Here is a 55,178-nt window from a genome sequence, read left to right on the forward strand (position 1 = left end):
GTCGGCAGCCCGGACTCCTGCTCCTTGATCATCCCGATGATCTGCGCCTCGGTAAAACGGCTCTTCCTCATGCGTCTGCTCCTTCTCGTGGGCAGACTCTACATCAGAATGAGGGACCTTTCGGGGGACAGGTCAGTCACCATGACATTCTGAGTATCGAACTTGTCGCCGCGATTGATGCTTGCACCGCCCGAGGGGGTGATGCGAAAGGGGTTGGTCGGCGGAGCAGTGCCGGCGCCCACGTCGACGCGATAATCGCCCACGTTGTAACGGGTGTAGAGATAGCGGGCGCCGATCGAGAAGTTTTGCGCAACCTTGGCTTCGACGCCGCCACCGACGTTCCAGCCCCAGGCATTTTCCTTGCGGTTCACTTCGGTGAAGCTGTTGGCGCCGTTGCTGGTGTCGAAGCTGTTCTGCACTTTGGCGTAGGACAGGCCGCCTGTAACGTAGGGCATGATACCGCTGCGCGTGGTCACGCCCAGCCTTGCCCGCAGGTTGCCGTTCCAGTCGATCTGGCGGCGCATGGTGTAATAGGCAGGCGTCGTCGAATACTCGCTGACGGCGTCGTCGATGTACGTCTTGCCTGCTTCCGCGACCACGCCTGCCACGATGCTGCCAAACTGGCGGTCGTAGCCGACATGGCCCATCCAGCTTAGCCCGTCCTTATCGCCGCGGCAGCCACTGTCCGGCGTCGATCCACGCGCTGCGCCGCCGCACGTGCCGGGAGAGAAGGCATTCGCACCTGTTACCGTCGTGACCGTGTCGTTGAAATTGCCATCCGCATTGGTGTCGAATCGCAGGTGCTCGTTGTTGTCGTTCTTCTGGAAAGTATATCCGATTGAGCCGCCGACATACGGTCCGCTCCAGTCGACGGATTCGTCATCCTGAGCAAAAGCGGGGGCGGCAAGAACGAGCGCCACCGTGCCTAAAGGCGCAAAGTACGATACCCTCATGAAAATCCTCTCTGTCCGACGACCGGGAAGCGGCCAAGGTCGAGTGGACAAAGCCTGGCTCTTGATACGAGTTGCATGACTGGGAAGTAAGGTTTCATTGCCGGCGCACACAAGTGCACATAAGATGGAAATGAAGTTCAGATATGCAGGTCTATGGGAAAACGGTAATAGACGCTGCGAAGTGACAAGCATCTGATGAGACTGTATTTTTCTTGAGACTAGGTGTCAGTTTTCAGGAATTTCAAATGCCCGCGAATACTACCGGCAAGCGCTCCATCCTGATAGCCGCTGCGCCTGATCAAGGTGCAAGTGATCGACGTGCGCCGTGTTGTAATCGGGAGAAAGCACGGTGGAGAAGCTGGCGCAGGCACCATCGCGCACAGTATGGAGGAAGTTCGCCTCGGCCGTTCCGCCCGACCAGTCGCTGAGAACGCTGACGCGGCGACCATCGACCAGCACGAAGGCGGCAATGTCGATCGCATTGCCGCTGGCATGTTCGCTCCAGTTGCCGGTGTCGCCGCCGCCGATCCTGCGGCAACTGGCGGTGCCGAGGTGCTCAAGCCCATCGACGCGTGCGTGCAGCAGTTCCTCGGCCGCAGGTTGCACAACGCGATGCAGCCAGAGCGCCAGACCGGCATCGACGGCGCATGTCGCTTGCGCTCCTGAAGGGCGCAACGCGATGTTAATATGGCCAGGGGCGGCAAGTCGTTTGCGGTCGTCGCGGCGGCACTCGCCGCTGCCTGTGGGTTCGAGTTCAGTCGCGGCGATGTCGCTTCGCCTCAAGAAAGCGCGGCAGACATCGCGATCATCTCGCAGCCCGGCGACCTTTCCGCGCGTGACCAATGTGTCCGTTTGGTCGATGGTGAGCGGCGCGCGCGGATCATATTCCGGATGGGCACGCAGCCAGAGGCTGCCGCCGTAGACTGCTAGGCCGATCGCGCCGAACAGAGCGAGGAGCGCGGGAAAGCGGATCGGCCTTTAACCTCAGCGCGGGAACGTGGCAGGCATGACCGAGGGCCGGGAAACCTGTTTGGCCGCGTCACGCTTTTCCAGACGCCTCATGAAGGCATAACCTCCCAAGCCGGCTGCGATCAGTCCGAAAGGGCCGAGGCGGCGCAATGCCGAAGTCGCCGCCACGCCAAGGATGGCGGCACCGGTTCCATCGACGCCGCGCACGTGCTGTGCGACCTTGCTACCAGCAATCGCGCCGAGGATCCTGCCGAACAAATATGATCTCCTTTGGAGAAGCAAAGGCTGGCGAGGGCGATGGTTCAGACCCTTGCTAAGGGTTCTTCTTGGCAGTGCCGTTGCCGACGTCGTCGCGCGGCTTGCCCTTCGACGTGCGCTGGGCGCTGGCGTTGGCGCCGGCAAGGACAGGCCCGCAGGCCGCAGACTTGGCATCGCCTGGATCGATGAAGGCGAGCAGCCCGGCCACCGGAGTCGCCACGATTGCAAGGCCGAGACCCGCACCCGCGCGGCCCACAAGTTGCGGGGTGATGACCTGCAGCTTAGGCTCGGCGAAATGCCCGGCCAGACCAACGGGCGACTGGCCCGAGAACAGGCTGATCTTCTTGCCATCGGCGCGAAAGGCCATGTCCACTGCCTCGGTCCCGAAACTGAAGCCGCCGCGCCCCGTCACGACGTTCTTGCTGGTGTCGATCAGGATCGGATCGGCGGCGGCAGTGCCGCCACGCACTGTAAAGGCGAGCACACCGCAGTTGACTTCGATCGGCTTCTTGAGCTTGCCTTGGAACATCTTCTGCACGAACGTGCCAATATCAAGTTCGGCGAGTTGCGCGTTCTGCGTCCACAAGGTGCCCTGAGGCATCACGAAAGCGATCCGACCGGACGAGCTTGCCAGCGAATCGTGGATCGTATCGCCTCTGCCTTCCAAATGGATACGTCCGCGGATCGTGCCGGTGGTGCCCGAGTCCGCCAGCCCATATCCTGCGAGCAGCCGTCCCATCGGCGTGGTTGCAAGCCGGATGTCGTAGCGTATTGCCGATGGCCGCTGGCGGGTGTCGAAGATCAGGTCCGAAGCCGCATCGCCGCGCGCCATCGAGAACGTGAGCGGCGATAGCGCGAGGCGCCCCTTGTCGAGCGACAACTTGAGCGCGATGTTTGAAACGGGCACATTCTTCGAGCGCACGATAGCGATCTTCCAGGCGACCCCCGCGTCGAAGCGCTGCATCATCGCCACCGGCAGTGCGGCATCGGGAAGGATACGGCGCGCACCGGCACCTGTGGCGGCGGCAGCGGCCACCGCACCCTTTGAAGCGACGACGTCCGGATTGTAGCCTATGAACGGGGCCGCATCGATGATGTCGAGCCGCCGGGTCACAAGCGACGCGTCCATTCGCAGCCGCGCTGCGTTGGTCACGGTGAAGCTGCCGGACAAGTCCGACTGGCCGAAGGTGCCGTTCATTCCGGTGAAGCGATAAGTCTGTGCCTGCTTCACCATCTGCGCCTTGAGCGCATAGCGGCGCGTCTGCGGGATCGCGACGTCAATGACGGCCAGCAGATCCGACAAGTCACGACCTTGCGCCGCCACCTTCAGCGGGACGCCTTCGAATTCCGTCAAGCCGGGCAGGGTGCCCGAAACGTCGATCACGCTGTGAGCGGCCCAGGCGCGCGCTTGGAGTCGGTTTTCCCCGCCAGCAACACTGGCATCCGGGGACAGCAACTGCGCCGAAAGGCGGAACGGCGTGGTGCGGAACGTTCCGTCACCCTTCAGCCCGACCGCCTTGCCGATGCGGGTGTCGGTCGCCGCGATCGGATCGATAGCGAGATTCGCGAGCAGGGGCATCTGCGGATCGACATAATGGACCTGCGTGCCGGTGATGTCGGCTTGGTCGATGCGCGGCATCTGGAAAGGCTTGCCTTCGCCGGCTTGCGAAAACGTCCAGGTGTTGCGCTTGTGAGCGGCATCCCATTCGAGATTGGCAACGCCCCGGTTGAGTGCCAGGGAATAGACATGCCGCCGACCGAACAGCAGCGATAGCGGTGCGATCCGCGCTTCAATTCGCTGCGCCGCGAACAGGGCGCGACCCTTGGCCCATGGCGGGTTTGAGACGGCCAGTCGCTCGGCGACGAACTTGATGCGCAGCGGTGCGAAATAGAGCTGGAAGTCTCCGCTGACCTTTACTTGACGATCGCTCAGCGAACCCGCGATGCTCTCGAACGGATGCTTGAGGAAGCGGCCCTTGGTGATGAACAGCACCAGCCATACAGCGAAGATCGCGCCGACCACGATGAGCAGCACGTTGCGAACGATGTGGCTGCTCCGCCGCCGGACGGATGGCGTCGGCGCAGGCGAATCCGAGGCGACTGGCGTTTCCATGGCCTATCATCGTCTGAGAGGGGGATTTGGTTGCCGGTTCACTTTGGTCAGATCTCCGGAAGCCGCTGTTCCGCGAAACCCCAGCCATGCAGCGTGTCCGATCGTCTGATCAGTTGCGCCGCATCGCCGATCGAGAACGGATGCGCCGTCTTCATGCCGTCCAGTTCATCCCAGCCGACTGGCACCGCGACCGGTGCGCCGTCGCGTGATCGTGCGGAATAGGGCAGCACGGCGGTCGCCCCGCGCTGGTTGCGCAGCCAGTCGATGAAGATACGGCCTTTGCGCTTCGCCTTGCTCATCGTCGCGACGTAGCGGTCCGGTTCGGCAAGGCTCATGGCTTCGGCGAAGCGGCGAGCGAAGTCCTTCTGCGTCTCCCAGTCGTGCCCGCGTCTCAGCGGCACGACGACATGGACTCCCTTGCCGCCGGACAGCATGGCGAAAGTCACCAGCCCGAGGTCGGCGAGCCGCGCGCGAATGTCGCCGGCGGCCCGGACGCATACCTTGAAGTCCAGGCCCTCGTCGGGGTCGAGGTCGAAGATCAGGCGATCGGGGTGTTCCACGTCGTCGGCCCGTGCCGCCCAGCCATGGAACTCGATCGTGCCCATCTGTACGCATGAGAGGAGGCCCTCGGCGTCGCTCAGATAGAGATAGTCCTCTGCGCCGCCGTCTTTTTCGAGGATCGGCACGTGATGAACATGGTCGCCGAACGTGCCGCTATCATGCTTCTGGAAGAAGCACTTCTTCGCCCGGCCCTGTGGGCAGCGAACGAGACTGATCGGGCGGTTCGCGACGAATGGCAGCATCAGCGGTGCGACGGCGGCGTAGTAGTCCGCAAGATCGCCCTTGGTGTCGCCGCTTTCGGGGAAAATCACGCGGTCGCGGTTGCTGATCCGGACGCCGATCTTGGCCTGTGGTGCGGCCTGCGTTTTCTCCGGCTTCACCGCGCGGGCCTTCTTGTCATTCCTGAGGCCAAGGAAGCTGCTATGCCGCACGCGGCCCTCGCCGGTCAGTTCGGCGAAGGCGATTTCAGCCACCAGCTTCGGAGTGACCCAGTTGACGCCGCGTGCCTCCGCCTTGTCGACCTCCAGCGACGGTGTCTTGCGCGCCAGCTTCTCAAGCCTCGCCGCCATGTCGGTGAGGCCCTCGGCGTCGAAGCCGGTGCCCACCTTGCCGCGATAGACCAGCGTCTTGCCCTCGTACTGCCCCAGCAGCAGAGAAGAGAATGGGCGTCCCTTCGCGTTCGTCTTCGCCCATCCCACGATGACGAATTCCTGCCGTCGGGTGCACTTGACCTTGACCCAGTCTCTGGTGCGGCGGCCGCGGTAGGGCGCATCGATGCGCTTGGCGATGATCCCTTCCTGTCCGGCGCCGCACATCGCATCGTAGAGCGTCTCGCCGGCACCGATTACGTGGTCGGCGACGTACAGGGGCGGCACGGCATCCGCCAGCAGCGCCTCAAGCCTCTCCTTGCGCTCGATGTTGGGCATCGCCGCCAGGTCTTCGCCATCCAGTTCGAGGAGATCGAAGGCGTGGAATTCCAGGGGCTGGTTTTCGCCCTGGCTGCCCTTGCCACGTTTGAGCACGGCCTGGAGGCTGGAAAAGTCAGGGTTGCCTTCCGCCCCGCGCGCGATGATCTCCCCATCGATCAGGCAGGGCGGCAGGTCCAGCGCGGCGACATGCGCAGCAAGCGGGGCGAACTTATCGGTCCAGTCGAGGCCGCTGCGGGTATGGATGATGACCTTGTCTCCCGCTGCGGCGATGAGCGCGCGGTAGCCGTCGAACTTTATCTCGTGCATCCACAGGTTGCCGGTGGGCACGGTATCGACCAGCGTGGCGAGTTGGACGGGGCGGAACTTCGGCGGCTTGCCGGCGCCTTTGCGGGAGGGGCGTTTGTGCCGCTCATTGCGAGAGGCGGCCTTCTCCATCACATGCGCGAAGGCATCGCCCTTCTTGCCCTTCAGCGAATGGGTGCCGCCCTTGTCGGCTTCGATCTCGGCCATGGTGCGGCCGGTGAGCACGCTGGTGAGGCCCTGCTCGACGAGGGCATCGCCCGTCTGCGCATGGGCATCCTTCACCTTGCGCAGCAGCCAGTTCTCGCGCTTCTCGCCCGGTCTCGGCTTCATGCGCACGAGCAGCCATTCGCCCTTCATCCGCTCGCCGTCGAGGGTGAAGTGTAGGTGGCCGTCTGCGATGTCCTTCGCGCTCTTGCCCACGATTGGAGCCCAGGTGCCCCGATCCCAGAGCATCACCGTGCCGCCGCCGTATTCGCCCTTCGGGATGCCGCCCTCGAAGGCGCCGTAGGACAACGGGTGGTCCTCGGTGCGCACTGCGAGGCGCTTGTCGTCGGGGTCGGCGCTCGGTCCCCGGGTCACCGCCCAGGACTTGAGCACGCCATCGACTTCGAGGCGGAAATCCCAGTGCAGCCGCCGTGCCGCGTGCTTCTGCACGACGAAAGCGTTGCCGCCGTTCTTTCCCCGTTTTCCCGCTGGCTCAGCGGTCTTCGCAAAATCGCGCTTGCGGTTGTATTCGGCAAGAACCTCCGTGCCAGAGCCGCGCTTGCTCATGAGTCGTCCTTCCCTCGCGGCCTGATACGTTGATCGCGACTCCATTCCCCTTCGATCAAAGTCAGCAGCGTGAGCATCACCACGCTGGCAAGCACGCACACGGCGACAAGCGGCCAAAGGCCCGCCCCGCAGGCAACGCCGATGACAGCAGTCAGCCATAAATGAGCGGCGGTGGTTAGGTTATGTAGCTTGCCGCGAGCAAAAACGATCAAGCCGGCACCGAGAAAGCCGACAAACGCGCCGGTCGCCTCAAAAATCCGCAGCGGATCCATGCGGGATTCGCCATCGCTGTCGAACTGAAGATACAGCGCCACTACCGCCACGGTCATTGCGACCGCGGAGACGCAGATGAGGCCATGCGTACGTAGGCCTGCCGCATGACCGCGCATTTCGCGGTCTAAACCCAGTAGTGGATCAAGCACCGCCGCCACGCCGATACGCCACAACAGTTCGGCATCGACAGCTGTCACAGCGATGGGCGCGTTGAGCTCCATCGCTCAGGCACGCTTGCGGGCACGGCTGCCACCCGAGGGCGAGGTCTTCTTCGTCGCAGGCTTGCGCGTTGAGGCCGTGGACTTGCTGGCGGCCTTGCCGCCCTCGACCGACTTCTTGAGCGCCGCCATCAGGTCGATGACGTTACCCTTGCCGCTGGCCTGTTCTACGTCCTCCAGAATGCGCTTGTTGCTCTTCGACTTTGCCTTCTTGTCGATCAGGCGGTGGAGCGCATCGACATAGCGGTCGTGGAACTCGGCGGGCTTGAAGGGGGCGGTCTTCTTGTCGATCAGCGTCGTTGCAAGATCGAGCAGGCCGGCATCGGGCTTCGCATCCTCGATGTCGCGGAAGTAGCCTTGTGCCTTGTGGACCTCGTCGGCGTAGCGCAGCGCTTCCATGACCAGGCCCCGTCCGCAAGGCTTGATCGATACCAGTTGCTCGCGGCCGCGCACCGCCAGTTGCCCAAGGCCGACCTTGCGCGTCTTGCGCAGCGCCTCGCGCAGGACGGTGTACGCTTCCTCTGCCAGATCGTCGGCGGGGATGACGAAATAGGGCTTCTCGTAATAGAGCACATCGATCTCATCGGCATCGACGAACTGGACGAGTTCGAGCGTCTTGCGGCTCTCGATCTTGACCGCCTCGATCTCCTCCTCGTCGAGCAGGACGTAGCTGCCCTTGGAAACCTCGAAGCCCTTGATGATCTCGTCGCGGTCCACCGGGCCGACGCCGGGCGCGACTTTCTCGTAGCGGATGCGCTTGCCGCTCGGCTCATGGATCTGATGAAAGGAAATCGCCGCGCCCGATCGCGTCGCCGGGTAGACCTCGATCGGGATCGAGACGAGCGCCAGTCGGATCTGGCCTTTCCAGTATGCGCGTGCGGGCATGAGCAGGCTCCTTCCTCGGCATCACAAGCCGGATCAGGGCATGGTTGTTCCCGTCGCAGTCTGGCTGGTGGGCGTGGCGAGGTTTTCGGCCAGATCGTCGAGCGCCTCCTCGGGTATGCGCCGGGCGATCACGGCCATCGGGTCCTGCGGTTTGTGCGCGTCGATGACCGTGTCCTCGCCTCGCCACTGGCGCAAGCGTTCGGCCAAGTAAATGGCTCTCTGGCCGGTGATGACAGGGGCGGTCTTGCCGGGGGCATGGCACTGCGCGCAGGCTGGCAATTGCGCCTCTGGAAGACCTTTTGCAGCTATGGCGCGCAGGTCTGTAGCAGGGCCGTGAGACAGGCCGGGCAGGCGCGCGTAGTAGTTCGCCGCTGCGTTCATCTGCGCTTCGTCGAGACTGGCTGCGGCCGTCTGCATGACCGCGCTGGCGCGCTTGCCAGATTTGTATGCCTTCAGCGCGCGCAGCATGTAGGCAGCGTCCTGTCCGGCCAGGATCGGGATGTCGGGCTGTGCGCGGCCTTTGCCGTCTACGCCGTGGCAGCCTGCGCACTGAGGCAGGGGAGCGCTCGTGATGGGCTGGGTCAGCGCACGGTACTGCTGCGGTGTCATCGTCGGCAGGCGGCGCACGAAGGCGACCATGCGGCGGATTTCGTCGTTGCGGTTCGTTCCCGCCCATGCCGGCATGCCGGTGAACTTCACCCCGTGGCGGATGATCCAGAACAGTTCGCGATCGGTGTAGTGGCCTGCGGTTTTGGCGAGGTCCGGCGCTGGCGGGGTGGCGGCCTGCATGACCGGGGAGGGCGCTTCGCCTGGCGCGCCATGGCAGGACTGGCATGCCTGCCGAAAATGGCCCGCCGCGCTGATGAGGCCATTGTCGTCGCGCACCTGCTTCGGCGTCTGCACGGCGCTGTAGGTGCGTGCGGAATTCTGCATCGTCCAGTGGAGGAACCAGTCGGTGATCTTCCAGTGGCCGGAGGATGCCGCGATCGGCACCAGTCCCGCCGCGGCGACGCCGAGCACCAGCGTCACCAGCGCGCAGAGAACGAGCACGATGCGCCCGATCGTGATCCTCACCATCATGTCGAGGCGCTCCGTTCGTCACGCAGTAGCGCGCCCAGAAGGGCAAGCCCGCCGATGAGGTAGCTGATGCCGCCGATCAGCAGCATGACCACTCCGCCAAGCTGCTGGTCAGTCAGGGGATCCAGCCCGCCGGAGTGGTGCATCCCATGGTACAGAGGTCGAGGGGCAAGGCCGATCAGGACGCCCAGCAGGGTCATGTGCATGGAGGTCAACAGCAGGGCGCCGATCCCGCTCGCTCTGCCCGGGGAGTGAAACGCCGCGCTCCACAGCAGGAAGCCCGCTGCCAGAAAGCTGGTTTGCTCCATCGCGGCGATCAGCACATGACTATCGGCGACGCTGCGAAGGGCAGGGAGATGCCAGCCCCAGACAGCCATCAGTTCCAACAGCATCATCGCCATCGGTGTTATGATCCGGGGCCAGCGCCTTGCTGGATCGGCAGCGGAGCCGCTTGACGCGTACGCCAGCAGCGGCGCGGCCAGCGCGACAGCGATTATATGACCCCCCATGTGTCCGGTCATGCCCAGCGGTGTCAGCACCCATCCGGTCGGGACCAGCAGCAATCCGACAATCAGTGCGGCGCGCTTCACCGGCAGTCTCCGATGAACACGACGGGCAGGGCCGTAAACAGTACCGACACGAAACTGAGGCCCGCCAGCAGCAGGGTCGATTTGGCCAGGAACCGCAGGCGGTCGACCTCGGTGCCCTCGTCATGCGGGGGCGGATCACCGACGGTGCGCTGCTGTTTCCACGCGATCCAGCCAGACAGCGCGATCACCACCAGCGCCAATACGGTGCCGAGGGTGAACAGCACCGGGAATTTGGCGAAGGCGCCGTCCTTGGCGCAGGATATCGCCGCCCACAGGTAGGCGAAGAGGAAATGGCCCGCCCATACCGCAGGCGGCACGATCAGAGTCCAGAGCGTGACCTTGAGCCGCTCATGCCACTTGCGCCGCTCACTCATCACGCGAGCTCCGGAAACAGGCCGATGGTGAGGTACGTGACCGCCACCGTCAGCGCGAGGAAGTGCATATAGACGGTGACGTTGCGGATGTCGGCATCATGCCGCGGCGTCATTTTGCCCGCGAGGCTGCGGGCGAGGACGTAGACCAGCATGATCGCGGCGACGCCGCAATGCGCCGTCGTCCAGATCGCCAGTGTCCAGACGATGGCGGGGTAGCTGTGCGCCTGCGGGTCCATGCCCGAAAGCATCGGCCCGGCAAGCCCCGCGAACACGCCCGCCACGCTGGCGCCGATACCGAGCAGCACCAGCACGCGGGCGAGCGCGATCTTGCCCCGCGCGTGAACTTCCCGTGCCGCCACCGTCGCCAGCCAGCTTGCCAATCCCACGCTGAGCGCCACCATCGGCCAGACCACGCCCGGGCCGTCGGCCATTGCCATCGGCGGAAAATCCTCGTGCCGGGTCCAGAGGAAGTAGTAGCCGAAGACGAGGCCCGAGAACGCCGTCGCATCCGCCATCATGGTGATGAACATCGCCCACCACCCCGGCGCCGCGTCGCCCGAGATGTAGAGCGGCAGTTCGATGCCGTGACCGATGGGCTTGCTGGGCTTCTCCGGGATCTCCGCCGTGCCGGTCCACAGCCACGCCAGCACCAGCGCCAGCGTCAGCACGCCCGAGACGAGCGCAGCCCAGTAGAAGTGGTAGGTCGTCAGGATGAAGACCCCGCCCAGCGCCACCGCCGTCAGCATCGGCAGCCAGCTCGGCCCGCCGAGGCGGATCACCGAGACCGGCCGCGCGTCCAGCACCGAGGTCACAATCGTCTCGCGCCGGCCTTCCTCGGCGTCTGGCAGGAAGTAGCGGCCTTCGTCCACCTTGCGTACGAAATCCTCCTGATCCCAGATCGGGTAGCGGCTCTCGATCAGTGGGATCGAGCGGATGCCCCAGTCCTCGTCATCGGGATGGGCGAGCCACTCCAGCGTGCCAGCAGCCCAAGGATTGCGCGGTGCCTTCTGCCGCCATGGCGAGCGGCACAGGTCGAGCACGATCACCGCCACGCCCGCCGCGATCACGAACGAGCCGATGGTGGAGGCAAGGTTCAGCCCGCCAAGGCCAAGCTCCTCCGGATAGGTGAACACCCGGCGCGGCATCCCTTCCAGCCCCGACAGGTGCATCGGGAAGAAGCACAAGTTCGCGCCCACGAAGATCAGCCAGAACGCCGTGCGCCCCAGCCGGTCGGACAGCTTCTTTCCGGTAATCAGCGGCCAGTAGTAATAGAGCCCCGCGAACAGCGGCATCAGCGTGCCGCCGATCAGCACGTAGTGCAGGTGCGCGACGACGAAATAGGTGTCGTGCGCCTGCCAGTCGAACGGGGCGACGGCCACCATCACGCCCGTCAGCCCGCCGATGACGAAGATCGCAAGGCTCCCCGTCGCGTAGAGCAGTGGCGTTGACCAGACCACGCGCCCGGCCCAGAGCGTCACGATGAACACGAAGATCTGCACCGCCGTTGGGATCGCCACCGCCTCCGACGCGGCGGAGAAGAATGCGAGGCTGATCTTGGGCAGCCCGGTCGCGAACATGTGGTGGACCCAAAGCCCGAAGGACAGGAACGCGGTGCCCACCGCCGCTAGCACGATCCATGGATAGCCCAGTAGGTGCCGACGCGCGAATGTCGGCACCAGCATCGCGAACAGGGCGATCGAGGGTAGGAAGACGATGTAGACCTCCGGGTGCCCAAAGATCCAGAACAGGTGCTGCCACAGCAGCGGATCGCCGCCGCGCGTCGCGTCGAAGAACGGCCAGTCCAGCAGGCGCTCCATCTCGAACAGCACGTCGCCCGCGATCAGCGGCGGGAAGGCGAACAGGATCATCACCGCGACGACGAGGATGTACCAGGCATAGAGCGGCATCAGGTTGAGCCGCATCCCCGGCGGGCGGCACTTGAGCACGCCGACGATCAGTTCCACGGCAGCGGCTACCGAGGACACCTCGATGAAGGACAGCCCCAGCATCCAGATGTCGGCGCCAAGCCCGGAGAGATCGGTGCGCGTCGTCAGCGGCGGGTACATGAACCACCCGCCATCGGGCGCGGCGTCGAAGAAGATCGAGCCGGAAACGAATACCCCGCCGATCAGGAACGACCAGTATCCGAAGGCGGAAAGGCGCGGGAACGGCAGGTCGCGCGCGCCCAGAAGCTGCGGCAGCAGGATGATCGACACCGCCTCGAACATCGGCACCGCGAAGAGGAACATCATCACCGAGCCGTGCAGCGTGAACAGCTGGTTGAAGGTTCCCGCATCGACGAGGTCGTTGTCCGGCACTGCGAGTTGCATGCGCATAATAAGCGCGAGCACGCCTGCGAACAGCATGAAACCGAAGGCGGTCAGGACGTACCACACGCCTACGCGGTTGTTGTTGGTGTCCGTCCAGCGCAGGAACAGTCCCTTGGGCGGTTCCCAGACCGTGCGGAGCCGTTCCTCCTGCGCGGCGCGGAGCGCGGGATCGTTCTGGTCGTGCAGGCTCATCGTCCCGCCTCCTTCAGCCAGCGTGCGATGGCGAGGGCGTCTACCTCCGGCATCGCGGCGTAGGCGGGCATGCGGACACCGGGCTTGGACTTGTGCGGATCGCGGATGAAGGCGGCGGTGTTCTCCACTGTGGGGGCCAGGATGCCTGCGCCCAGCCTGCGGCGTGTCCCGAAGTGGGTGAGGTCGGGGCCGATGCCCTCGCCACCGTTAAGGGAATGGCACGCATTGCAGCCATTGGCCGCGAACAGTGCTGCACCGCGACCCTGAGTTCGGATTGGGAGCTCGCGACTGGTCGCCAGCCATGCGTCGAAGGCGGCGGGCTCCATCGCGATCACCTCGAACGCCATCAGCGCATGGCTGAGGCCGCAGAATTCCGCGCAGACGCCGCGATAGGTGCCCGCCTTGTCGGCCTTGACGACGAGGTGGTTGGTGCGCCCCGGGATCATGTCCATCTTTCCCGCAAGGCCGGGAATCCAGAAGCTGTGGATCACGTCGGTCGCGGTCAGTTCGAACACGATAGTGCGGCCCACTGGAATGCGCACTTCGTTGGCGGAGATCAGGGGCGGCTGGCCCTGAGGTTTGTAGCGCACCCGCCACCAGAACTGCTCGCCCTCGACATGCACGCGCAGGTTCTGGGCGGCATCGGGCAGCGGGAGCATTGCGGGCAGGGCCCAGACCAGCAGCGTGGTCAGCACCACCGTCGGCACGATCGCGCCGAGCCAGAGCACCATGCGCATTCCGCCCGCGTGGTCCAGTCGCCCCTCCGGCGCGCGCACCGCGAGGACGAACACGGCTACCACGCCCAGCGCGATGATCACCGCGCCGATCACCAGCACCATGGTCATCGTCAGCGTCGAGCGTGCCTCCAGCCCGAACGGTGCGAGCGCGGACTGGTGGCTGTTGCACCCGGCCAGCAAAGCCGCGCAGACGATGATCGATTTGCGCAAGATGCCCCTTGTCCCGTGCTGTCCCCTGTGTGCGCCTGACAACGCGCGAGCGGGGCAAGAGTTCGGAGAGGCGGGCGTTACAAAGGGTTGCTGGCCCCCATCACAGCAGCTTGTCGAGAGTGATCGGCAGGTCGCGGACCCGTTTTCCAGTCGCATTGTAGATAGCGTTGGCGACCGCCGCGGCCGTGCCGGTGATGCCGATCTCGCCGATGCCGCGTGCGCCCATTGGCGTGTGCGGGTCGGGGATGTCGGTCCAGATTACGTCGATATCGGGCACATCCATGTGGACGGGGATATGGTATTCGGACAGGCTCGGGTTCATCACCCGGCCATTGCGTTCGTCGATCTGGGTTTCCTCCATCAGCGCCAGGCCAAGGCCCATGATGATGCCGCCGCGAAACTGGCTGGTCGCGGTCTTGGGATTGAGGATGCGCCCGCAGTCGAAGGAACCGAGGAAGCGGCTGACGCGCGGTTCGCCCGTGATCGCATTGACGCGCACCTCGCAGAACATCGCCGCATGACTGTGCATCGACCAGTGCATGAGTTCGAGCGGCGGCGGCCCTTCGCCCGTCACTTCTATGCTGTCCTGACCCGCACGGGCGAGGATCGAGGCGTAAGTCTCGTGCCGCTCGGGTTCGTCACGCTTGCATAGCCCGGCATCCCGGCACGCCACGTCGTCAGGCTTGAGGCCCGCCAGCGGGGAATCATTGCCGACGATCTCCAGCAGTTCCTTGATAAGCAGGCGGTGCGCCGCGATAACGGCTGCGCCGATGGCGGCGGTTTGCTGTGATCCTCCTGCCAGCACGGTGCCGGGAAGCGTGGAATCGCCGTACTCGAAATCCACCGCCTCGATCGGCAGGCCGAGCCGTTCGGCGGTGACCTGCACTTGCGCGGTGGCCGTGCCCATTCCCATTTCGTGCGCGGCGATCCCCACGCTGGCGCCTTTCGGGGTCAGCGTGAGCCGCGCCGCGCCGCCGGGCATGCGGTAGTAGGGATACGTGCCCTTGGCGCAGCCCATGCCGATGAGCCATTCGCCTTCGCGGCGGTTGGCGGGAACCGGGCTGCGCTGCTCCCACCCGAACGCCTGCGCGCCCGTGTGCCAGGCATCGACGATGCGGCGCGAGGAAAATGGCAGGCCATTCAGCGGATCGGCCTCGGGTTCGTTGCGGATGCGCAGTTCGATGGGATCGATGTTCAGTGCCTCGGCCAGTTCGTCCATGGCCGATTCCAGCGCGAAAGTGCCCACCGATTCGCCCGGCGCGCGCATGAAGGTATTGGCCAGCAGGTCCAGCTCGACCGTGTGCACATCGAGTTCGATCGTCTCGGCATCATAGGCGCTGCGGGCAGCCAGAATGAACGGTTCGGGCATGACGTTCGAGGGCGTCTTGGCGGTAAGGCCCTTATGGATCAGTGCTTTCAGCCTGCCGTCTGCATCCGCGCCGAGGCTGACCTGCTGTTCGGTCAACGAGCGACCGCCGACCAGTCGATAGACACCCTCGCGCGACAGGACGAGCCGCACCGGCCGCCCGCAAAGCTGCGCGGCGGCGGAAGCCAGCACATGATGTTGCCACATGCACTTGCCGCCAAAACCCCCACCGACATAAGGCGAGGTGACGACGACCTTGTCCTCGGTAATGCCGAACATCTGCCCCAGCGACCATGCCGTATGACTGACAAGCTGGGAGGCGTCACGGATGCGCAGGACATCATCCTGCCAGGCCACCGTCACGGCATGCAACTCGATCGCGTTATGGTTGTGGCGCGGGGTCCGGTACGTCGCATCGATCCGCACGGCCGCAGCCTGCAGCGCAGCCTCGGCCTTGCCCTTCTCGTCATGCAGCGGCTGGCCCATGAACATCGCGGGTCTGGCCCCCGGACGGGCTTTGTCGAAAGCGGTGACGGCGGGGGCGCTCTCATAGGCCACTTCGACCAGAGAGGCGGCGTAATCGGCCTGTTCCTGTGTCTGCGCCAGCACGACGGCAACGGGCTGGCCATTCCAGTGGACCTGATCGTCCTGCATCACTGGAAGGCTGTCCCCGCCCGCCGCCTTGGGATTTGACATGAACGCAGGAGGCGGCGAGAGGCGGGGCGCATTGCGGTAGGTCATCACCTCGACCACACCTTCGGCGGCCAGCGCGTGAGCGGCGTCGAGGCTCGCGATGCGGCCCTTCGCGATCGTACTGAAGACGATGGCGGCAAAGACCATGCCCTCCATCGGAAACTCTGCCGCGAACCTTGCGGTGCCCGAGACCTTCAGCGGTCCGTCGATCCTCGATACCGCGCGCCCCAGATGGCCGTGCTGGTGGCCGATCAGCGGATCGGGCACACCGCCCGGCACCCAGTTGTCCGGCGCCAAGGCGACGGCCTTCGCCATCAGGCCCTGCGCCATACCCTGTACGAGGCCCTTGGCGTCCCTCGCGATGCTCATGCCGGTTCTCCCGTCAGTTCTTCAAGCACGGCGACAATCGTGCGGCGGGCAAGTTCGATCTTGAAGCCATTGTCGCGCAGCGCCCGGGCCTGGCTCAGTTCCGCATCGGCGGCAGCGGCGAAGGCGACCTTGCCGAGAGGGCCGCCGCGCAGGACATCCTCGGCGCGGTACGCCCGCCAGGGCCGGTGCGCGACGCCGCCGAGGGCCAGGCGCACATCGCGGATATGTCCTTCGTCCACCGTGATCGCACCTGCGACCGAAACAAGCGCGAAGGCATAGCTCGGACGGTCCCGTACCTTGCGGTAAGTCGAGCGGGGCAGGGCCGGCGGCAGTGAGATGCCCGTGATCAGTTCGCCCGGTTCCAGCAGGGTCTCGATGTCGGGGCGGTCGCCCGGCAGTCGGTGCAGTTCGGTAAGCGCGATGTGCCGATCGCCCTCGGCAGTACGTGTGTGGAGGACGGCATCGAGCGACGCCAGCGCAACCGCCATGTCCGACGGGTGTACCGCGACACACGCACCCGATGCACCAAGGATCGCGTGGTTCCGGTTGAAGCCGTCGAGCGCATCGCAGCCCTGTCCCGGCTGACGCTTGTTGCAGCGCGATCCGCTCTCGTCGTAGAAATAGGAACAACGCGTACGCTGAAGCAGATTGCCGCCCGCCGTCGCCATGTTGCGGATCTGGGCGCTGGCACCGGCAAGGATCGCGCGGGCAAGCACAGGGTAGCGCTGCCTGACGAGCGGATGCGCCGCAATAGCGCTGTTTCGCGTGCCGGCGCCGATCATCAGTCCGCCGTCCTCGGTCTCCTCGATACCGACGGAAAGGGCCGATACGTCCACAAGCGCTTCGGTGCGCTCGATCGCCTCGCGCATCAGATCGACGAGATTGGTCCCGCCACCCAGATACCGTGCTCCGGTGGCGGCCTGCAGCACCGCGTCCTGCTCGTCGACGGCACGGGCGTAGCGCAGCGGGGTCATGCCGCTGCCTCGGTTTCCGGTTCCGGCAACGGGGCGAAAGTCGTCGCGATGGCATCGATGATCCCGTTATGCGCGCCGCATCGGCACAGGTTCCCGCTCATCCTCTCGCGAAGTTCCTCACGCCTGAACGGTATATCCGCGGCATTGAGATCATCCGTGACGTGGCTTGGGATGCCGCGCCGCATTTCGTCCGCCATGCCGATCGCCGAGCAGATCTGGCCGGGGGTGCAGTAGCCGCACTGGAAGCCATCGTGTTCGATGAAGGCCTGTTGCAGTGGATGCAGATCGGTGGCTGAACCGATGCCCTCGATCGTCGTGATGGAGTGCCCGTCGTATTGTACCGCCAGCGCAAGGCACGACAGGATGCGTTCCCCGTCCGCCAGAACCGTGCAGGCGCCGCAGGCGCCCTGATCGCAGCCCTTCTTCGTACCGTGCAGGTGGAGGCGATCGCGCAGGAAGTCGAGCAGGGACACGCGAGGGTCGGAGGGGAGCTCGGCGGGCGCTCCATTAACGACAATGCTCATCGCAGAAACCTCCTGATGCCGTACGGGGCTGATGGTCGGAGAATGCGCCTATCTGTAACACAGCTGGTGGCTCCGCGTGCCGGCAGCGCGGTATTGCGGTGTCATCGTCAGGCGAAGCGATAGGGGCCGCCGCGTTCGAGGGCGGCCTGATAGGCCGGTCGCGCGTGGATCTTGTCGAGCCAGTTGATCGTTGCAGGGCGCCCGATGTCCAGCCCGCCTCGATCGCGTGCTGCTTCGAGCGGAAAGCTCATCATGATATCAGCGGCGGTAAATGTTTCGCCCGCGAACCACGGCCGGAACGAGAGTTCGTGTTCGACGAAATCGAGATGGACATCTATCATCGGCTGCAACTTCTTCTGCGCGGTCTTGCCCAGCAACGGGATGCGCCCCAGCACCAGATTGACAAGCAGCGGAGGCATCAGCGAGCCTTCGGCGTAATGCAGGAAGTGGCGATAGAGCAGCGTAGGGCTTGCCCAGCAGCCCGTCGGCCTTGTTCGTGAGATATTCGCGGGTCGCGATCGACGATTACCGGAGACTTGCCGAGTGGATGAATGCGCCGCAACTCCGGCGGAGCCAGCATCGTCGCAGGGTCGCGTTCATAACGCTTGACCTCGTAAGGCAGCGCCAGTTCTTCCAGAAGCCAAAGAACGCGCTGTGAACGCGAGTTTTCCAAATGGTGGACGACGATCATCGGTGAAGGGCTCTCTGGAGACTACGCTCAACATTCCAACAGACTTCGGGCGGCAAGGTTGCGGCCCTCAGCCCCGCCGCGTCAGAGCGCCGAACGCCTGCTTCACCTTGGAGATTCCGAAACGAAGCGCCTGAACGGGGGCGATATGCGGCATCGCGGGTATCTCGTCGGGATTGACGACAGCATGGAGGATCGCGGGGCCTGGTTCGGCCAGCCACGCGTCCACGGCGGCGGTCAGTTCGTGCGGCTTCCTCGCCGTAAATCCGCGCGCGCCGCAGGCCTGCGCGAAAGCCGCGAAGTCGAGGTTGGGGAACGTTGCGCCCTCGCTCGGCGGCACGCCCGCGCCCTCCATTTCGAGGTGGACAAGGCCCCAGGCGCTGTTGTCGTAGACCACCACCTTGACCGGCAGGTTGTGCTCCACCGCCGTCATGAATTCGCCCAGCAGCATGGTGAAGCCGCCGTCGCCCGCATGCAGGATCACCTGCCGCGTGATATCCAGAGCCTGGACGCCGTTGGCTAAGCCCATGCCGGTGCCGACGGCGGCATTGTTGAACGAGCCGGTGATCTGCTGGCGCCCGCTCTGGCGCAGCCAGTTCGCGGCCCATAGCGTGACTTCGCCGGTGTCCGTGACCCACACCGCATCGTCGGCAGCTCGATCGCTGACCACACGGGCCACAGCCTGCGGGTGGAGCAAGTCGGGCGATCGATCGAGCGCGGCCTTCTCGTCCAGCATCGCGTCCCACTTCGCGCGGTCGACATTCACCGCATCGAGAAAGGATGTGTCGCTGCGCTGTGGCAGGGCATCGAGCAGCATGCGCAGGGCCGGGCGCACAGATCCGACGATGCCCAAAGCAACCGGCGTTCGGCGGCCCAGCGCGAAAGCGCGCTCGTCGATCTGCACCACACGCGTTTTGGTGGGAAGGAATTCGGAATAGGGGTAGTCGGTCCCCAGCATCAGCATCAGGTCCGCTTTGTGCAAGGCATCGACGCCGGGCCGCCCGCCGATCAGGCCGACGCCGCCGATCCAGTGCGGATCGTCGTAGGCCAAGATATCCTTGCCGCGATAAGTATGCATCAGCGGTGCATTCAGGCGGTCTGAGAGCGCTTTCAGCTCCTCGGCCGCGCCGTGACAGCCAAAGCCGCACAGGACGGCCACGGCCTTCGCGTCGCCGATCATCTGCGCCAGCGCGGCGATGTCGGCCGCTGCCGGTGCGACCTCGGGGCGGGGACGCAGGGTGGCGATGCTGGGCACCGCCCCGGAAACTTTCGCCGCGAAGACCTCGGGCGGGATCGAGATATGCGCGACACCGCGCTCGCCATACGCATGTGCGATCGCCTGTTGGATGACCGCCGCTGCCTGATCGGGCGCGGCGATGATCTCGCTGTAGACGCCGACGTCGCGGAACAGCGCGACCGGATCGTCTTCCTGCAGGTAGTCGCTGCCGCGCTTGGCCGTGGCGACGCCGCCCGAGATCGCGAGGACCGGCGCATGGTCCTTGCGTGCCTCGTAAAGCCCGGCGACGAGGTGGTTGGCCCCAGGGCCGGTGGTGCCGCAGCATACGCCGAGGCGTCCGGTAACCTTGGCCTGCCCGGCAGCGGCGAGCGCTGCACCTTCCTCATGGCGCACGCCAATCCAGCGGACCTTGTCCTGTCGGCGGATCGCATCGGTGAACGGATTGAGCGCATCGCCGACTATGCCGAAGACCTGATGCGCCCCGATTTCGTCAAGCGTGGCGACAAGCAGTTCGGCTACGGTGAGGGACATGAGTGTACTCCTGCTGATGTCAGTTCAGTGCGGTGCGGACCAGGCGGGGTGGCCGTGGGAACCGCTCATGCGGAAATGTCCTTGCTACAGGCGCTGCGGCGCCGATGCGCAGGCACACTGCGGAGACGAACCGCACTCGCGGGAGGCCGCCGCGCGGAGGGATGGGGCAGTGTCCGGAAGGACGTTGCGAGGGATGTCATCTCAACCCGGCATCCGATACACGGTTCCTTGCGTTGACCGAGCTTGCAATTGCGCCGGTCGAAACGGTCAGCCCTTATGGTCGGGCAGACTGTTGCGCTTGGTGGTGGCCAGTTCCTCGAGCTGGGCTTCGCTCATGGATTTCACCATTTCCCTGGATGCGCCTTGCAATTTGGACTTGGGCGTCTCGCCGCGCTTGGCGGACAGTGCCGCCCCGGCGGCTTTCTGCTGAGCTTTGGATCGTTCGGGCATGAAGCTCTCTCCTTTCTGCGCCTAACGCACGCATGCGCGAGTTGGTCCCGGCCTGACGGTCAGCAATGTTTCGCGCAGGCGTTCTCCCGTTTTCCGATGCGCTTCGTTTTTATATTGCCGGGGCGAGGCATCCCTTCGCGGCCTGAGCCGTTGAGCGCACCATGGATGCCGCGAAAGACCGATCGCTGCCGGTGGGGCATGACCATTCGCCGGGCGAAGCGTTCGCATCGGTGCGCGCGCTGACCCGGGCACTCGTCGCCGCGCTTTCCGATGCCGACGCGACCATCCAGTCGATGGAGGATGCGTCTCCCGCCAAGTGGCATCTGGCGCATACGACATGGTTCTTCGAGACCTTCGTGCTGCGGGATCATCTGCCCGGCTACAAGCTGTTCGATGATGCATGGCCCTTTTTGTTCAACTCCTATTACGAGGCGGAAGGGCCGCGGCATGCCCGCCCGCAGCGCGGCATGCTCTCGCGTCCTTCGCTGGACGAGGTCCTGGCCTATCGCGCGCACGTGGATGAGCATATCGGGCAAGTGGCGTGGCGGGAGGATCTGGCCGCGCTGATCGAACTGGGCCTGCATCATGAGCAGCAGCATCAGGAACTGCTGCTGACCGACATCAAGCACGCACTGTCGCTCAACCCGCTGGCGCCCGCTTATGGCGCTCCGGCCGATCGACCCCCGGCCGCAGCAGGGCCGATAGACTGGCACCCGCACGACGGCGGCCGACATCGCGTCGGTCATCGGCGAGCAGGCTTCGCGTTCGACAACGAAGGCCCGGCGCACGACGTGCTGATCGAACCGTTCGCGCTGGCCCGGCGTTTGGTGACCAATGGCGAATGGGAAGAGTTCATCGCCGATGGCGGCTATCGCAATCCGGCCCTGTGGCTTTCGGACGGCTGGGCGTGGGTGGTTTCGCGCGAGATCGCAGTGCCCCTCTACTGGCAGGACGACGCCGCGTTCACGCTGGCCGGTTTGCAGCCGAGGGATGCGCACGCACCGGCAACGCATCTTTCGTTTTATGAAGCGGATGCATTCGCGACCTGGGCTGGCCATCGCCTGCCGACCGAGTTCGAGTGGGAAGTCGCCGCGGCATCCGAAGATGCCCGCGCCGGCAATCAGCTGGATGCGGCGCAGGCAGTCCATCCCGGCGGATCGCCGGGCCTGTTCGGCGATTGCTGGCAATGGACGCGTTCGGCCTACCTTCCCTATCCGCGCTATCGCCCGGCTGCAGGTGCGGTGGGGGAATACAATGGCAAGTTTATGTCGGGTCAGTGCGTGCTTAAAGGCGCCAGTTGCGCGACGCCGCGCGGACATTCGCGTGCCACTTACCGCAATTTCTTTCCCCCCGAAAAGCGCTGGCAGTTCACCGGCGTGCGACTAGCGAAGGACCTGTAACCCATGGCCACTGCCGTCCGCGACCTGATCGACGTCTCCCGCGACAGCTTGCGCGCGCAATTCCGGCGCGATGTCCTCACCGGCCTTTCGCAGAAGCGCAAGGCGATCCCCGCGCGCTGGTTCTATGACCATCGCGGCAGCGAACTGTTCGAGGAGATCACGCGTCTTCCCGAATACTATCCCACCCGGACCGAGACGGGCATTCTTATGGCGCATGCCACGCGGATCGGACGCATGGTCGGCCCAAGGCACCATGTCGTGGTGGAATTCGGCGCGGGCAGCGCTACCAAGACACCGCTGCTGCTCGATGCAATCTGGACTGCCGCCTATGTTCCCATCGACATTTCCGGTGAATTCCTCCGCGAATCCTGCGCGGGGCTGGCCGCGCGCTATCCCGAATTGCCGATCCATCCGGTCGAGGCCGATTTCAGCCAGCCCGCTACGCTGCCCGGCGAAGTCGAACAGCACCCGCGTCTTGGCTTCTTCCCCGGCTCCACGATCGGCAACATGGAACCGATGGCGGCTGTGGACCTGCTGCGTTCCATGCGCAGGACGCTGGGAGCGGGAAGCCTGCTGCTGATCGGCTTCGACCGCATCAAGGCCGAGAGTGAACTGGTCAGTGCCTATGATGACGCGCAGGGGGTGACGGCGGCTTTCAATCTCAACCTTGCCGCGCGCATCAACGGTGAATTGGGTGGAACCCTTCCGCTGGATGCGCTTGCCCATCGCGCCGTATGGAACGACGATCGCGCGCGCATCGAGATGCACATCGCCGCGACGCGCGCGATTGAATTCGAGGTCTGCGGCCGCCGCTTCACCATGGCCCAGGGTGAGACGATCCATACCGAGAACAGCCACAAGTACGATCCACGCAGCGCCGATACGCTGCTGCTAGCGGGGGGCTGGGAGCCGCTGCAGGGTTTCGGCGACGCCGATGATCGCTTCATGGTCATCCTTGCCCGTGCCATCGGGGACGAGCAGACCGCCTGATGCCGTCAGATCGCGAGACCACCGCGGATCGCCGCTCGCTGGTTCTTGCGGCGTTGTCGACCGTGGTGGAGTGGTACGACTTCACGCTGTTCCTTTACATGGCGACTGTCCTGTCGCGCGTGTTCTTCCCGGCAGACGGTGCGCAGGACGCGGTGCTGACGGCGCTGCTCGGCTTTGCCATGGCCTACCTGATGCGCCCGGTGGGTGCTTTGGTGTTTGGGCACTTCGGCGACCGTCGCGGAAGGCGGGCGACTTTGCTGGCTTCCATGGGAATAATGACGCTAGCGATGCTGCTGACAGCACTGCTGCCTACTGCCGCGCAGATCGGACCGCTGGCGGGGGTGCTGCTTCTGGGGCTGCGTTGCGTCATGGGCTTCGCGGTCGGAGGTGAATATACCGGCGTGGTTGCCTATCTGCTGGAAGGGGCGCCTGCGCATCGCCGTGGATTCGTGACTTCGCTGGCGGCTGCGACAAGCGAGGTCGGCGGGCTGCTGGCCGCCGGTATGGCAGCGCTCACCGTAAGCATCCTGCCGGCGCCGGAACTGGACAACTGGGGGTGGCGCATCCCGTTTTTCGTCGGCGCGGGATTGGCGGGCCTGATCCTGCTGGCGCGTTCCGCCATGGCGGAATCACCTGAGTTCGCGGCAAACCGACAGGCAGGAACACTGGCGCGGCGACCATTGGCCCATACCCTCAGGCATTACCGCCCGGGTGTGCTGCGCGGCTTTGCGATCTCAGCACTGGGGTCGATCACCTATTACGTCGGCATCACGTATGTGCCGGTGTTCCTGACATCCTCGGGCAGTCTGAGTGAAGCGCATGCGCTGCAAATGGCGACCGTCGCAGGGCTGGCAGTGATCGCGGTGACACCCTTCGTCGGTCTGCTGTCGGATCGCGTGGGCCGTCGCCCGGTACTGATCGGGCTGGCGCTGCTGAGCGCCGCCGCGCCTTATCCCCTGTTTCGTCTGCTGGCCGATGCGTCAGCCAGCGGGGCACTGGCCGGTGCGGTATTGCTGGCACTGCTGGCCGGCGGAGTCAGCGCGGTGGGTGCCGTCGCTACCGCCGAGCAGATCCCCGCCGAAGGCCGTCTCAGCGGTCTGGCGCTGGGGGCGACAACCGCCACCGCACTCTTTGGAGGAATGACGCCCTGGCTTGCGCAGACCGTTGTTGCGCGAACCGGAATGGTGTTGTGTCCGGGTATGATGATTACAGTGGTCGCCCTGTGCGTGCTCCCGGTCCTGTTCCTGACACCCGAGACACGCAGCGTAACGTAGCACCGCCAGGCGAGGGCGCTTTCTCGCCAAGGGACGGCATTAGGCCAAGATTTCAAAGCGCCTCGGCGTGTTCTCCCCGCCGCAAGGAAGCGAGGATCAGCGCGCGATAGCTGCGTTCCCGCAAGCCATGCGGCTCAGTCAGGCCCATACGATCGAGCGCCTCGGCTTCGGTTTCCGTCGTCGGCGCACCGGCCAGGCCTCGTGCCATCAGTCTCGCCAGACCGGACGGGTGATGCGCGATTTCGGCGAGGTGTTGCAGCGCCGGAAGAAGCGCTTGCTCGACGTTCGTGAAATCGGTCCCGAAAGGATAGGGCGGGAACTGCGAAGCGGGCAGCGACGCCGCAAGCTCCTCCGGAAGATTGCGGCGACAGGCATCGTCCGGCATCCAGTCCGGTGCCAGCTTGCCGGCATCGCGCGCGGCTTCCATCAGTTCGTCCTGAAATCGGCTGTCGGCCACGGCGACGAGGCGGCGGACTACCTGCTCGTCGCTCACGCCGCGCAAGTCGGCGATGCCGTATTCGGTGACGACGATGTCGCGCAGATGCCGCGGGATCGTTTCATGAGCGTAGGACCACACGATGTTGGAGCGCAGTTCGCCGTCATGCACTCGCGTCGCGGGAAGGGTGATGATCGAGCGCGCGCCTTCGAGTTCGAGGGCCTGCGCGACGAAGTTGTACTGGCCGCCGACGCCGCTTACCACCCGGCCATCCTCCAGAGCGTCCGAAACCGTCGCGCCCAGCAATGTCACCATCATCGCGCTGTTGACGAAGCGGGCGCCGACGCGGGCCACGCGCTTGGCCTGTTCATCGCCATAGAGCGCGTTGATCCAGGAGATTTCGCGCATGTGGATGCGGGCGCGGGTGTCCTCGTCCATCTCGCGCAGCGCTGCATAGAAGCTGCGCGGACCGATGAAAAAGCCGCCGTGCAGCACCGCCCCTTCGACCTCGCGCCTGAGGATGCCGGCGCGCAGCAGTTCGAGGAAGCCGTCGACCAGCATCTCGGTCGGCGCGTACAGACCCTGCTCGAACGGCGAGGCTTCGATCGGTGGGCGCGCGCCCACGGTGATCTCGGCCAGCGTACGGGCGAACGCGCCGGGCTCGCCGTCCCTGCGGATCAGCGCATGCGCCACGGCGTCGCCGATCTCGCCGATGCCGATCTGGAGCGAACCGCCGTCGGGCACCAGCGAGGCGACGTGGAGGCCGATCGCGTGCTGCGCGGGACTGATCGGCTGCTTGGGCGGTCCGAACAGGGGAAAGCGCGTTTCGGCGCTGTCGAGGATCATCGCGAAACGCTCAGCGGCCAGGTCGGCGGGGCCCGTCATGAACGGCAGTTCGTCGTTGACCTGCCCCACCAGCAGGAAATCCGCCTTCCCCGCGTCGCGCGCGGCGAGCAGGTCCAGCGTCATGTCGGTGTTGCAACTCAGGCTGAAACGTTCGCCGCGCCGGGCGACGATCTGCGCGATGACGTTGACACCCTGATCGATGAGGCAGCGCATGGCATGGGTGTAGTTGACCGAGATGTAGCTGCGCTGCGCGTCATCGTTGCCAAGGCGGCTGCCCGCCTGGAAGAAGAATTCGTTGACTTCGATGTTGGGCGGCATGTCCCCGGCGCGCTGGGCGGCGGCATAGGCGAATTCGGGGTAGCCGCCCATCGTCCGTTCGAACACCGGTTCCAGAAACCGGCGCTCCAGTTCGCTGCCGAGGCGGGGGCGTTCCAGCGTCAGGGCCGTGAAGATGGTCAGGTGAATGGCGGGATCGGCGCGCGCCATCTCGAACAGCGCATTGGCGACGTGCGGGGCCTTGCCCAGACCCAGCGGCAGGCCGAGCACGATCCTGCCGCCGGTATGCTCGGCGATGCGGCGGGCGACCCCCGCGGGGTCGGAAAGGCAGAGGCTCACCGCAGCGCGTCCCACCCCGCGTCGGGTGCGAAGCGGGCGCCGTGATCGCGTTCCAGCGCAGACAGCGCGGCGAGGACGTCGTGGATGCCGCGCTGACGGGCGTAATGGATCGGACCGCCGCGAAACGGCGCGAAGCCGGTGCCGAAGATCATCGCCGCATCGATCACGTCGGGATCGTTGCTGACCTTCTCGCGCAGCACGGCGACGGCGGTATTGACCATTGGCAGGACGAGCCGATCGGCCAGTGCGGGATCGGGAGCGGGGCTGTTGCCCTTCACCGGCTTGCCGTCGCGCCAGACGTAGATGCCCTTGCCGGTCTTGCGGCCCTTGTCGCCGGCGGCAACCTTGTCGGCCAGCCACTGCGGCGCATCGGGCAGCGCCCAGCCGAGTTCGCGCTTCAGCATCGCCGCCACGTCCAGCGCCACGTCGAGACCGACCTGATCGGCCAGTTCGAGCGGTCCCATCGGCATCCCGAACCTGGTCGCGGCGCGATCGATGGTTTCCGGCGCCATCCCCTCGTCCATCAGGATCAGCGCTTCGGCGAGATAAGGGGTGAGGATACGGTTGACGATGAAGCCCGGCGCGCTGCGGGCAGGCGCTGGCAGCTTGCCGATCCGGCCGACGAAAGCGCGCGCTGCGGTCTCCACCTCCGGCGCCAGGCGATCATGCGCGATCACCTCAACCAGATCGAGGCGCGAGACGGGGTTGAAGAAGTGGATGCCGACCAGCCGTTCGGGCCGCGCCAGCCCATCGCGCAGTTCGGGAAGGGGGATCGACGAGGTGTTGGTGGCAAGGATCGCGCCTTGCTTCATGCGCGGCTCGGCCTCGGCGTAGAGCTTGCGCTTGAGGTCGGCCTTCTCGGGCGCGGCCTCGATCACGAGATCGGCCTGGGCGATGCCGAGGCCGCCGGGATCGGGGATCAGCCGGTCGAGCGCGTCGCGTATCTGCAGGCGGTCGTCGTGCGCGATCTTCTCGTAGAGTTTCGCGGCGCGGGCCAGCGCACCGCCGATCGGCTCCGGCTTCACGTCGGACAGGCTGGTGCGCAGCCCCCTCCATGCGCACCATGCGGCGATGTCACCCCCCATCGCGCCCGCACCGATGACGTGGACATGGCGGATGCCATCGGCCTTCCCGGCAAGATCCTTGAGCGTCTGGCGCAGGAAGAACACGCGGGTGAGGTTCTGCGCGGTATCGGTCAGCATCAGCTTCGCAAAGGAGGCGATCTCCGCGCGCTTCATCGCTTCAAGGTCGCCGCCGTGCTCCTCCCACAAGTCGATCAGGGCATAAGGCGCTGGATAATGCGCGGATGGTGCCTGCTGCTCGGCCTCGGCGCGCATCTGGCTTGCGGCGATGCGGCGGGCCGGCGCGCTGTCCTTGGCCTTGTCGAGCAGACCCTGCCGGGCCTGCGGCAGCTTGCCCGCGACGGCCGCATCGACGGCGGCCTGCACGTGACGTTCGGGCACCAGCGCGTCGATCAGGCCCATCGCCTTCGCCTGCCGGTCGTGGATCGTCTTGCCGGTGAGCATCAGGCTCATCGCCGCGATCGGATCGCAGGTGTGGGTGAAGCGGGCGGTTCCGCCAAGGCCGGGGTGAAGACCGATCTGCACCTCGGGAAAGCCGAAGCGCGTCCCCTCGACGGCAATGCGCTGGGTGCAGGCGAGGGCGATCTCCAGCCCGCCGCCCATCGCATAACCGTGCATGACCGCGATCGTGGGGATCGTCAGCGCCGCCAGCCGGTCCACCACGGCATGAGCCTGTTCGATGTGTCCGCGAATAGCGGCCTCGTCAGTGACGCCGCGAAACTCCCCGATGTCCGCGCCTGCAAGGAAACCCTCGCGCTTGGCCGAACGGATCACCAGAGCTTTGGGCGCGCGCTGGTCGATCCGGTCGAGGATCCGCGCGAATTCCTCCAGGACGTCCTGAGACAGGGTGTTGGCGCCCGCGCCCTGCTTGTCCAGCACGGCCCAGGCAACGCCCTGTGCGTCGCGCGTGAGTGTCCAGTGACGTAACCCCTCCGAGGGAACCGGACGCGGGCCGAGCGTGAGGTTGCGGTCTTCGAGATAGGTCCAGACGGGATCCTGCATGGTCATGCGGCTGCTCCCATGTTTGCGATGCGTTCGATCAGCATGGCGCCGCCCTGGCCCCCGCCGATGCATTCGGTGGCGATGCCGAGTTCGCCGCCATGGCGCTCCATCGCCTGCACCAGATGCAGCGCGATGCGCGCCCCGCTTGCACCGACCGGATGGCCCAGCGAGATCGCCCCGCCATCGACGTTGATGCGCTCCCGCGCGATGCGCCCCGCCGCGCCGTCAAGGCCGAGAACCTCGCGGCAGAAACCGTCGTCCTCCCACGCGGCAAGGCAGGCGAGGACTTGCGCCGCGAAAGCCTCGTTGAGTTCCCATAGGTCGATGTCGTCGAGGACCAGCCCGCCCCGCTTGAGCAGCTCGGTCGCGGCCAGCACCGGGCCGAGGCCCATGATCGCGGGATCGAGCGCCGACCACTGGCTGTCGAGGATCTTCGCGCGCGGCGTCAGTCTGTAACGGGCCACCGCATCCTCGGAGGCGAGTATCGTCCAGCAGGCGCCGTCGGTGATCTGCGAACTGTTGCCCGCGGTGACCTTGCCATAGGGCGGCTCGAAGACGGGGCGCAGCTTCGCCAGCTTGTCCGGCGCGCTGTCGGGTCGGACGCCGTCGTCATGGTCGTGGACGGTTCCGTCCCGCGCGAAGGCGGGGACGAGTTCGCCCTCAAGCCATCTTTCGGCCTGCGCGCGGGCGAGGCGCTGGTGGCTCTCCACCGCATAGGCATCGGCCTGTTCGCGGCTGACGCCGAACAGGTGCGCGAGCACTTCGGCAGTCTGGCCCATGCCGAGGTCGGTGATCGGGTCTGTCAGCCCCCGTTCGAGCCCGACAATGGGTTTGAGGAAATCGGGCCGGAACCCTGCCGCCGCCTTCAGCTTGCCGAGCGGCCCTTCCTTGCTGCCCTGCATCGCCGCCAGCCACTCCAGCGCATCTTGCCGCAGCACGAGCGGCGCATGACTGAGCGCTTCGGTGCCGCCCGCCAGGATCAGGTCGCGGCCGCCGTCGGCGATATAGCGATAGGCGGTATCCATCGCCTGCATCCCCGACCCGCAGTTGATCTGGACGGTGAAGGCGCTCGTCTGCGCGCCGCAGCCAAGGCGCAGGGCCGCGACACGGGCGGGATTGGCCTCGTCGGCGATGACATTGACGCAGCCGAGGATCACCTGATCGATGGCCTCGGGCGCGAACGGCTGGCGCAGCAGCAGTGGGCGGCCGCATTGCACCGCGAGATCAACCGGAGTGAACGGCCCCGGCCCGCCGCGTACCTTGAGGAACGGCGTGCGGGCGCCATCGACGATGTAGACCGCGCGGCTCATTCGGCGGCCTCGCGCAACGACGTATCCGTTCTGCGGGTCAGTTCCTCGGGCGCGAAGTCATCGACCGCGATGACTTCTGCGACGGCTCCGTCCGCTTGGTGCAGCTGCTCGCGTTCCGCCTTCGAGATCACGCCCGCCGCGAGCGCCTGATCGGCGTCGCGGAGGCGGGCCTGCTTCATGCGGTCATGGATCGGCTGGGTGGCGACGGTCATGCGGAAAGCCTCGGTCAGCCGCGCGACTGCCTCGTCCTCGCCGCCGATATAGACGTTCTCGACCAGCCGGTCGCGTGCTGGGCACGGTTCCAGCAGGATGGCGGCGGCGCGGCGTATCGTCCGGTCGGTGGGGCCGTTGCGGCGACGACCGTAAGGCATGATGAACAGGCGCAGCATCCAGCCGACCGGGCGGGTCGGGAAATTCTCGATGATCTGCGCGAAGCTCTGCTCGATGCTGGCAAAGCCGCTCTGCATGCACCAGTCGAGCAGTGGCAGGTCGTCGTCCTGCCGCCCTTCGTCCTCCCAGCGCTTGAGCGCGCCCGAGAGCATGTAGAGTTCGGACAGCACGTCTCCGAGGCGCGCCGAGAGCAGTTCGCGCCGCTTGAGTTCGCCGCCCAGCGTCAGGAACGCGATGTCCGAGCAGAACGCGAAGGCTGCGGCATAGCGGCTCATCTGGCGATAATAGCGCGTGGCCTTTCCCGCCTTTGGCGCGGGAGCGAAGACGCCGCCGCTCCAGCTGCGCACGAAGGCACGGATCGCGGTCTTGAGCGCGTGGCCGACGTGCTTCCATAGTACCTTGTCGAAATCGGCCAGCGCGCGCCCGCGATTGGCATCGCCCACCGCGCGGATCTCGTCGAGGAGATAGGGGTGCGAGCGGATTGCACCTTGTCCGAAGACCATCAGGCTGCGCGTCAGGATGTTCGCGCCCTCGACGGTGATGCCTACGGGAATCGCGCGGTACTGTCCGCCCATGTAGTTGCGCGGGCCCTCGATCACCGCCTTGCCGCCATGGACATCCATCGCGTCGTTAATGACGACGCGCATCCGCTCGGTGGCGTGCAATTTCAGGATCGAGGAGATCACGGCGGGGTGGTTGCCCTGATCCAGTCCCGCGCAGGTCAGGCGCCGCGCACCGTCGAGCAGGTAGGCATTGCCCGCGATCCGGGCGAGGCGTTCCTGGATGCCCTCGAACTTGCCGATCGGCAGGTTGAACTGCGAGCGCACGCGTGCATAGGCGCCCGTGGTGTGCGCGGCGAAGGCGCCTGCCGCCGCCGACAGCGAGGGCAGCGAGATGCCGCGCCCGGCCGCCAGCGCGCTCATCAGCATCTTCCAGCCCTGACCGACCCGCTCAGGCCCGCCGATGACGTTATCGAGGGGGATGAACACATCCTTGCCCTCGTTCGGGCCGTTCTGGAAGGTCTGCATCGAAGGGATGTGCCGCCGCCCGATGGTGACGCCGGGCAGGTCGGTGGGCACCAGAGCTACGGTGATGCCGATCTCGTCCTGCCCGCCAAGGAGATGGTCGGGATCGCGCAGCTTGAAGGCGAGTCCCAGGATCGTCGCGACGGGGCCCAGCGTGATGTAGCGCTTGTGCCAGTTGAGACGGATGCCGAGCACCTCTTCGCCCTGCCAATCGCCCAGGCAGACCACGCCTTCATCGACCATTGCGGCGGCGTCCGATCCTGCTTCCGGGCTGGTGAGGCCGAAGGCAGGAAGCTCTCGCCCATCGGCGAGGCGGGGAAGCCATTGCCGCTGTTGCGCCTCGGTGCCGAACCGCAGGATCAGTTCGCCCGGTCCCAGCGAGTTTGGCACCATCGCCGTCACTGCACCGGAAACCGAGCGGGTCGCAATTTTCCTCACGATCTCGCTATGCGCGAAGTTCGAAAAGCCGAGGCCGCCGTGTTCCTTCGGAATGATGATGCCGAAGAACTTCTCGGACTTGAGGTAGTCCCACGCCTCGGGGGGCAGGTCGTGGGTTTCCCAGGTCATGCGCCAGTCGTCGATAATCCCGCACAAGGTCTCGACCGGGCCGGTCATGAAGGCCTGCTCTTCTGCCGTGAGCGTAGCAGGAGGCACGGCCAGCAGCGCATTCCAGTCAGGGTTGCCGGTGAACAGGGCGGCGTCCCACCAAGTGTTCCCGGCATCGATCGCCTCGTTTTCCGTGGCGGACAGTGCGGGGAGGGCGGATTGCACAAGCGACAGAACCGGGCGTGTCAGGACTTCGCGGCGGGCGGTAGTGAAAAACGACATCTTCAGGCTCCTTCTCCAAAGGAGCCAACGCGCGGACGGCGCGCATGATCCGACCCATCGCTAACCTTATCTTCGGCACGTCAGGGCCATGTACCTTATCGGACGCCACCATACGTGTCGGCATTATGCAGGATGTGTCTGGAACATTGACAATGGCAGAAAGTTTGCAAGTTCGAGCACGTCGAAGTGATCGACGCAGTTCGTTCAAACGGGAGATGCCTGATGTTTCGCTGGGCCATCATTTTTGCAGTGGTCGCAGTCATCGCTGCGCTACTGGGTTTTGGGGGCGTGGCCGGTCTTTCTGCCGGCCTTGCCAAGATTTTCCTGATCGTAGCGGTCGTAATTCTGGTTCTCGGATTCCTGTTCGGACGAGGTACGAGGGTACACTGAACCTTGCCCCTTTCCCGTTAAACGGGAAGGGGCGTACGACCGGCTTTTAATAACCCCGGTGAAGAAATTAATGGCACGAAGCGAAAATCCGCTCTGCCGTGTTTGATATTTCCTATTCGAGCATCCCGAACAGGCGGAAGTATCCTGGTCGCGCTGTGTAGAGACGGCATCGAAATTGACCCGGCAAAGCGCATGCAACTGGCTTGCGTTGGCACTCAGGCCTCGCCAGTCTGGGCAGGCCACTGCGACGGGTAAGCTTCTGCAACGCGCCCATAGTTGCCGTACCGCGGCTCCGTTTCACGGCTTACAAGCGGTCAGTCGTTCAGATTGGTATGGTGGACCCGACGCAAGAAAAGCTGTCTGGCGGCAGACGGCCAAGACTTGAGAGTTCGTTGGTGCCCGCTTTTTGAAGATAAGTAACTGTTCGAACAGCCAAGTTCTTGCCGAAGCAGAGATCGAAGATGCAGATTTACGGGTGTTCGCCATTGCGTTTGCGTTCCCTGGCCTCGGTTTGCCAGACAGTTTCGCCGGCCTGCCAAGCCGTTGGGCAGCCGACGCAATCCTTCATCGAGGCATTCTGAAACACGGCGGACCGTATCCGCACGGCGTCCATTGTAGCGCCTTCAAGGTTCGCTTCATAAAACTTCGCCTCGAGCAGATCGCTGTGGATCAGGCGAGCGCCGCGAAAGGTGGCCCCTTTCAGCAGGGCCTTTTCCAGATTGGCCGCAGTGAAGTCCGCTTTGCCGAAAATCGCATGACCGGCGCGGGAAAAGGCCAGGTTCGCGCCGCGCAGCGACGTCCCGCTGAACCGCGTACCGTTGAGGAAGGCCATCGAAAGGTCAGCGCCTTCAAGGCCGGCTCCCTCCAGATTGGCACCGCTCAGGTTCACATGCCGCATGTCCGCGCGGGACAGCTTCGCATCGTGAAGGTCCGCACCGGTAAGGTCTGCGTTGGCGAGGTCCGCGAACCGCAAGTCCGCGCCGGGGCAGGACGCTTTGGGCCCGATCCGGCATTCCACGATCAGTCATCCTTGCGGGTACGAGCCCCGAATCCCATCTGCTCGCGAACCTCGTCGAGGGGTGTTCCAGGTTGAATGAGCAGCCATGTATCGGGATGCGACGCGCCAATCGTAACAACTGCGCCCTTGGGACAAAGTTTGAGGCACTTGGTTTCGATCGCCAGGATTTGCGCTTTCCTGCCCTTCTTCCCCCCGTTTGCTTCATTCAGCATCTTGGCAAGCGCTGTCTTGCCTTTCTGCCCAAAGCCGCCACCGACCTTTTTTGAGCATTTTCCACAAATGAGGGCGATACATCGGGTTCTGGAAGAGACTTGGCGCAGCATGATTATGATCTATGAACCAGAGGCGAGAAAACAACTCGGCATTCAGGGGCGGGGGAGTGCTTTGGTATAGGTCAGCGCGTCAGCATTCAGCAGTGTGAATGGCGTTTAGCAGCTCCGCTCCCGAATAGGGCTTTGCAAGGAACTGCGCACCCGTCGGAAGCGGGCTTTCGTCCGGCTCGCATCGGCTTGTCGTGATGATGATATCAAGACCAAGTCCGCTGGCATGGACCCGGCGTGCCAGATCAAGGCCATTGAAATCACCAGGCAGGTCGACATCGGTGAAGAGGATCGCAATATCGTCGTGATCAGGGAGAATACGAAGCGCCTGATGCGCGTCGGCGGCACAGAGCGGGATCAGCCCGGCGTCCATTACCATATCCTCGGCCAACATTCGGATGAGAGGTTCATCCTCGACGATGAGGACTATGCATGGCGCCTCGTGAATGCGTTGCCCCAACCTGTGAGTTTCCGTTCTGCCTTCGCCCCTACAATGCTTGCCGGGGTCGGATACTGAATGAAGACGCACGTGATGCTACCGGTTCCCGCATGGCCTGCGCAATGCGGCAGACCGAAGACATCAGCCCATTCTTCCGTTTGGGGCCCTAACTCAGTCTGGAACCGGTTGACGGCGCCGGCGACCGGATTGCGTCTTCCATAGCCTGGGTCAGTTCTCCGCTTCCGTAGGGTTTTGCGAGGAAGATCGCGCTATCGATGTCACCAGCCCGGGAGGTATCTCCGGAGGCAAAGACGATGCGAATTGATGGGCGAAGGTCCCTGGCGCGGCTGGCAAGATCGATGCCCGAGCTTCCCGGCAGATTTATGTCGCTGACAAGGATATCGATCGGCGCGGTCTGCAAGGCTGACATCGCATCTTCCGCACTTCCCGCCTCCACAACCACGTAGCCGGCGTCCTCGAGCATCTCGCCGGTGTTGAACCGGATCAACGGATCGTCCTCGACGAGCAGGACCGTGCGCGGTCCGCGGGCACGGGCGCCGTCGATGACCTGCTGGTCATGGGCCGGACGCCCTTCAGTGTGCCCTGGATTCTCGGCGCCGGCTCGTTGACGCTGGTTCGCGATCACGTGGCGCAGCCTTCGGGCCAGCGCTTCGCGTGTATAGGGCTTGGAGAGCAATTCCACTCCGGCATCGAGCTTGCCACCGTGGACGATCGAATTTTCGGTATATCCCGATGTGAACAGCACGGCGATGCAAGGCAGTCGTTCCCGCGCCTTGCGTGCCAGCTCCGGACTTTTGAGGGTGCCGGGCATGACGACGTCGGTGAACAACAGGTCGATTGGTACGCCGCTTTCGATCACGATCAGCGCGGCCCCCGCATCGGGCGCCTTCAGGACGCGGTAGCCAAGATCGGTCAGCATCTCGACAACGGTGGCGCGAACCTCTTCGTCATCCTCGACCACCAGAACGGTTTCGGTGCCGCCGACGATCGGCCCATTGTCGACCTGGACCTCGATATCTTCGCTTTCCATCGACCGGGGAAGGTACAGCTTTATGGTCGTGCCTTCGCCCGGCTCCGAATAAATCTTAATGTGTCCGCCGGATTGCTTGACGAAGCCGTACACCATCGAGAGGCCGAGGCCTGACCCCTTGCCTTCGCCCTTGGTCGAGAAGAATGGCTCAAAAACCTTGTCGATGATCTCGCGCGACATCCCTGTCCCTGTGTCGCTTACCGCCAGCATCACGTACTGGCCAGGCGTCACTTCATCGTGCGTGAGTGCATATTCGGTGTCGAGATGGGCGTTCCCGACTTCGATGGTAAGGCGGCCCTGGCCATCCATCGCATCGCGCGAGTTGATCGCCAGATTGAGGATGGCGTTCTCGACCTGGACCGGATCGATATAAGTATTCCACAAACCACCGCCAACGATGGTCTCCAGTTCGATGCCTTCACCGATTGCGCGGCGCAGCATGTCGTCCATGCCGCGCACGAAGCGGCTGACATTCACCACTTTGGGTTCGAGAGCCTGCCTGCGACCGAAGGCAAGAAGCTGGCTGGCGAGCTTCGAGCCTCGGGTGACGCCCGCCAAGGCATTGGTCAGTCTGGCTTCGGCGCGCTCGTTCCCCGAGACGTCCTTCGCGAGTAACTGGAGGTTGCCGGAGATCACCTGAAGCAGATTGTTGAAATCATGCGCAACGCCTCCGGTTAGCTTGCCGACGGTTTCCATCTTCTGCGCCTGGGCCAGCTTGACTTCTGCCTGACGTCGCTCGTCGATCTCGGCGATCACCCGGGCCTCAAGCGTCGCATTGAGCTCGCGCAGTGTTTCTTCCGCAGCGCGCTGGTGGGTGATGTCCGAATGGACCCCGACCCATTCGATGATCGTGTCACCCTCGTCAAGAACGGGGAGTCCGCGAATGGCGAAGGTGCGCCATTCCCCATCATGGCGGCGTACGCGATGCTCATGGACGAACATGGCCTTGGCCGCCACGGCGGCGTTCCATGCCACGATCGTCGGTTCGCGATCATCTGGGTGGACAGCCTGCGCCCAGCCGTAGTCCTGATACTCCTCAAGGCACTGGCCGGTCAGGGCAGCCCATGCAGGTTGTTCGCCCAGCATTCGACCGTCGGCGCTGTTGGTCCACAGGACACCGTGCATGGCCTCCATCGCAGTGCGGAAACGCTTGTTGCTGGCGGCCACGTCCGCCTCAAGGGCGATCCGCGCAGAATTGTCTATGCAGGTGCACATCACCCCGCCGATACTGCCATCGGCTTCATAGACTGGGGTGTAGAACAAATCGAATGTCACGGGCTCGGCGTAACCGTTACGCTCCAGGACCAGGATCTGATCGCGATAGGACCGTAATTCGCCGCGCATTCCGGCGGCCAACATCTCACGGTTCCAGTCCCAGATCTCAGGCCAGATCCCGGGCACCGTACCGCCAAGCGCCTGGGGATGATTGGGGCCTGCAACGATGGAATAGGCATCGTTGTAAAGCATCACGTGCTCTGGCCCCCACATCAGCACCTTGGCGACAGGAGAGTTCACGATATTGGCAACGGTCGCGCGCAGTTCCAGTGACCAACTCCCAATCGGACCGAGCGGATTGGCGGACCAGTCAAGTTCGCGAATACGGCGCCCGCATTCGCCTCCTCCGTAGGGCCAGCCGGCAGTCGCTTCTGTTCTCGCAGAGAGTTGACCCAGCACGCTTTCGATAAGTGCGGCTTCATCGGAAAATCCGCCGTCACGCGTGAGCGAGGAAAGCCGCGCGGCAAGGTCAGCTGGCAGGGAAAGGGTTTGAGCAGCGTGTTCGGACATGCGCTCTCGTCTTCCCGGTAAACCCTCATGTCAAGCAGCCGCGGCCGCGGCGTGCGACGAAAAGCCTGGCCTAGATAACACGCGATCAGACAAGGGGTAATTGTGTGTCCTTTGACACAAACGCGCCTATCCGAAGTTTCATGGCAGCGATGAGCGATTCGATAGGCATTGCGCTTTGCCACGGCCGGGCGATCGAATGATCGGGGACCCAAACGTTGTGGCTGGAGGTGGGCGGCCCCTCGGTAACCGAACCCGGGCACACAGGGTTCGGTTTGCGTCCCACTTCCATTGGTCTGCTTGGTGGTGGCCAAGTCGATCTGTGCTATGCACCAAGGGTGCCTCGGAGGCGAAATCGAGGCACCGTTCAGCCACATGCAGTCAGAATAATGGCAGAGCGCTTAGCGTGCAGGGATAACTCGCCATACGGTGTTCGATAGGTCGTCGGCGATCAGCAGCGCCCGGCGCTCGGGATCGTACGTGACGCCGACCGGGCGTCCACGCGCCTTCCCCTCGGGCCCGATGAACCCTGTCACGAAGTCGCGGAGCTTGCCCGAGGGCCGGCCATTGGTGAAGGGAATCCATACAACCTTGTAGCCCGCCAGTTGGCGACGGTTCCAGCTTCCGTGCTCGCCCACGAATGCGCCATCGGCATAATTTCCGCCAAAGCCGCCGCCGGTAAGGAACGTCAGGCCAAGCGCTGCGACGTGTGAGCCCAGGGCATAGTCCGGGGCAATCGCCTTGCGGACCATGTTAGGCTTCTGGGGGTGGACGCGCGGATCGACGTGACCGCCGTAATAGCTGTAAGGCCAGCCATAGAACGCCCCCGGCTTCACCGAGGTCAGGTAGTCCGGCACGAGGTCCGCGCCCAGCTCGTCGCGCTCGTTGGCGACGGCCCAGAGGGCCTGCGTTGACGGATTGATCGCCAGAGCCGTCGGATTGCGGATGCCCGAGGCGTACGTGCGATGCGTCCCGCTTTCGCGGTCGATTTCCCAGACGACCGCGCGATCTTCCTCCACAGCCATGCCGCGCTCGCCAATGTTGCTGTTCGAGCCGATACCGACGTAGAGCCGCGAGCCGTCGGCGCTCGCCGTCAGGGACTTGGTCCAGTGATGGTTGGGATTGGCGGGGAGCTTCGTCATCACTTCGCCGGGCGCATCGATGCGCGTTTGTCCGTCGCGGTAGGGGAAGCGCAGCAGGGCGTCCTGATCGGCGATGTAGAGCTCAGATCCCACAAACGCCATGCCGTAAGGCGCGTTCAGCTTGTCGATCAGCACGGTCTGGAGCTCATACTTTCCATCGCGATCGCGGTCACGCAGCAAGGTGATACGGTCGCCGCCCTTCGTGCCGCTCTTGCCAAGGCTCTTGATATAGCCCGCGATGACGTCCTTGGGGCGCAGTTTGGGCGCGCTTCCACCAAGACCTTCGGAAACCAGAATGTCGCCGTTGGGAAGGACGAGCGTCTGGCGCGGCACCTTTAGACCGGTGGCGATGGGCGCAATGGTAAAGCCCTTGGGCACGTTGGGCATCGCGCCGTTCCAGCCTGCGGGGCTGGCGATCTTCATCGGCGGAAGAAGGGTCTGGTTCTGCTCGGGGAGCGCCGGCCGCGGGCCGGTCTGATCGAGATCTTGCGCCTTGTCGCAAGCGGCAAGGGCGATCGGCGCAGCGAGGCTCAGGGCGGAAAGGACAACGCGGTTCATGCTCGCACCTCGCGGGAAACGGTGTAGCCAATCCATCCCGCTGCCAGCGCCAGCACCGTGGAAATGACGGAGAGGGCAAGACCGGTCGTGCCGACCGAACTCCACCCGTCATGGCTATGCTGGAACGCATTGACGAGGCCGACGACGAATAGCAGCGCCAGGATCGCACAGAGCCAACCTCTTCCCGCCCGGCGCGCAAGCATGCCGATCAACGCCCAGGCCAGGGCAAGGCCGGTAAACACCAGCGCTCCGGCGATCAGCCAGGATGCAAAGTTCGACCACTGCATTTCCGAGCTGTTGAGATATGTGATGTCCGCCAGCAGAGCGCCCGGGAACATCGACACCGGGAAAGCGAGCAGGATCGCATGAAGCGGGTGCAGCGCTATCAGCGCTGCGCTGGGATTGGCTGAGGGCAGGTCGAATTCCTTCAACGCTTTGTCGGGAAGGTAAGAACAGCAAATGCGCCGATCGGCGAAGAGTTGCCGATGGGTCCGATCCCTGCCTTACGGCCCGACGTCGCCGCCATTGGCGTGCAACGGGTGACTGGTTTTTGCCGCGAAGCCCAGTGCGGTCGCCACGCTCTCGTTGCGACCATAGGGGTCGGAGCGGATGACCGGCTCACCATCTTCGCCGAAAAGGACTGTGTCATAGAGAAGACGAACTGGAATTTCGCGTGGCAGCGGCACGAAGGTTTCCTTGCCGGTGGCGCGGGCACGGTGCCATTCGTCGAGCACGCCTTCATCCTTTGCCAGCATTTCCGCAAAGCCCAGGGCATCCTCCACGCGCACGCAGCCGTGGCTGCGCTGGCGCTGCACTTCCTGGAACAGCTGCTTGGCGGGAGTGTCGTGCAGGTAGATCTGATGCTCGTTCTTCATGTCGAACTTGACGAGGCCCAGCGAGTTCCCGGGGCCGGGCTGCTGTACCACCCAGCCGTCCTTCCACGCCATGTTGTTGCGGCGCAGATAGGCGCTGCCCTTGCCGGCGATCTCCTTGCTCTGGATCGAGCGCGGGACAGTCCAAGTCGGATTGGCGACGAGACGATAGATCGGCGAACCCAGCTGCGGGGTCTGGTTCTCCGGCTTCCCGACGACGACCTTGCGCGTATCGACCATCTTGCCGTCACGCCAATAGATCAGGCGGCCCGCAGCAACATTGACGTCGATGCGGGTCTTGGGCGGATCGCGCTGCAGCCAGCGCATGCGCTCCATCGCGACTGCGATCGCGCGCGCCTTGTCCTCATCGGAGAGGTTGAGGATTTCCAGCGCATCCTTGCCGATCACGCCGTCGGGCTTGATGCCGTAGTCCGCCTGCATGCGCTGCACGGCCTTCATCATGGCCGGGGAATAGCGGTCGCCTTGCGCATCTTTGCCATCAAGATAGTCGGAGGCCGCGAGCTGGCGGGCGATTTGCGGCACGCGCGGATCGCTGTCGCCGGGCTTCAGCGGTTCGCTGTCCTGCGCGATGGCCGGGGCGGGCGCATCCTTGCTGCCACGAAGCGAGAGGTAGGCTTTCGAAAGGCGCCGGTAGCCGTCATCCTGGGGGGCGAGGCCGTCCAGCCAGTCCTTGAGGTCCCCGCCCTTCAAAGCTTTGGCAAGGCCGGGCAGGAGGTTCGGGTCAGGCCTTGGCACGGAATAGATGTCGTAAAGCTTCTTCGGATCGCTGGCACCGCGCGCCAGCGCCGATGCGTAGCGCAAGGCACTTTCGGTCAGCGCGCGATCGCCGTCGGCATTGCCGGGTTGGCCATCGACCACAAAATTCATGTGATCGAGGCCATGCGTTGCCCGGCTGTCGATCGCAGCGCGCAGGTCGCGCACCGCCGCGTCGTTCCAATGAACTTCAGTGATGTTCACGGCCGGCGCAGGCGCGTCGGGCGTCTCGGAGCCGGACCCGCACGCTGTGAGTGCAACAGTCACGGCAAGCAACGAGGAAACGATCAACCGATTGCGCACATGGATCTCCTTGGATGACCCAAGGTACAACCGACAGGCATGCTCGACGTTGCTCACCGTCTGATTTTTAGGCCCGGATTCAGCTTCTTGCCGCGAAGATCATTCGCCCCTTGCCGAGGAACGAGAAGACGTCATCGAGCTTGTTCTCCCCCACCGCGAAGCAACCCTGACTGCGGCCGAGCTTGCCATGCGCCTTGATCATGTCGTCATTTGCGTACCACGCGCTGTGCACGACGACGGCGCGTTCAAGCGCATTGTTGTTGGTGGCGTCGAGCCCGATCAGCCGCTGCGAACGGCCATGTTTGCCGACGTAATAGTCATCGGTCAGATATGCCCCTTCGCTTGATGCGTTCGATCCGAACGCGTTGGAGAAGCGTTCAAGGTATCCGGTGTGATGCGGATCGGAACCCGATCCATGCGCGACGAGCAGGCGAATGGCCTTGCCGTCTTCCACGTCGAGAAAATGCATTCGCGCGTCCGACGACGGCGCGGAAAAGTCCACGATCGCGATCCGGTCGCGCCGCCTGATCCGGTCTCCATGCCGATCAAGGGACGCAAGAGCCTTGCGCAGAAGCGGGGGATTGACGGTCGAGAACGCTGCGCGCGGTCCGTCGTTACGCACCATTGCCGGAACGCTGGCAGGGCCTGCGGACTTCGGAAATACCGGAGCGGCAAGCGGCGAAGTCGAACGCAGGGGCGAAGAGGAGCGCGAGCATGAAGCGACCGCAACTGCGGCACCGGCAAGCATCATCGCCCTGCGATTCATAATGATATCATGCTGGGCCATGGCCAACACTTGGGGATGATCGACATCGAATTGAAGGGGGAATTTTCAATTAAATCATAGTCATGTGGTCATTTTTGTACATACTGCGAGGATGGATGGCAAATGCTGCAGGCCAGCGTTCCCGCGAAATGAGAATGATCATGAACCAGCATATTTGCGAACCGACTTCGCCCTGGCTATTTCCGTTCGCGCGAAGCTTGCTGCGATGGCTGTTCGCGCTTGTCTTTGTTTTTGCCGGATACAAACACATTACCGCCCCAGACGGGTTTGTGGCGATCACACCGCGCTGGGTGCCCCTACCGGACTTCGTGGTATGGGCAACGGGATGATGCGAAATCGCCGGCGCAGCTGGTCTGCTCGTTCCGAAGCGCTGGTCGCCGGGGGCGTATCGGGGCGCCTCCATAGCCTTGGCGGCTTATGCCTTGTGCGTGTGGCCGGCGAACTTCAATCACGCGCTGCATGACAATCCGGTCGCGGGCGTTCACCTTTCCTGGTGGTATCATGGCCCCAGACTGGTTTTCCAGCCCATGCTGATCTGGGCTCTCCTGTGGGCAGGACATATCATCGACTGGCCATTTGGCCGGCCCCACCGCTGAAGACAGGCGGGTGCGGGAACAGACTCTCGGCATGCTGTTTGGGGAGGAGACCGGCAACAGAGGGAGCATCCCCCTACGGCAAATATCCCCTGCGACCTTGCAGTGCGGCGATGCGCCGATCTTCATGGCCGGCGATGCAGACCATTCGCGTCCCGTGCTGCACGAGGCGCAGGCGGAAGGGACGCTCGCGGGGCGCAATGCCGCCTGTTTCCCGGAAATGATAACCGGCCGGCGCATGGTCCCCTTCTCGATCATCTTCACCGATCCTGCGCTGGCGAACATCGGCGAGCTCGATGGAAAGGACAGCGTGATCGCAAGCGCGTCCTACGAGGATCAGGGGCGGGCAAAGGTCGAAGGTGTGAACCGCGGACTGCCACGCCTCCATGCCGATTCGGCGAACGGGAAACTAATCGGTGCCGTGCTGGCGACGCCGGCAGCCGAGCACATGGCGCATTTCCTCGTCATGGCGATCGACCGGGGCCTGACGACGAGCGATATACTGCCCCTTCCGCTCTATCACCCTACCTTCGAGGAAGGTCTCAAGCCCGCGCTGCGCGAGATCTGTTCGCGGACCGGCGGGCCCGTCGCCATGGAACGCGACGACGAGTTTCTCGCAGGGGCCTGAGGGCGAGCTAGTCCAGACCCTCCGCTGACAGAGCTTGGCGTATCGACGGGCGCTGGGTCAGCCGGTCAAAATAGCGGGTGAGGGTGTCCGGCAGAGGTAGCCTGGCCTTCTTCTGCGCCCACATCAGCATGACGAAGAGGTAGCAGTCTGCCGAAGTGAAGCTGTCGCCGACGATGTAGTCGCGTTCAGCCAGCTGCGCCTCGAGGTAGGCGAAGCGCCTGGCCAGATTGTCTCCTGCTGCCTTCTTCGCTTCATCGGTGCTGTCCGGCGTGAAGAACGGCTTGAAGCCCTTGTGCACTTCGGTCGAGATGAAGGCGATCGTCTCCAGCAATTTCCAGCGGTTATCCGGTGACGCCGCGATCTTCTCGGATTGGTCCGCAAGATAGCTGAGGATGGCGATGTTTTCGGTGAGGATGGTGCCATCGCCGAGGGCAAGCGCGGGAACGTAGCCCTTGGGATTTATGGTGGCGTAGTCGCTGCCGGTCTCGGTGCGCTTTTCCTTCAGGTCGACCTTTTCCAGGGTGAAGGGCAAGCCGGCTTCGGCCATGGCGATATGGTCGGCCAGGCTGCAAGCGCCCGGCGCATAGTAGAGCTTCATGGGACAGGTCCTCTCTTGTGCTGATCCATGCGGTCAACTTGGGTGGTTCGGTTCGGATGCGGATCGTCCGCGCCAAGATCGCTGCGCATCTGGCCATGTGCCAGCACCGCGAACAGGCCGGTGCCGCCGACGATATTGCCGATCAGCGCCGGCAGGGTGAATTCGAGCCAGGCTTCACCGAAATTGATGCGGCCGCTGAGCCACAGGAAGCTCGCCTGCGACGATCCGGTCACGACATGTGCAAAGCCGCCGAGCGCGATCACGTAGGTCAGCACGAATACGACCCAGAATTCGCTGCCCCGGGCATTGGGCAGCACCCAGGCGACCGCCGCCATGATGAAGCCGGCAGGTATCCCCAGCGTCAGCGTGCGGGTCCAGTGCTGGAGTTCGAGCTTGCCCAGAATGTCGAGGGCTACCATTCGCTGCTCATGCGTGACGATGATCTCGCCGGCCATGAGCGCGCTCACCAGCGTGACGCCGATCAGATTGCCCACGAGCACGCAGGCCCAGAGCCTGGCAAGGCGGCCGAAATTGCCCAGCGAAGGCGATGTCGCGATCGGCAGCACCGCCGTCACCGTACTTTCGGTGAAGAGCTGCAGCCGGCCCATCACCACGATCACATAGCCGATCGGATAGCCGAGGAAATAGATCAGCGGCGCCCAGTCGGTATCGGGCAGGTGGCTGCGCAGGAACAGCTCGCACAGCAGGGAGAGAGCGATCGCAAGGCCTGCGGCGATACCCGACAGGGTCAGGGCGAGGGGGGGCCGTGCGAGCTCCTCTTCTCCCTGCAAACGCACGACCTCGTGAACGATCTTGGAGGAGCCGGCCTTGCGCTCCTCGACATCCCGGGCCTCGGACGCATCGAGTGCCTTGTCCGGCTGCTCCGTTTCTTCGCTACGTGGCTCGTTCGTCATGGAGCATCCCTGTCCGGCTGACTACGTTCCAGAAGTGCCTTGAGGCTCTCGAGATCCTGGCAGACCATGGCGGCATCACGAATAAAATCGTCGTCGCACATGTCCGGTTGGCGATAGAGGGTGAAGACCGCCTGCGTCCCTGTCCCGTTCTCGATCAGCCGCAGCGGGATATGTATGACCGGCTTGCCGGGCAGCATGACCCAGTGATCGAGAACGCCGAAATCGTTGGGCGGGCTGAACCGGACCCTTGCTTCACCGGCGGGCGTGTCAGCCCGCCATTCATCGCCGTCCCGGTGGAGCGACGACGACATGCCCGCAGCCCATTCGGGGAAATTCTCCGGCACGTGAGCGAAGGCATAGGCCGCCTCAAATGGGCAGTCGATCGTAATACCGATCAGGCGGGCTTCGTGGGTTGCCATGATGCAGGTTCCTTTGCTGCCTATAACCCTTGAACGGGCACAGGGTTCTGCACTGGCAAAGGCGGGGTGACCGCTGGCGAGGGCGGCTCGTCGCTGTCACGAAACCGGGCATACCGCAGCGCATTGAGAGGTCTTCATGCTGCAGGAGAAAGCGATGTCCGATTTCGACCTCTACTACTGGCCAGTGCCCTTTCGCGGCCAGCTCATCCGCGGCATCCTCGCTTCCGCCGGGAAGACCTGGGCCGAGCATGACAGCGATGAGATCGGCCAGCTCATGGCGAGTTCACCCGCCGAGCAGTCGACCCCGTTCATGGGGCCTCCCGTCCTGGTCGACAACGCGAGCGGGTTTGCGCTCTCCGAAATGCCTGCGATCGCGTTCTATCTGGGTGAGAAGCTGGATCTCTTGCCACCTTCGATCGAAGAACGGGCGCGGACCCTCAAGGTCGTCAACGACGCCAACGATGTCCTCGACGAAATCACGCTGGATGGGGGACGGCAGATGTGGACCGAGGAGACGTGGCGGGACTTCATGCCACGCCTCAGGCGCTGGATGGAGATCTGGGAGGCGACGGGTCTACGAAACGGGCTCAGCGAGACAGAAGGCTTCCTGTTAGGCACGAGGAAGCCGGGCGTGGCGGACATCGTCAGTGCAGTGCTGTGGTCGACGATGACGGAGCGTTTCCCGGCGATCGAGGCATTGCTCCGCGATGCAGCTCCGAACCTTGCTGCGCTGGTGCGGCGCATGACCGAGATGCCTCGACTGAAGCGTCTCGCCGAGCAGGCGCGGGACGAATACGGCAGCTCCTATTGCGGCGGCGAGATCGAGCAGTCTTTGCGCAAGGTGGCGGTCTGATCCAAAACGACTGGGGAACCTCTGGGAGGCTCATGGGTAGCGATAGCATCCACTCAGAAAGCCAGAGGCTCCCATGACATACCGGTCCACCCCGCGCACCACCAACGATGCCGGCATTCCCATCCAGAGCGACGAGCATTCGCTGACTATCGGCCGAGACGGCCCGATCGTCCTCAACGATCATTACCTGATCGAGCAGATGGCCAACTTCAATCGCGAGAGAATTCCGGAACGCCAGCCCCACGCCAAGGGCAGCGGCGCTTTCGGCCACTTCGAGACCACCGGCGATGTCATCGCCTACACCAAGGCAAAGTTGTTCCAGCCGGGTGCCAAGGTCGACACCGCCATCCGATTCTCCACGGTCGCGGGTGAGAGCGGCAGCCCGGACACCTGGCGCGACCCGCGCGGCTTCTCGGTCAAGTTCTACACCGAAGAGGGCAACTTCGACATGGTCGGCAACAACACGCCGATCTTCTTCATCCGCGACCCGATGAAATTCCAGCACTTCATCCGCTCGCAAAAGCGCCGCGCCGACAATGGCCTACGCGATCACGACATGCAGTGGGATTTCTGGACGCTCTCGCCTGAAAGCGCGCATCAGGTGACTTACCTGATGGGCGACCGCGGCATCCCCAAGACCTGGCGCGAGATGAACGGCTATTCCAGCCATACCTATTCGCTGGTGAACGCTAAGGGCGAAAAGTTCTGGGTCAAGTTCCACTTCAAGACCGACCTGGGGGACGGCAACGCCTACTTCAGCCAGGCCGACGCTGATGTGATGGCGGGCAAGGACGGCGACTTCCACCGCCGCGACCTGTTCAATGCGATCGATCAGGGTGACCATCCCAGTTGGACGCTCTTCTGGCAGGTGATGTCCTATGAGGATGCCAGGACCTACCGCATCAATCCGTTCGACCTCACCAAGATTTGGCCCCATGCCGACTATCCGCTGATCGAGGTCGGCAAGCTGACGCTGACGCGAAATCCCACCGACTTCCACAGCGAAATCGAACAGCTTGCCTTCGAGCCGAACAACATGGTGCCCGGCGTCGGCCTATCGCCTGACAAGAGGCTGCTGGCACGCGGCTTCTCCTATGCCGACGCGCACCGCGCCAGGCTCGGGGTCAATTACAAGCAGATCCCGGTCAATCGACCGGTTGCGCCGGTGCACAGCTATTCGACGGCCGGGGCGATGCGGATCGAGAAGGCGACAGATCCCGTCTATGCCCCTAACAGCTACGGCGGCCCGGCAGCCGAGCGCGACCCGTACGAGGCGGGCATCTGGCAGGCCGATGGCGAGATGGTGCGCGAGGCCCACACCCTGCGCGCCGACGACGATGACTGGAGCCAGGCCGGAACGCTGGTGCGCGAAGTGATGGACGACGCCGCGCGAGGGCGTCTTGTCGAGAACGTGGTCGGCCACCTGTGCGATGGCGTCAGCGAGAAAGTTTTGCAGCGAGCATTCGAATACTGGCGCAACATCGACGCGGAGACCGGCAGGAAGGTCGAGGAGGGCGTCCGCAGCAAAATCGGCGGAGCGTCGAAGGCCGCGGGCATGGGGTCGGCCAGGTCGATCCGGGACGCGAACCCCTCAAACTGACGTACCGTCCAGTGAGCCGCACCGGATGCGGCTCACTGGACGGTGTCGCCGGTGTGACGACATGAGGAGGTTCTCGCGTCCAAGGCGGCGGGACGCTTTCACCACCCACGATATGGCTCGGCGGGCGGACCCGGTAACGGGGTCTTCTCGAATCCGATGTCTGGATGGGGATTGTCCATTACCCAACAAGTACGCCGAATAAATGCGGCAGCATCGTCACCGGGGTTTGAGGTGGACTTCGGTCGAGGCGACCACCGGCAATTCCTTGGCGCAGGTGCGAAGGATCCGCGCGCGGTGCACGTTCCAGGATGTGCTGATCGCCGCAAGCAGATGGGGTGGAAAGCGGTTTGCTAGCTTCCCGGCATCAAAAATTGCCAAGGCTGTCGTCTTTCTCTGCAAATCCATACCTGCAAATGCGAACGCCGGTGCGATCCGCTTTGTTCCTGCCTCGAAGGCCGGTCGGCGCGCTGGAACTGCAGCCTGTCGCGGCGACGACACGCGCCAGCCTGCGGGGCGCCTTTAGTCGAAACGCGGGCCGGATGCAGTCACTTCAATCAGGAGAGCAAAGGAGACTGACCATGCCCAGAAATGATCCTGCCATGAAGCCCGGGGACAAAGATCCCGAAGGTGTACGCTCGCTGGAAGAGGAGCGCCTCAACCCTGGTCCGAACGCGGGAGCGACCGGGGGCGCCGGAATGGACCCGGACTGCCGTGGGAAGGGGGACGCCGATGATGCGTCCTACCGGCGGAATGGCGTGCAAAGCGGCCTTCAGCGCGACCTTGAGCATGGGCAAGAGCATTAGGCCGCACCTTGCGGGAATTGCCAGGGAGCCTCCCGGGCGCCTGCAGATGATAAAAGGAGGGGAGCCATCAGGCTCCCCTCCATCCCCTGGCATTTTTCCGCCGTCAGGATGTCGTGGTCGGCCGCGTGGCTGCTGACGAAGGTGTAGTCGGAATGCCATCAACGGCTGACTGGTCGTGCCGCACAGTGGACCCGGTCACGCGAAGATTGTTCTGGACGTGGCTTACGCCCCACACGTTCTCCGCGAGATCTTCAGCGCGGCGCTTGTCCTGCCGTGTGGACACCGTGCCGTCGAGTGTCACTTCGGCCTCCTTCACCACAACCCGGACATGGCTTGCATCGAGCCGCCAGTCCTGGGTCAAGGCATCATTGACATCCTCGCGAATTCGCTCGTCCGAGCGGGTATAATCTGAAGGGCCGCGTCCCCGGTGATCCATGTCACGGCGGCGCGACGCGTCCTTGTCGCCGAACCAGCTGGCCACCTCGTCGCCGGCCCTTTCCAGGAACCCGCGCTTTTCGCCTTCGGCACGCCATGCGCCGTAGTCGTCATCGTGGTGCCGACGGGACCAGCTGCCTGGTCCCCAACTCGGTCGATAGCTGTTGCTGGGGTGCGCCCCTCCACTCAACGCGCCGCGATCTGCCGAGAAATCGCGGCCGCCGTAATCCTCGCTGGTGAAGCTGGAATAGTCGTTGCCCCCACTCGCATCGAAATCATGCACTGGATAGTCGTTTCTGCGCGGAGAGGATCCCCGCCGGATGTTTTCATCCCGGCCATACCCGTAACGCCCTTCAAGACGCGGGTCGCGTACGAAAGTGCCGCGCGGTGCTTCTTCATAACGGGAACTCCCCGGATCGCCTTCGTAGCGACCGCCTTCGTAGCGACTGTCGAGATTGCGGGCGCGGCCTTCACCCCGACGCGGCACATAGGCGCCTCGAGATCCTTCCGTGGTATCGTCCATTCCGCCGGCCTGCCGACTGCCCTCGTCCTGCCACTGATTGGCCTGGCGCGGCATGTCCCAGGAACTGTCCTGATTGCGATAGCCACCTGCCTGGCGATTTTCGGGATTGCGTTCATCGCGATTCATCGATGCTCTCCTTCGCTTCAATCCGGCGCGCGATTGCCTTCGCGCTGCATGAAGACCAAACACGGAAGGCGCAGGTATCGATCCACTGCCGGACGACTTCATTGTGGCATCCGTCGCATTGGCTCCTCGCATCGTCGGTGCCCGCGGCGGACCTCGGCCTCGGGCAGAAGCTCTCATTCCGGGCATGCGTGCCGGTCGGCCGATTTTCTACGGTCGAAGATTGCTGGCAGCGGCGAATTCAGCGCCATTTTTTCGGATCACATCTTCGGGCGATCACCTGCAAACCGAAGGAAGACATAGCCTGCAAGACCAGCCACTGCCGACGCAGCCAACGTCCCGAGCGATGCCTGCTCGACCAGTCTACTGTCCGCGAATGCAAGGTCGGCTATGAACAGGGATATCGTGAAACCGATACCGGCAAGGCTGCTCATTGCGAGAACCATGCGCCATGTCACGCCGCTCGGCAGACGGGCAATTCCGGTCCGGGTTCCAAGCCACGAAGCAAACAGAAAGCCGATCGGTTTGCCAAGAACCAGAGCGGCGACGACCGCCGGGGCGAGGGGCGATGCCACTGCGCTGGCAAGAGCATCAGGGGTGATTGCCACATGGACATTGCTCAGTACAAACAGCGGCAGGACGAAATAGCTGACCCAGGGGGTCAGGACCCCGACGAGACGATCGCCGGTGACTTCTGTAGCCGCCGTCATCTCGTCGAGGTATCCAAGGTGGGCCTCAACCTCATGATGGGCAGCGCGGTCTGTGCGATCGTCGCCATCGGCCTGGCGCAGCTGCCGGTAGGCATCCTGGAAATCATCGACCTTGCGTTGCACTCCGCGTGAAAAGGCATCCTTGTCCAGCCTCGGGCGGACCGGTGCGACGAAACCGATGACGACGCCGGCAATCGTGGCATGAATGCCGGATGCGAATATCCCGCCCCAGGTTGCTATCGACAGCAACACGTAAGGGAAGGAGGAAAACCAGCGCAGCTTGCGCAGCAGCAGCATGACGCCGAACGATACTGCCGCCACGACGAGGCCGACGATTTCGATGTGCCGGGTATAGGCGCCGGCGATGACCAGCAGTCCGCCGACGTCGTCTATGGCGGCAAACGCCAGCAGAAGGGCACGAAGACCGGCTGGGAACCGGTCGGAGAAGATTGCCAGCAGGGCGAGGCCGAAAGCAGTGTCGGTGACGACGACCGTTCCCCATCCCGCCGCTTCCGGGCCTTGTCCGGCAATGACCAGGAAGAGTCCCACCGGCACCACCATGCCGCCGATTGCCCCCAGCAGCGGAAAAGCGGCCGAACGCCAGCGCGAGAGTTCACCCGTGACGATCTCGCGTTTCATGTCCGTGCCGATGATGACGAAGAACAGAGGCAGGAGCGCGTGGTCGATCCACTCCGCCAGGGAGTGAGAGAGGGAATGCGAGCCCAGACTGATCTCCAGCGAAAGGCCCCAGAAATCCTCCCAGCCTGACGCGAGAGGTGAACTGCTCAGGACAAGGGCGACGAACGTTGCCAGCAGCATCGGCCCGCCGGAAATCTCGTTGCCGGCGAAAAGCGGCGCCACCCTCTTCAAGAAGGCCCGCGAGATCGGTGATGTACCGGCGCGGGCATGTTCGCGCCCGGCGATGCGCGGCCTTATCGCCATGAGGGAGTCTGGCGATACGCCGGGCAGGCTGGCAACGACGCGCGTTCCGATCGGGTGAAATGCAGGTCGGGACGCTGGCAATTCTTTCTGGGCATGCAGGAGCCAACCAGCGGAGGGGCCGAGCGTTCCGGCGCAGGCTCGCAGCGGGCTCGTGAAGCGCGCCCCGGTTTCGACCTGTAACCCCTCTCAGTTCTCGTTCGGTGACAGCGCGGCGCTGGTGTCTGCCATCGTTGCCCCGCGTGAGCCGATTGGCAGTTCCGGGCCTGTGGTCGTGTCTCGGGCGGTCTGTCGTTCCGTCTCGGCATTGACCAAACCGCCAAGCAGCACTGCATAGGCCGAGACATAAAGCCACATCAGCAGCACGACCACGGCGCCCAGCGAACCATAAGTGGTGTCGTAATTGCCCAGCGACGAGGCATAGAGACCAAAGCCGACGGTGGCGACCAGCCATAGCGCCGTCGCCATCAGGGACCCGGTGGTCAGCCACTGCCAGCGCGCATCGGCGCGGTCTGGCGCAAAGCGGTACATCCCGCCGATGGCGATGCTGCACAGGCCCGCGGCGACGACCCAGGTCGCTGCCTGGATCAGCGGGGCGCCGATCGGGCCGAGATCGGCGATGAGGTCGCCCGCGAGGCTGAGCATCGAGGCCGCAACCAGCCCGACGATGCCGACCACGACCGCCGATGCGGCAAGTGCGAGGGCAAGAATGGTGCCGCGCACGAACGAGCGGTGATCCTGCTGCTCGTATACGATGTTCAGCGATCCGATCATGGCGCCCGATGCTCTTGAAGCGCCGTAGATCGAGATGAGGAGCGCAACTGCAAGGCCAAGCCCCTTCTTGTCGGCCGCCGCCAGGGTGAGGTTCGTGAGCTGGTCGTAGATGAGGTGGGCGGCGTCGGCAGGAACGAGGTCGATGATCGTCGCCATGTGCTTGGCGACCGTGGCCGGATCGGCGATCAGCCCATAGGTCATCACGACTGCACCAAGCAGCGGCACGAATGACAGGAATGCATAGAAAGCGACGGCCGCGGAAAGCAGATTGAGATCGTGCCGGCCGCTGTTTGTCCAGACACGTCCCGCGATATCCTTCCATGCTGCAGCGCCGTACTGCGCCGGCGTCTTCGCATCGGCTCCGTGCTGGTCGGAGATGGATGTGTCAGCTGTGTTCATTGGCCCCTCATGCTGCAGTCGGGAGATGTAACGTCGCGCGTTCGCAAAAAGTTCGCCGTTTGTCGCAATCCCGGGAAAACGCCGCGCAAACGCCGGGAACTGTTTCGCGTCTGTTGCTGTCGGCGAACAGGCGCCTTCCGTTGCTGCGAGTCGTTCGCGCGGAACCCATGGACCGCCGACAGCCTTAAGGGTGAAACCCCCCATCACAGGAGATCACCATGGCGACCCAGACCCAGGACCGAAGCGCCTTTCTCACCGACGTCCAGACCCTTCGTGAACGCGCGCGCAAGTCGCTCGGGGACGGCGCGGTGATGCCCAGCTATCAGGGCGACGTCGACAAGACGATCGAACTTCTGCAGACAGTGGTCGCGACCGAGATCGTCTGCACGCTGCGCTACCAGATGCACGCGATCGCCGCGGACGGCATCACGTCCAAGAGCGTCGCTGCGGAATTCGAGGAGCATGCCAAGAGCGAACATGGTCACGCGCTGATGGCGGCCAACCGCATCGACCAGCTGGGCGGCGTTCCCGACTTCGATCCCAAGGACCTCGCCACCCGTTCGGCCACCGAATACGGCGAGCCGGGAAATCTGATCGAGATGATCAAGCAGGACCTGATCGCCGAGCGCCTCGTCATCGAGCACTATCAGGAACTGATCCGCTACTTCGGCGACAACGACCCGACGACGCGCATCATGCTCGAGCACATTCTCGCGGACGAGGAAGAGCATGCGGCCGACATGCACGACCTGCTGGTGGCCCATGAAGGTCGCCCTTTCCTGAAGGCTTGAGCATCATGGCGGAAAAGAAGCCGGATTTTGCCGCAGGCATTGCGAGCAGCGACCTGAAGCCGGACACGATCCTTGCGGGCGAGTTCGACGGCAAGCCCGTCGTCCTCGTCCGGCAAGGTGACAGGGTGCGCGCTCTCTCGGGCGAATGCACGCATCTGGGAGCCGGGCTGGAACAGGGCATCATTGCGGCAGGAGAGCTTCGGTGCCCATGGCACCACGCGCGCTTCTCGGTGGAAACCGGCGAGGCGGTGGGCGCGCCTGCGATCGAGCCGCTTTCGTGTTTTGCGTTGACCGAAGAGGGCGGAGTGATCCGCGTCACCGGCAGGGCCGATGCGAATACGCAGGCGAGCCTGAAAGCTATGCCGGATCAGCGCCGCATCATCATCGTGGGCGGCGGGGCGGCAGGTCACGCCTGCGCCGACGTTCTCGAGCGGGCCGGGCAGGGGGACCGCGTGCTGATCCTCAGTGCCGATGCCGACGTCCCGTACGATCGCACGTTCTGCTCCAAGCAGTATCTTGCCGGAAAGAAGGAGCGTGACGAATGCATGCTCCCTTCCGGTGCCGGGCAGGGGGCTGCCTTGGTGGAGGTGCGTACCGGAACTGAGGTGACGGCCATCGACACCCGGGCGAGGACCCTGTCCACGGCCGATGGGCAGAGCGTGCCCTACGAGACGCTCATCCTCGCGACAGGAGCTGAGCCGATCGTCCCTGCCATCGACGGCTTCGATCGCGACACCGTCCATGTTCTTCGTACGCTTGCCGATGCCGACGCTCTCATCGAGGCCGCGGAGAAGGCGAAGAGCGTGGCGGTCATGGGGGCCAGTTTCATCGGCCTTGAAGTCGCCGCGTCGCTGCGCCAGCGTAAGCGTCCCGTGCCCGTCATTGCGAAGGACGATGTTCCGCTTGCCGGAGTGCTCGGCGAGGAGGTCGGGCGCTTCGTTCGGGGCCTGCATGAAGACAAGGGCGTTGCGTTCCGACTTGGGAGAACGATCGAAAGCTATGATGGCAAGGCCTTAACCCTTGACGATGGATCGACGGTCGATGCCGACCTCCTGGTCATCGGTGCCGGCGTGAAGCCGCGCGTCGAACTTGCCGAAGCTGCCGGGATCGCGCTCGCCACCAACGAGGAAGGTGGTGGGATCAGGGTCGATGCCACGCTTGCGACTTCCGCTGACGGCGTCTTCGCGATCGGGGACATTGCCTCCTATCCCGATCCGCGACTGGGCCACCCGATCCGAGTCGAGCATTGGGTCCATGCGCAGAGGCAGGGCCAGTACCTTGCGCGGCGGCTGCTGGGCAAGGTCGAGGAAGGGTTCGGAGACACCCCGTTCTTCTGGTCCGGGCATTACGATACCAGCCTTCGCTATGTCGGCCATGCCGCTTCGGCCAAGGATCGCCGGATCGAGGGCGATGTCGATGAAGGCGCGTTCGCTGTCTTCTTCCGGGAGGACGGCAAGGAGCAGGCACTGCTTACCTGTCAGTGCGATGTCGAAGCCCTGGAGGTGGAAGCTAGATGGGACATGCCGGCATCCGCCTGAAGACTTAGGGTGAAGGCGCGAAGCGCTGCAGCCAATTTGCAATGCAATCGAAGAGCCGGGCGGTCGCACGTGTGTGGCCGCCCGTTTGCATGAATGCGTGGATCATGCCGGCGAAGTGATCATGGCGTACCGGGACCCCGGCGCTGGCCAGCAGGTGGCCATAAGCGTCGCCCTCGTCGCAAAGGGGATCCGCCCCGCATGTCACCAGCAGAGTTGAAGGCAGACCCGCCGGATCGGCAAGGACCGGCGAGACAATCGGATCGTGACGATCGCTTTCGCGTGACAGGTACAGGTCGATCTGCCGTTCGAGATCCTCGAGCGCGATGATGTGGCCGTTCTCGCGCGTGCGTGAGGGATAGTCGGCATCGCGCCTCAGATCGGTATTGGGATAGAGCAGGATCTGCCCCGCGATGGCGGGTCTCCCGGTCTCCCGGACGGCATCGCGGCCGCGCATCGCCAGGGCGTTCGCGAGCGTCCCGCCGATGCTGTCACCCGAGATGACGATGGTGGACGCATCGATGTTCAAGGTGTCCGCCTGATCGCGTAAATGGCCGAGCGCGCGCCAGCCGTCCTCGAGCTGCGCCGGGAACCTGTGCTCGGGCGCTCGCCGGTAGAGCGGCGCGGCGACCAGCCAGCCGGTGCGGCTGGCCAGCATCCGCAAGGCGGCGTCGTGGCCATCGACGGACCCGGCGATGGCGCCGCCCCCGTGCATGTGCAGCAGCAGCGGCAAGCGGCCAGGGTGCGGACGATACAGCCGGATCGCAAGCGCGGGCGTTGACGTCCGGGGCACGACGACATGCGATACCGAATGAAGTCCATCGGCGGAGCGTCGAGGCCCGCGAGGAGCCGCGTCTGGTAGCGGAAATTCTCCAGCCAGCGTGCATCGTCCGGCGTCCCTTCGGCCGCAGGCGCGAGCCGCGCGAGATAGTCCAGCACGTCACGGGCTTCGGCGTCCATCCTGCATCCTTGCTTGCGGTGAATGGTGAGGCAAGTCGTGGGCAGACGATGCGGTTCCAGGGAACTTCGCCGTGCCGACAGCCCTTTAGTCAGAAACATCTCAGACATCCGACGAAGAGGAAGATCGATACGATGAAGCTCGATATCGAAGGGCGCATTGCGCTGGTCACCGGCGCGGACAGCGGCATCGGCAAGGAAACGGCGCGGCGCCTGCTGAGTGAAGGCGTTCGAGTTGCGATCAGCGACTGACCTGCCCCCCGAAAGGTCCCTCATTCTGATGTAGAGTCTGCCCACGAGAAGGAGCAGACGCATGAGGAAGAGCCGTTTTACCGAGGCGCAGATCATCGGGATGATCAAGGAGCAGGAGTCCGG

At 64.2% G+C, this 55,178-nt stretch carries 48 protein-coding genes and 1 pseudogene; 11 read left to right on the top strand and 38 right to left on the bottom strand.

Annotated features, from left to right (window positions below):
- Positions 1-98 precede the first annotated feature (98 nt).
- The 18 genes and pseudogenes from V2S85_RS21675 to V2S85_RS21760 form a co-directional block, all read right to left on the bottom strand.
- Positions 99-953, bottom strand: a complete 855-nt coding sequence (locus V2S85_RS21675) for an outer membrane protein (RefSeq protein ID WP_330704889.1) — start codon at positions 951-953, stop codon at positions 99-101.
- A 258-nt stretch (positions 954-1,211) separates the two neighbouring features.
- Positions 1,212-1,796, bottom strand: coding sequence for an extensin family protein (locus V2S85_RS21680; RefSeq protein ID WP_330704890.1), 585 nt, complete (start codon positions 1,794-1,796; stop codon positions 1,212-1,214).
- A gap of 141 nt (positions 1,797-1,937) precedes the next feature.
- Positions 1,938-2,180 carry a hypothetical protein gene (locus tag V2S85_RS21685; RefSeq protein ID WP_330704891.1) on the bottom strand — a complete coding sequence of 81 codons (243 nt, stop codon included), beginning with the start codon at positions 2,178-2,180 and terminating at the stop codon, positions 1,938-1,940.
- Between the two features lie 55 nt (positions 2,181-2,235).
- A complete protein-coding gene (locus V2S85_RS21690; protein WP_330704892.1) occupies positions 2,236-4,293 on the bottom strand; it encodes an AsmA family protein in 2,058 nt (685 codons plus the stop codon).
- A gap of 47 nt (positions 4,294-4,340) precedes the next feature.
- The gene (gene ligD / locus V2S85_RS21695; protein WP_330704893.1) at positions 4,341-6,857 is read right to left on the bottom strand and encodes a DNA ligase D; all 2,517 of its coding nucleotides are present in this window, start codon (positions 6,855-6,857) and stop codon (positions 4,341-4,343) included.
- Positions 6,854-7,351, bottom strand: a complete 498-nt coding sequence (locus tag V2S85_RS21700; RefSeq protein WP_330704894.1) for an MgtC/SapB family protein — start codon at positions 7,349-7,351, stop codon at positions 6,854-6,856. The genes ligD and V2S85_RS21700 overlap by 4 nt, the downstream gene beginning before the upstream one ends.
- Before the next feature lie 3 nt (positions 7,352-7,354).
- Positions 7,355-8,233: a Ku protein gene (locus V2S85_RS21705; RefSeq protein WP_330704895.1), complete on the bottom strand. Its 879-nt coding sequence runs from the start codon at positions 8,231-8,233 to the stop codon at positions 7,355-7,357.
- A gap of 33 nt (positions 8,234-8,266) precedes the next feature.
- Positions 8,267-9,313 (bottom strand): c-type cytochrome, encoded by a 1,047-nt coding sequence (locus V2S85_RS21710; RefSeq protein ID WP_330704896.1) that lies wholly within the window; start codon positions 9,311-9,313, stop codon positions 8,267-8,269.
- Entirely contained in the window at positions 9,310-9,900 is a 591-nt protein-coding gene (locus V2S85_RS21715) for a cytochrome c oxidase assembly protein (protein WP_330704897.1), read from the bottom strand. The genes V2S85_RS21710 and V2S85_RS21715 overlap by 4 nt, the downstream gene beginning before the upstream one ends.
- On the bottom strand, positions 9,897-10,274 hold the full coding sequence (locus V2S85_RS21720) for a hypothetical protein (protein WP_008830547.1): 378 nt from the start codon (positions 10,272-10,274) through the stop codon (positions 9,897-9,899). The genes V2S85_RS21715 and V2S85_RS21720 overlap by 4 nt, the downstream gene beginning before the upstream one ends.
- Positions 10,274-12,796, bottom strand: a complete 2,523-nt coding sequence (gene ctaD / locus V2S85_RS21725; RefSeq protein WP_330704898.1) for a cytochrome c oxidase subunit I — start codon at positions 12,794-12,796, stop codon at positions 10,274-10,276. The genes V2S85_RS21720 and ctaD overlap by 1 nt, the downstream gene beginning before the upstream one ends.
- Positions 12,793-13,743 (bottom strand): cytochrome c oxidase subunit II, encoded by a 951-nt coding sequence (coxB, locus tag V2S85_RS21730; RefSeq protein WP_330704899.1) that lies wholly within the window; start codon positions 13,741-13,743, stop codon positions 12,793-12,795. Before coxB ends, ctaD begins: the two co-directional genes overlap by 4 nt.
- A 100-nt stretch (positions 13,744-13,843) precedes the next feature.
- Positions 13,844-16,171 carry a xanthine dehydrogenase family protein molybdopterin-binding subunit gene (locus V2S85_RS21735; protein WP_330704900.1) on the bottom strand — a complete coding sequence of 776 codons (2,328 nt, stop codon included), beginning with the start codon at positions 16,169-16,171 and terminating at the stop codon, positions 13,844-13,846.
- A complete protein-coding gene (locus tag V2S85_RS21740) occupies positions 16,168-17,145 on the bottom strand; it encodes a xanthine dehydrogenase family protein subunit M (RefSeq protein WP_330704901.1) in 978 nt (325 codons plus the stop codon). Before V2S85_RS21740 ends, V2S85_RS21735 begins: the two co-directional genes overlap by 4 nt.
- Entirely contained in the window at positions 17,142-17,669 is a 528-nt protein-coding gene (locus tag V2S85_RS21745) for a 2Fe-2S iron-sulfur cluster-binding protein (RefSeq protein WP_330704902.1), read from the bottom strand. The genes V2S85_RS21740 and V2S85_RS21745 overlap by 4 nt, the downstream gene beginning before the upstream one ends.
- A 107-nt stretch (positions 17,670-17,776) precedes the next feature.
- A pseudogene (locus tag V2S85_RS21750) lies at positions 17,777-18,360 on the bottom strand (glutathione S-transferase family protein).
- A 67-nt stretch (positions 18,361-18,427) separates the two neighbouring features.
- Positions 18,428-20,125, bottom strand: coding sequence for a thiamine pyrophosphate-binding protein (locus V2S85_RS21755; RefSeq protein ID WP_330704903.1), 1,698 nt, complete (start codon positions 20,123-20,125; stop codon positions 18,428-18,430).
- 267 nt (positions 20,126-20,392) lie between these two features.
- Entirely contained in the window at positions 20,393-20,575 is a 183-nt protein-coding gene (locus V2S85_RS21760; RefSeq protein WP_330704904.1) for a DUF3008 family protein, read from the bottom strand.
- A gap of 161 nt (positions 20,576-20,736) precedes the next feature.
- Here V2S85_RS21760 and egtB point away from each other — a divergent pair, with 161 nt between their 5' ends.
- The 3 genes from egtB to V2S85_RS21775 are packed head-to-tail and all read left to right on the top strand — an operon-like array spanning position 20,737 to position 24,239.
- A complete protein-coding gene (gene egtB, locus V2S85_RS21765; RefSeq protein WP_330704905.1) occupies positions 20,737-21,975 on the top strand; it encodes an ergothioneine biosynthesis protein EgtB in 1,239 nt (412 codons plus the stop codon).
- A 3-nt stretch (positions 21,976-21,978) separates the two neighbouring features.
- The gene (gene egtD / locus V2S85_RS21770) at positions 21,979-22,965 is read left to right on the top strand and encodes an L-histidine N(alpha)-methyltransferase (protein WP_330704906.1); all 987 of its coding nucleotides are present in this window, start codon (positions 21,979-21,981) and stop codon (positions 22,963-22,965) included.
- The gene (locus tag V2S85_RS21775; protein WP_330704907.1) at positions 22,965-24,239 is read left to right on the top strand and encodes an MFS transporter; all 1,275 of its coding nucleotides are present in this window, start codon (positions 22,965-22,967) and stop codon (positions 24,237-24,239) included. Before egtD ends, V2S85_RS21775 begins: the two co-directional genes overlap by 1 nt.
- Before the next feature lie 52 nt (positions 24,240-24,291).
- Here the strand turns inward: V2S85_RS21775 and V2S85_RS21780 are convergent, their stop codons facing one another.
- From V2S85_RS21780 to V2S85_RS21795, 4 genes are read right to left on the bottom strand one after another with little or no spacing between them, the layout of a single operon-like run.
- A complete protein-coding gene (locus tag V2S85_RS21780) occupies positions 24,292-26,136 on the bottom strand; it encodes an acetyl-CoA hydrolase/transferase C-terminal domain-containing protein (RefSeq protein ID WP_330704908.1) in 1,845 nt (614 codons plus the stop codon).
- Positions 26,133-28,226: a 3-hydroxyacyl-CoA dehydrogenase NAD-binding domain-containing protein gene (locus tag V2S85_RS21785; RefSeq protein WP_330704909.1), complete on the bottom strand. Its 2,094-nt coding sequence runs from the start codon at positions 28,224-28,226 to the stop codon at positions 26,133-26,135. The genes V2S85_RS21780 and V2S85_RS21785 overlap by 4 nt, the downstream gene beginning before the upstream one ends.
- Positions 28,223-29,530 (bottom strand): acetyl-CoA C-acetyltransferase, encoded by a 1,308-nt coding sequence (locus V2S85_RS21790; protein WP_330704910.1) that lies wholly within the window; start codon positions 29,528-29,530, stop codon positions 28,223-28,225. Before V2S85_RS21790 ends, V2S85_RS21785 begins: the two co-directional genes overlap by 4 nt.
- Positions 29,527-31,773, bottom strand: coding sequence for an acyl-CoA dehydrogenase (locus tag V2S85_RS21795; RefSeq protein WP_330704911.1), 2,247 nt, complete (start codon positions 31,771-31,773; stop codon positions 29,527-29,529). The genes V2S85_RS21790 and V2S85_RS21795 overlap by 4 nt, the downstream gene beginning before the upstream one ends.
- A 222-nt stretch (positions 31,774-31,995) precedes the next feature.
- Here V2S85_RS21795 and V2S85_RS21800 point away from each other — a divergent pair, with 222 nt between their 5' ends.
- The gene (locus V2S85_RS21800; protein ID WP_330704912.1) at positions 31,996-32,163 is read left to right on the top strand and encodes a DUF1328 domain-containing protein; all 168 of its coding nucleotides are present in this window, start codon (positions 31,996-31,998) and stop codon (positions 32,161-32,163) included.
- Between the two features lie 469 nt (positions 32,164-32,632).
- On the opposite strand, the gene V2S85_RS21805 is transcribed toward V2S85_RS21800, so the two are convergent.
- The 8 genes from V2S85_RS21805 to V2S85_RS21840 form a co-directional block, all read right to left on the bottom strand.
- On the bottom strand, positions 32,633-33,181 hold the full coding sequence (locus V2S85_RS21805; protein ID WP_330704913.1) for a pentapeptide repeat-containing protein: 549 nt from the start codon (positions 33,179-33,181) through the stop codon (positions 32,633-32,635).
- A 2-nt stretch (positions 33,182-33,183) separates the two neighbouring features.
- Positions 33,184-33,504 (bottom strand): (2Fe-2S) ferredoxin domain-containing protein, encoded by a 321-nt coding sequence (locus V2S85_RS21810; RefSeq protein WP_330704914.1) that lies wholly within the window; start codon positions 33,502-33,504, stop codon positions 33,184-33,186.
- Positions 33,505-33,583: 79 nt separating this feature from the next.
- Positions 33,584-34,030, bottom strand: a complete 447-nt coding sequence (locus V2S85_RS21815; protein WP_330704915.1) for a response regulator — start codon at positions 34,028-34,030, stop codon at positions 33,584-33,586.
- 76 nt (positions 34,031-34,106) lie between these two features.
- Entirely contained in the window at positions 34,107-36,776 is a 2,670-nt protein-coding gene (locus V2S85_RS21820) for a response regulator (RefSeq protein ID WP_330704916.1), read from the bottom strand.
- 398 nt (positions 36,777-37,174) lie between these two features.
- Positions 37,175-38,473, bottom strand: coding sequence for a sorbosone dehydrogenase family protein (locus V2S85_RS21825; RefSeq protein WP_330704917.1), 1,299 nt, complete (start codon positions 38,471-38,473; stop codon positions 37,175-37,177).
- On the bottom strand, positions 38,470-38,904 hold the full coding sequence (locus V2S85_RS21830) for a DUF2231 domain-containing protein (RefSeq protein ID WP_330704918.1): 435 nt from the start codon (positions 38,902-38,904) through the stop codon (positions 38,470-38,472). The genes V2S85_RS21825 and V2S85_RS21830 overlap by 4 nt, the downstream gene beginning before the upstream one ends.
- Before the next feature lie 72 nt (positions 38,905-38,976).
- The gene (locus V2S85_RS21835) at positions 38,977-40,422 is read right to left on the bottom strand and encodes a L,D-transpeptidase family protein (protein WP_330704919.1); all 1,446 of its coding nucleotides are present in this window, start codon (positions 40,420-40,422) and stop codon (positions 38,977-38,979) included.
- 79 nt (positions 40,423-40,501) lie between these two features.
- The gene (locus tag V2S85_RS21840) at positions 40,502-41,209 is read right to left on the bottom strand and encodes a murein L,D-transpeptidase catalytic domain family protein (protein ID WP_419198224.1); all 708 of its coding nucleotides are present in this window, start codon (positions 41,207-41,209) and stop codon (positions 40,502-40,504) included.
- Positions 41,210-41,349: 140 nt separating this feature from the next.
- Between V2S85_RS21840 and V2S85_RS21845 the strand changes: the two genes are divergently transcribed.
- Complete coding sequence (locus tag V2S85_RS21845) at positions 41,350-41,538, top strand: hypothetical protein (protein ID WP_330704920.1); 189 nt, start codon at positions 41,350-41,352, stop codon at positions 41,536-41,538.
- A 391-nt stretch (positions 41,539-41,929) separates the two neighbouring features.
- Positions 41,930-42,430 (top strand): hypothetical protein, encoded by a 501-nt coding sequence (locus V2S85_RS21850; RefSeq protein WP_330704921.1) that lies wholly within the window; start codon positions 41,930-41,932, stop codon positions 42,428-42,430.
- Between the two features lie 7 nt (positions 42,431-42,437).
- Here V2S85_RS21850 and gstA read toward each other — a convergent pair whose 3' ends face one another.
- From gstA to V2S85_RS21865, 3 genes are read right to left on the bottom strand one after another with little or no spacing between them, the layout of a single operon-like run.
- Positions 42,438-43,028 carry a glutathione transferase GstA gene (gene gstA / locus V2S85_RS21855; RefSeq protein ID WP_330704922.1) on the bottom strand — a complete coding sequence of 197 codons (591 nt, stop codon included), beginning with the start codon at positions 43,026-43,028 and terminating at the stop codon, positions 42,438-42,440.
- Positions 43,025-43,942, bottom strand: coding sequence for a formate/nitrite transporter family protein (locus tag V2S85_RS21860; RefSeq protein WP_330704923.1), 918 nt, complete (start codon positions 43,940-43,942; stop codon positions 43,025-43,027). Before V2S85_RS21860 ends, gstA begins: the two co-directional genes overlap by 4 nt.
- Positions 43,939-44,361, bottom strand: coding sequence for an SRPBCC family protein (locus V2S85_RS21865; protein WP_330704924.1), 423 nt, complete (start codon positions 44,359-44,361; stop codon positions 43,939-43,941). Before V2S85_RS21865 ends, V2S85_RS21860 begins: the two co-directional genes overlap by 4 nt.
- Positions 44,362-44,515: 154 nt before the next feature.
- Between V2S85_RS21865 and V2S85_RS21870 the strand changes: the two genes are divergently transcribed.
- Both V2S85_RS21870 and V2S85_RS21875 read left to right on the top strand, forming a co-directional pair.
- Positions 44,516-45,214, top strand: a complete 699-nt coding sequence (locus tag V2S85_RS21870; protein ID WP_330704925.1) for a glutathione S-transferase — start codon at positions 44,516-44,518, stop codon at positions 45,212-45,214.
- Between the two features lie 73 nt (positions 45,215-45,287).
- Positions 45,288-46,814: a catalase gene (locus tag V2S85_RS21875; protein ID WP_330704926.1), complete on the top strand. Its 1,527-nt coding sequence runs from the start codon at positions 45,288-45,290 to the stop codon at positions 46,812-46,814.
- Between the two features lie 216 nt (positions 46,815-47,030).
- Here V2S85_RS21875 and V2S85_RS21880 read toward each other — a convergent pair whose 3' ends face one another.
- The 4 genes from V2S85_RS21880 to V2S85_RS21895 form a co-directional block, all read right to left on the bottom strand.
- Positions 47,031-47,192: a hypothetical protein gene (locus tag V2S85_RS21880; RefSeq protein WP_330704927.1), complete on the bottom strand. Its 162-nt coding sequence runs from the start codon at positions 47,190-47,192 to the stop codon at positions 47,031-47,033.
- A gap of 528 nt (positions 47,193-47,720) precedes the next feature.
- Positions 47,721-48,701, bottom strand: coding sequence for a BON domain-containing protein (locus V2S85_RS21885; RefSeq protein ID WP_330704928.1), 981 nt, complete (start codon positions 48,699-48,701; stop codon positions 47,721-47,723).
- Positions 48,702-48,958: 257 nt separating this feature from the next.
- On the bottom strand, positions 48,959-50,350 hold the full coding sequence (gene nhaA / locus V2S85_RS21890; protein WP_330704929.1) for a Na+/H+ antiporter NhaA: 1,392 nt from the start codon (positions 50,348-50,350) through the stop codon (positions 48,959-48,961).
- 186 nt (positions 50,351-50,536) lie between these two features.
- Positions 50,537-51,520, bottom strand: coding sequence for a YihY/virulence factor BrkB family protein (locus V2S85_RS21895; protein ID WP_330704930.1), 984 nt, complete (start codon positions 51,518-51,520; stop codon positions 50,537-50,539).
- Positions 51,521-51,738: 218 nt separating this feature from the next.
- Here V2S85_RS21895 and V2S85_RS21900 point away from each other — a divergent pair, with 218 nt between their 5' ends.
- The gene (locus V2S85_RS21900; RefSeq protein ID WP_330704931.1) at positions 51,739-52,311 is read left to right on the top strand and encodes a ferritin-like domain-containing protein; all 573 of its coding nucleotides are present in this window, start codon (positions 51,739-51,741) and stop codon (positions 52,309-52,311) included.
- Between the two features lie 5 nt (positions 52,312-52,316).
- The gene (locus V2S85_RS21905; RefSeq protein ID WP_330704932.1) at positions 52,317-53,849 is read left to right on the top strand and encodes an FAD-dependent oxidoreductase; all 1,533 of its coding nucleotides are present in this window, start codon (positions 52,317-52,319) and stop codon (positions 53,847-53,849) included.
- Between the two features lie 4 nt (positions 53,850-53,853).
- On the opposite strand, the gene V2S85_RS21910 is transcribed toward V2S85_RS21905, so the two are convergent.
- Positions 53,854-54,579 carry an alpha/beta hydrolase gene (locus tag V2S85_RS21910; protein ID WP_330704933.1) on the bottom strand — a complete coding sequence of 242 codons (726 nt, stop codon included), beginning with the start codon at positions 54,577-54,579 and terminating at the stop codon, positions 53,854-53,856.
- Between the two features lie 359 nt (positions 54,580-54,938).
- Between V2S85_RS21910 and V2S85_RS21915 the strand changes: the two genes are divergently transcribed.
- The gene (locus V2S85_RS21915; RefSeq protein ID WP_419198225.1) at positions 54,939-55,055 is read left to right on the top strand and encodes an SDR family NAD(P)-dependent oxidoreductase; all 117 of its coding nucleotides are present in this window, start codon (positions 54,939-54,941) and stop codon (positions 55,053-55,055) included.
- Positions 55,056-55,178 lie beyond the last annotated feature (123 nt).

It is taken from the genome of Novosphingobium resinovorum (assembly GCF_036352595.1).
In the GTDB taxonomy this organism is placed as follows: domain Bacteria; phylum Pseudomonadota; class Alphaproteobacteria; order Sphingomonadales; family Sphingomonadaceae; genus Novosphingobium; species Novosphingobium resinovorum_B.

What these genes read in the sequence shown, in the direction of transcription:
- V2S85_RS21675 (WP_330704889.1), bottom strand. Translation starts at nt 953, where the DNA reads ATGAGGGTATCGTACTTTGCGCCTTTAGGCACGGTGGCGCTCGTTCTT.
- V2S85_RS21690 (WP_330704892.1), bottom strand. Translation starts at nt 4,293, where the DNA reads ATGGAAACGCCAGTCGCCTCGGATTCGCCTGCGCCGACGCCATCCGTC.
- ligD (WP_330704893.1), bottom strand. Translation starts at nt 6,857, where the DNA reads ATGAGCAAGCGCGGCTCTGGCACGGAGGTTCTTGCCGAATACAACCGC.
- V2S85_RS21700 (WP_330704894.1), bottom strand. Translation starts at nt 7,351, where the DNA reads ATGGAGCTCAACGCGCCCATCGCTGTGACAGCTGTCGATGCCGAACTG.
- V2S85_RS21705 (WP_330704895.1), bottom strand. Translation starts at nt 8,233, where the DNA reads ATGCCCGCACGCGCATACTGGAAAGGCCAGATCCGACTGGCGCTCGTC.
- V2S85_RS21710 (WP_330704896.1), bottom strand. Translation starts at nt 9,313, where the DNA reads ATGATGGTGAGGATCACGATCGGGCGCATCGTGCTCGTTCTCTGCGCG.
- V2S85_RS21720 (WP_008830547.1), bottom strand. Translation starts at nt 10,274, where the DNA reads ATGAGTGAGCGGCGCAAGTGGCATGAGCGGCTCAAGGTCACGCTCTGG.
- ctaD (WP_330704898.1), bottom strand. Translation starts at nt 12,796, where the DNA reads ATGAGCCTGCACGACCAGAACGATCCCGCGCTCCGCGCCGCGCAGGAG.
- V2S85_RS21735 (WP_330704900.1), bottom strand. Translation starts at nt 16,171, where the DNA reads ATGAGCATCGCGAGGGACGCCAAGGGCCTCGTACAGGGTATGGCGCAG.
- V2S85_RS21740 (WP_330704901.1), bottom strand. Translation starts at nt 17,145, where the DNA reads ATGACCCCGCTGCGCTACGCCCGTGCCGTCGACGAGCAGGACGCGGTG.
- V2S85_RS21745 (WP_330704902.1), bottom strand. Translation starts at nt 17,669, where the DNA reads ATGAGCATTGTCGTTAATGGAGCGCCCGCCGAGCTCCCCTCCGACCCT.
- V2S85_RS21755 (WP_330704903.1), bottom strand. Translation starts at nt 20,125, where the DNA reads ATGTCCCTCACCGTAGCCGAACTGCTTGTCGCCACGCTTGACGAAATC.
- V2S85_RS21760 (WP_330704904.1), bottom strand. Translation starts at nt 20,575, where the DNA reads ATGCCCGAACGATCCAAAGCTCAGCAGAAAGCCGCCGGGGCGGCACTG.
- egtB (WP_330704905.1), top strand. Translation starts at nt 20,737, where the DNA reads ATGGATGCCGCGAAAGACCGATCGCTGCCGGTGGGGCATGACCATTCG.
- egtD (WP_330704906.1), top strand. Translation starts at nt 21,979, where the DNA reads ATGGCCACTGCCGTCCGCGACCTGATCGACGTCTCCCGCGACAGCTTG.
- V2S85_RS21775 (WP_330704907.1), top strand. Translation starts at nt 22,965, where the DNA reads ATGCCGTCAGATCGCGAGACCACCGCGGATCGCCGCTCGCTGGTTCTT.
- V2S85_RS21785 (WP_330704909.1), bottom strand. Translation starts at nt 28,226, where the DNA reads ATGACCATGCAGGATCCCGTCTGGACCTATCTCGAAGACCGCAACCTC.
- V2S85_RS21790 (WP_330704910.1), bottom strand. Translation starts at nt 29,530, where the DNA reads ATGAGCCGCGCGGTCTACATCGTCGATGGCGCCCGCACGCCGTTCCTC.
- V2S85_RS21795 (WP_330704911.1), bottom strand. Translation starts at nt 31,773, where the DNA reads ATGTCGTTTTTCACTACCGCCCGCCGCGAAGTCCTGACACGCCCGGTT.
- V2S85_RS21800 (WP_330704912.1), top strand. Translation starts at nt 31,996, where the DNA reads ATGTTTCGCTGGGCCATCATTTTTGCAGTGGTCGCAGTCATCGCTGCG.
- V2S85_RS21810 (WP_330704914.1), bottom strand. Translation starts at nt 33,504, where the DNA reads ATGCTGCGCCAAGTCTCTTCCAGAACCCGATGTATCGCCCTCATTTGT.
- V2S85_RS21820 (WP_330704916.1), bottom strand. Translation starts at nt 36,776, where the DNA reads ATGTCCGAACACGCTGCTCAAACCCTTTCCCTGCCAGCTGACCTTGCC.
- V2S85_RS21825 (WP_330704917.1), bottom strand. Translation starts at nt 38,473, where the DNA reads ATGAACCGCGTTGTCCTTTCCGCCCTGAGCCTCGCTGCGCCGATCGCC.
- V2S85_RS21840 (WP_419198224.1), bottom strand. Translation starts at nt 41,209, where the DNA reads ATGGCCCAGCATGATATCATTATGAATCGCAGGGCGATGATGCTTGCC.
- V2S85_RS21845 (WP_330704920.1), top strand. Translation starts at nt 41,350, where the DNA reads ATGAACCAGCATATTTGCGAACCGACTTCGCCCTGGCTATTTCCGTTC.
- V2S85_RS21850 (WP_330704921.1), top strand. Translation starts at nt 41,930, where the DNA reads ATGGCCGGCGATGCAGACCATTCGCGTCCCGTGCTGCACGAGGCGCAG.
- gstA (WP_330704922.1), bottom strand. Translation starts at nt 43,028, where the DNA reads ATGAAGCTCTACTATGCGCCGGGCGCTTGCAGCCTGGCCGACCATATC.
- V2S85_RS21860 (WP_330704923.1), bottom strand. Translation starts at nt 43,942, where the DNA reads ATGACGAACGAGCCACGTAGCGAAGAAACGGAGCAGCCGGACAAGGCA.
- V2S85_RS21865 (WP_330704924.1), bottom strand. Translation starts at nt 44,361, where the DNA reads ATGGCAACCCACGAAGCCCGCCTGATCGGTATTACGATCGACTGCCCA.
- V2S85_RS21870 (WP_330704925.1), top strand. Translation starts at nt 44,516, where the DNA reads ATGTCCGATTTCGACCTCTACTACTGGCCAGTGCCCTTTCGCGGCCAG.
- V2S85_RS21875 (WP_330704926.1), top strand. Translation starts at nt 45,288, where the DNA reads ATGACATACCGGTCCACCCCGCGCACCACCAACGATGCCGGCATTCCC.
- V2S85_RS21885 (WP_330704928.1), bottom strand. Translation starts at nt 48,701, where the DNA reads ATGAATCGCGATGAACGCAATCCCGAAAATCGCCAGGCAGGTGGCTAT.
- nhaA (WP_330704929.1), bottom strand. Translation starts at nt 50,350, where the DNA reads ATGGCGATAAGGCCGCGCATCGCCGGGCGCGAACATGCCCGCGCCGGT.
- V2S85_RS21895 (WP_330704930.1), bottom strand. Translation starts at nt 51,520, where the DNA reads ATGAACACAGCTGACACATCCATCTCCGACCAGCACGGAGCCGATGCG.
- V2S85_RS21900 (WP_330704931.1), top strand. Translation starts at nt 51,739, where the DNA reads ATGGCGACCCAGACCCAGGACCGAAGCGCCTTTCTCACCGACGTCCAG.
- V2S85_RS21905 (WP_330704932.1), top strand. Translation starts at nt 52,317, where the DNA reads ATGGCGGAAAAGAAGCCGGATTTTGCCGCAGGCATTGCGAGCAGCGAC.
- V2S85_RS21915 (WP_419198225.1), top strand. Translation starts at nt 54,939, where the DNA reads ATGAAGCTCGATATCGAAGGGCGCATTGCGCTGGTCACCGGCGCGGAC.